The sequence below is a fragment of the Thalassospira mesophila genome, assembly GCF_002115755.1.
GTDB classification, from domain to species: domain Bacteria; phylum Pseudomonadota; class Alphaproteobacteria; order Rhodospirillales; family Thalassospiraceae; genus Thalassospira; species Thalassospira mesophila.
The window spans coordinates 920,095-977,765 of the sequence record NZ_JFKA01000001.1; the positions used below are offsets into that span (position 1 = coordinate 920,095).

48 protein-coding genes are annotated in these 57,671 nt (G+C 55.0%); 28 read left to right on the top strand and 20 right to left on the bottom strand.

Features of this window, described 5'->3' with window-relative positions; translation table 11 throughout:
- Positions 1–11: 11 nt before the first annotated feature.
- Positions 12–647, top strand: a complete 636-nt coding sequence (locus tag TMES_RS04095) for a DUF4347 domain-containing protein (RefSeq protein WP_085579591.1) — start codon at positions 12–14, stop codon at positions 645–647.
- A 230-nt stretch (positions 648–877) separates the two neighbouring features.
- Here TMES_RS04095 and TMES_RS04100 read toward each other — a convergent pair whose 3' ends face one another.
- The gene (locus TMES_RS04100; protein ID WP_085579593.1) at positions 878–1,681 is read right to left on the bottom strand and encodes an AraC family transcriptional regulator; all 804 of its coding nucleotides are present in this window, start codon (positions 1,679–1,681) and stop codon (positions 878–880) included.
- 166 nt (positions 1,682–1,847) lie between these two features.
- Here TMES_RS04100 and TMES_RS04105 point away from each other — a divergent pair, with 166 nt between their 5' ends.
- Both TMES_RS04105 and TMES_RS04110 read left to right on the top strand, forming a co-directional pair.
- Complete coding sequence (locus TMES_RS04105; RefSeq protein ID WP_143589520.1) at positions 1,848–3,191, top strand: MFS transporter; 1,344 nt, start codon at positions 1,848–1,850, stop codon at positions 3,189–3,191.
- A gap of 185 nt (positions 3,192–3,376) precedes the next feature.
- A complete protein-coding gene (locus TMES_RS04110) occupies positions 3,377–5,335 on the top strand; it encodes a bifunctional 2',3'-cyclic-nucleotide 2'-phosphodiesterase/3'-nucleotidase (RefSeq protein WP_085579595.1) in 1,959 nt (652 codons plus the stop codon).
- Positions 5,336–5,525: 190 nt separating this feature from the next.
- On the opposite strand, the gene TMES_RS04115 is transcribed toward TMES_RS04110, so the two are convergent.
- Positions 5,526–5,951, bottom strand: a complete 426-nt coding sequence (locus TMES_RS04115) for a GcrA family cell cycle regulator (RefSeq protein WP_085579596.1) — start codon at positions 5,949–5,951, stop codon at positions 5,526–5,528.
- A gap of 192 nt (positions 5,952–6,143) precedes the next feature.
- On the opposite strand from TMES_RS04115, the gene TMES_RS04120 reads away from it, so the two are divergent.
- From TMES_RS04120 to TMES_RS04130, 3 genes are all read left to right on the top strand, one after another.
- Positions 6,144–6,797, top strand: coding sequence for an NnrU family protein (locus tag TMES_RS04120; RefSeq protein WP_085579598.1), 654 nt, complete (start codon positions 6,144–6,146; stop codon positions 6,795–6,797).
- Between the two features lie 148 nt (positions 6,798–6,945).
- Positions 6,946–7,419 (top strand): methylmalonyl-CoA mutase, encoded by a 474-nt coding sequence (locus TMES_RS04125; RefSeq protein ID WP_085579601.1) that lies wholly within the window; start codon positions 6,946–6,948, stop codon positions 7,417–7,419.
- Positions 7,420–7,596: 177 nt separating this feature from the next.
- Complete coding sequence (locus TMES_RS04130) at positions 7,597–8,196, top strand: hypothetical protein (RefSeq protein ID WP_085579603.1); 600 nt, start codon at positions 7,597–7,599, stop codon at positions 8,194–8,196.
- Between the two features lie 455 nt (positions 8,197–8,651).
- Here the strand turns inward: TMES_RS04130 and TMES_RS04135 are convergent, their stop codons facing one another.
- The 4 genes from TMES_RS04135 to TMES_RS04145 all read right to left on the bottom strand — a co-directional run bounded on the left by TMES_RS04135 (position 8,652) and on the right by TMES_RS04145 (position 11,802).
- Positions 8,652–9,521, bottom strand: a complete 870-nt coding sequence (locus TMES_RS04135; RefSeq protein ID WP_085579605.1) for an NUDIX hydrolase — start codon at positions 9,519–9,521, stop codon at positions 8,652–8,654.
- 225 nt (positions 9,522–9,746) lie between these two features.
- Complete coding sequence (locus TMES_RS04140) at positions 9,747–10,073, bottom strand: hypothetical protein (RefSeq protein WP_085579607.1); 327 nt, start codon at positions 10,071–10,073, stop codon at positions 9,747–9,749.
- 203 nt (positions 10,074–10,276) lie between these two features.
- The gene (locus TMES_RS23390) at positions 10,277–10,399 is read right to left on the bottom strand and encodes a hypothetical protein (protein WP_281253452.1); all 123 of its coding nucleotides are present in this window, start codon (positions 10,397–10,399) and stop codon (positions 10,277–10,279) included.
- Positions 10,400–10,773: 374 nt separating this feature from the next.
- Positions 10,774–11,802, bottom strand: coding sequence for a M23 family metallopeptidase (locus tag TMES_RS04145; RefSeq protein WP_085579910.1), 1,029 nt, complete (start codon positions 11,800–11,802; stop codon positions 10,774–10,776).
- 227 nt (positions 11,803–12,029) lie between these two features.
- Here TMES_RS04145 and TMES_RS04150 point away from each other — a divergent pair, with 227 nt between their 5' ends.
- Positions 12,030–12,872: a sterol desaturase family protein gene (locus TMES_RS04150; protein WP_085579609.1), complete on the top strand. Its 843-nt coding sequence runs from the start codon at positions 12,030–12,032 to the stop codon at positions 12,870–12,872.
- Positions 12,873–12,884: 12 nt separating this feature from the next.
- On the opposite strand, the gene TMES_RS04155 is transcribed toward TMES_RS04150, so the two are convergent.
- On the bottom strand, positions 12,885–13,679 hold the full coding sequence (locus tag TMES_RS04155) for a class I SAM-dependent methyltransferase (protein ID WP_085579611.1): 795 nt from the start codon (positions 13,677–13,679) through the stop codon (positions 12,885–12,887).
- 310 nt (positions 13,680–13,989) lie between these two features.
- Here TMES_RS04155 and TMES_RS04160 point away from each other — a divergent pair, with 310 nt between their 5' ends.
- The 7 genes from TMES_RS04160 to TMES_RS04190 all read left to right on the top strand — a co-directional run bounded on the left by TMES_RS04160 (position 13,990) and on the right by TMES_RS04190 (position 22,713).
- On the top strand, positions 13,990–14,427 hold the full coding sequence (locus tag TMES_RS04160) for a MaoC family dehydratase (protein ID WP_143589521.1): 438 nt from the start codon (positions 13,990–13,992) through the stop codon (positions 14,425–14,427).
- Positions 14,428–14,669: 242 nt separating this feature from the next.
- Positions 14,670–15,647, top strand: a complete 978-nt coding sequence (locus tag TMES_RS04165) for a bifunctional riboflavin kinase/FAD synthetase (RefSeq protein WP_085579613.1) — start codon at positions 14,670–14,672, stop codon at positions 15,645–15,647.
- A gap of 99 nt (positions 15,648–15,746) precedes the next feature.
- The gene (gene ileS, locus TMES_RS04170) at positions 15,747–18,584 is read left to right on the top strand and encodes an isoleucine--tRNA ligase (protein ID WP_085579615.1); all 2,838 of its coding nucleotides are present in this window, start codon (positions 15,747–15,749) and stop codon (positions 18,582–18,584) included.
- A 71-nt stretch (positions 18,585–18,655) separates the two neighbouring features.
- Positions 18,656–19,129, top strand: a complete 474-nt coding sequence (lspA, locus tag TMES_RS04175) for a signal peptidase II (RefSeq protein WP_085579617.1) — start codon at positions 18,656–18,658, stop codon at positions 19,127–19,129.
- A gap of 49 nt (positions 19,130–19,178) precedes the next feature.
- Positions 19,179–19,751, top strand: a complete 573-nt coding sequence (locus TMES_RS04180) for a DUF3035 domain-containing protein (protein ID WP_085579619.1) — start codon at positions 19,179–19,181, stop codon at positions 19,749–19,751.
- A 194-nt stretch (positions 19,752–19,945) separates the two neighbouring features.
- The gene (locus TMES_RS04185; protein ID WP_085579621.1) at positions 19,946–21,361 is read left to right on the top strand and encodes a M16 family metallopeptidase; all 1,416 of its coding nucleotides are present in this window, start codon (positions 19,946–19,948) and stop codon (positions 21,359–21,361) included.
- Between the two features lie 2 nt (positions 21,362–21,363).
- Positions 21,364–22,713 (top strand): M16 family metallopeptidase, encoded by a 1,350-nt coding sequence (locus TMES_RS04190; RefSeq protein ID WP_085579623.1) that lies wholly within the window; start codon positions 21,364–21,366, stop codon positions 22,711–22,713.
- 60 nt (positions 22,714–22,773) lie between these two features.
- On the opposite strand, the gene TMES_RS04195 is transcribed toward TMES_RS04190, so the two are convergent.
- Positions 22,774–23,403: a GntR family transcriptional regulator gene (locus TMES_RS04195; protein WP_158091182.1), complete on the bottom strand. Its 630-nt coding sequence runs from the start codon at positions 23,401–23,403 to the stop codon at positions 22,774–22,776.
- 220 nt (positions 23,404–23,623) lie between these two features.
- On the opposite strand from TMES_RS04195, the gene TMES_RS04200 reads away from it, so the two are divergent.
- The 6 genes from TMES_RS04200 to mutL all read left to right on the top strand — a co-directional run bounded on the left by TMES_RS04200 (position 23,624) and on the right by mutL (position 30,575).
- Positions 23,624–25,063, top strand: coding sequence for a M20 family metallopeptidase (locus TMES_RS04200; protein WP_085579914.1), 1,440 nt, complete (start codon positions 23,624–23,626; stop codon positions 25,061–25,063).
- A 73-nt stretch (positions 25,064–25,136) separates the two neighbouring features.
- The gene (locus TMES_RS04205) at positions 25,137–25,859 is read left to right on the top strand and encodes an ABC transporter permease (RefSeq protein ID WP_085579627.1); all 723 of its coding nucleotides are present in this window, start codon (positions 25,137–25,139) and stop codon (positions 25,857–25,859) included.
- Positions 25,856–26,581: an ABC transporter permease gene (locus TMES_RS04210; RefSeq protein WP_342746302.1), complete on the top strand. Its 726-nt coding sequence runs from the start codon at positions 25,856–25,858 to the stop codon at positions 26,579–26,581. Before TMES_RS04205 ends, TMES_RS04210 begins: the two co-directional genes overlap by 4 nt.
- Before the next feature lies 1 nt (position 26,582).
- Positions 26,583–27,437, top strand: a complete 855-nt coding sequence (locus TMES_RS04215; protein ID WP_085579629.1) for an ABC transporter ATP-binding protein — start codon at positions 26,583–26,585, stop codon at positions 27,435–27,437.
- Between the two features lie 45 nt (positions 27,438–27,482).
- Positions 27,483–28,325, top strand: coding sequence for a transporter substrate-binding domain-containing protein (locus tag TMES_RS04220; protein WP_085579631.1), 843 nt, complete (start codon positions 27,483–27,485; stop codon positions 28,323–28,325).
- A gap of 282 nt (positions 28,326–28,607) precedes the next feature.
- On the top strand, positions 28,608–30,575 hold the full coding sequence (mutL, locus tag TMES_RS04225; RefSeq protein ID WP_085579633.1) for a DNA mismatch repair endonuclease MutL: 1,968 nt from the start codon (positions 28,608–28,610) through the stop codon (positions 30,573–30,575).
- 71 nt (positions 30,576–30,646) lie between these two features.
- Here mutL and TMES_RS04230 read toward each other — a convergent pair whose 3' ends face one another.
- From TMES_RS04230 to TMES_RS04245, 4 genes are all read right to left on the bottom strand, one after another.
- On the bottom strand, positions 30,647–32,116 hold the full coding sequence (locus TMES_RS04230) for a pentapeptide repeat-containing protein (protein WP_158091183.1): 1,470 nt from the start codon (positions 32,114–32,116) through the stop codon (positions 30,647–30,649).
- Positions 32,117–32,372: 256 nt separating this feature from the next.
- Positions 32,373–33,341, bottom strand: a complete 969-nt coding sequence (locus tag TMES_RS04235; protein ID WP_085579637.1) for an OmpA family protein — start codon at positions 33,339–33,341, stop codon at positions 32,373–32,375.
- Between the two features lie 56 nt (positions 33,342–33,397).
- Positions 33,398–34,177: a motility protein A gene (locus TMES_RS04240; RefSeq protein WP_085579639.1), complete on the bottom strand. Its 780-nt coding sequence runs from the start codon at positions 34,175–34,177 to the stop codon at positions 33,398–33,400.
- Positions 34,178–34,366: 189 nt separating this feature from the next.
- A complete protein-coding gene (locus TMES_RS04245; protein ID WP_245835197.1) occupies positions 34,367–35,233 on the bottom strand; it encodes a GNAT family N-acetyltransferase in 867 nt (288 codons plus the stop codon).
- 168 nt (positions 35,234–35,401) lie between these two features.
- On the opposite strand from TMES_RS04245, the gene TMES_RS04250 reads away from it, so the two are divergent.
- Positions 35,402–36,613, top strand: a complete 1,212-nt coding sequence (locus TMES_RS04250) for a siderophore-interacting protein (RefSeq protein WP_085579643.1) — start codon at positions 35,402–35,404, stop codon at positions 36,611–36,613.
- A gap of 103 nt (positions 36,614–36,716) precedes the next feature.
- Positions 36,717–37,160 carry a manganese-binding transcriptional regulator MntR gene (mntR, locus tag TMES_RS04255; protein ID WP_085579645.1) on the top strand — a complete coding sequence of 148 codons (444 nt, stop codon included), beginning with the start codon at positions 36,717–36,719 and terminating at the stop codon, positions 37,158–37,160.
- A gap of 68 nt (positions 37,161–37,228) precedes the next feature.
- Here the strand turns inward: mntR and TMES_RS22750 are convergent, their stop codons facing one another.
- Positions 37,229–38,020 carry a phytanoyl-CoA dioxygenase family protein gene (locus TMES_RS22750; RefSeq protein ID WP_158091184.1) on the bottom strand — a complete coding sequence of 264 codons (792 nt, stop codon included), beginning with the start codon at positions 38,018–38,020 and terminating at the stop codon, positions 37,229–37,231.
- A gap of 72 nt (positions 38,021–38,092) precedes the next feature.
- Between TMES_RS22750 and TMES_RS22755 the strand changes: the two genes are divergently transcribed.
- On the top strand, positions 38,093–38,587 hold the full coding sequence (locus TMES_RS22755; RefSeq protein ID WP_158091185.1) for a hypothetical protein: 495 nt from the start codon (positions 38,093–38,095) through the stop codon (positions 38,585–38,587).
- Positions 38,588–38,744: 157 nt separating this feature from the next.
- Here TMES_RS22755 and TMES_RS04265 read toward each other — a convergent pair whose 3' ends face one another.
- The 4 genes from TMES_RS04265 to TMES_RS04280 form a co-directional block, all read right to left on the bottom strand.
- A complete protein-coding gene (locus TMES_RS04265; protein WP_085579649.1) occupies positions 38,745–39,305 on the bottom strand; it encodes a GNAT family N-acetyltransferase in 561 nt (186 codons plus the stop codon).
- A gap of 55 nt (positions 39,306–39,360) precedes the next feature.
- Entirely contained in the window at positions 39,361–39,714 is a 354-nt protein-coding gene (locus TMES_RS04270) for a DUF6916 family protein (RefSeq protein ID WP_085579651.1), read from the bottom strand.
- A gap of 173 nt (positions 39,715–39,887) precedes the next feature.
- On the bottom strand, positions 39,888–40,520 hold the full coding sequence (locus TMES_RS04275) for a phage tail protein (RefSeq protein WP_085579653.1): 633 nt from the start codon (positions 40,518–40,520) through the stop codon (positions 39,888–39,890).
- A 172-nt stretch (positions 40,521–40,692) separates the two neighbouring features.
- On the bottom strand, positions 40,693–41,304 hold the full coding sequence (locus TMES_RS04280) for a phage tail protein (protein ID WP_085579655.1): 612 nt from the start codon (positions 41,302–41,304) through the stop codon (positions 40,693–40,695).
- 537 nt (positions 41,305–41,841) lie between these two features.
- Here TMES_RS04280 and TMES_RS04285 point away from each other — a divergent pair.
- From TMES_RS04285 to TMES_RS04305, 5 genes are all read left to right on the top strand, one after another.
- Positions 41,842–48,633, top strand: a complete 6,792-nt coding sequence (locus TMES_RS04285; protein WP_085579657.1) for a DUF4347 domain-containing protein — start codon at positions 41,842–41,844, stop codon at positions 48,631–48,633.
- Between the two features lie 83 nt (positions 48,634–48,716).
- Positions 48,717–50,315 carry a TolC family protein gene (locus TMES_RS04290; protein ID WP_158091186.1) on the top strand — a complete coding sequence of 533 codons (1,599 nt, stop codon included), beginning with the start codon at positions 48,717–48,719 and terminating at the stop codon, positions 50,313–50,315.
- 89 nt (positions 50,316–50,404) lie between these two features.
- A complete protein-coding gene (locus TMES_RS04295) occupies positions 50,405–51,259 on the top strand; it encodes an efflux RND transporter periplasmic adaptor subunit (RefSeq protein ID WP_158091187.1) in 855 nt (284 codons plus the stop codon).
- A 62-nt stretch (positions 51,260–51,321) separates the two neighbouring features.
- Positions 51,322–52,671, top strand: a complete 1,350-nt coding sequence (locus TMES_RS04300) for an efflux RND transporter periplasmic adaptor subunit (protein WP_085579663.1) — start codon at positions 51,322–51,324, stop codon at positions 52,669–52,671.
- 23 nt (positions 52,672–52,694) lie between these two features.
- Positions 52,695–54,866 (top strand): site-2 protease family protein, encoded by a 2,172-nt coding sequence (locus TMES_RS04305; protein ID WP_158091188.1) that lies wholly within the window; start codon positions 52,695–52,697, stop codon positions 54,864–54,866.
- Positions 54,867–55,125: 259 nt separating this feature from the next.
- Here the strand turns inward: TMES_RS04305 and TMES_RS04310 are convergent, their stop codons facing one another.
- From TMES_RS04310 to TMES_RS04320, 3 genes are read right to left on the bottom strand one after another with little or no spacing between them, the layout of a single operon-like run.
- Positions 55,126–56,184 (bottom strand): 4-oxalomesaconate tautomerase, encoded by a 1,059-nt coding sequence (locus TMES_RS04310; RefSeq protein ID WP_085579667.1) that lies wholly within the window; start codon positions 56,182–56,184, stop codon positions 55,126–55,128.
- Complete coding sequence (locus tag TMES_RS04315; protein WP_143589522.1) at positions 56,177–56,848, bottom strand: 4-carboxy-4-hydroxy-2-oxoadipate aldolase/oxaloacetate decarboxylase; 672 nt, start codon at positions 56,846–56,848, stop codon at positions 56,177–56,179. Before TMES_RS04315 ends, TMES_RS04310 begins: the two co-directional genes overlap by 8 nt.
- Positions 56,848–57,585, bottom strand: coding sequence for a PIG-L deacetylase family protein (locus TMES_RS04320; RefSeq protein ID WP_085579672.1), 738 nt, complete (start codon positions 57,583–57,585; stop codon positions 56,848–56,850). Before TMES_RS04320 ends, TMES_RS04315 begins: the two co-directional genes overlap by 1 nt.
- Positions 57,586–57,671: the final 86 nt, after the last annotated feature.

Genomic DNA, 57,671 nt, shown 5'->3' on the forward strand with positions numbered 1-57,671 from the left:
AGGGGGCATCTATGAATATCGGGAATTATTCCCTTAATCAGCTGGCATCTTCCCCGGTAGGGAAATTGTCGGCTTCTGTTCGCAAGGCAGGTTTCGGGGCACGTCAGGGACGGGCCGGTTGTCTTGTATTTATTGATCAGTCTTTGGCTGATATCGAAGCCATTGTCTGGCGATATGCCGGAATTGCCGAAATTTTCATGATTGGCGCGGCACAGGATGGCCTTTTGGTTATTGGTAATGTGTTGTCGCAACGCCAGACCGTGCAAACCGTGCATGTGTTTGGCCGTGCGTGCGACAATGGTATGATGCTGGGCATGGCGATGCTCGACGTTGCCTGTTTGCGCCGCCACCCGGAAAAATTCCGCAATTGGCGTGCCGGGCTGGCCAATGATGCGTTTTTCTTTTTCCACGGTTGCGCTGTGACCGATCCTTCCTTCGACCAGGTGCTGTGCGCATCGCTTGAGGCCTTTACCGGCGCGCTGGTCAATGTTGGCAAGGATCGCCCGCAAAGAATGCGCCCGTCTCAATCTTCGTCTGCCAGTCATGATGTTGATGCGGATGCATCTGGCGGATATTCGTCTGTTATGTCTCGTGTTGAACGGCGATCCGGTGTGGACCGTCGGGCAAACGGGCGTCGTCGATCCTGACGCAATAGCGCGACCTTTCACGCCCAGGCGATGAAGGTGTCTGCGCTCGACCGGCAGAGATGCGGCACGCTCGGGGGAGGTAGAGCCGCATTTTGTGCCAGTCACAAAGCCGGAGGCCATGCGGTGGTCTCCGGCTTTTTGTGTTTTAGGCCAATGGTACGTCGGCCAATGGTGCGTCGGCCCCGGCGGGCCGTGACGTGATATGTGTCGTGATAACGTGTGACGACGCGCTATTTGTAATAGGTCCCCGGCGTTGTCCCGGTTGCCTTGCGAAACATTGCAATAAAGGCCGATGTGTTTTCATAACCCAGATCCAGTGCCACCTCGGTGACCGGGCGGTTATGGGCGAGTTTTTCCAGCGCATAAAGCAGGCGCAGCTTTTGCCGCCATTCGCGAAACGGCATGCCGCATTCGCGCAAAAACAGCCGGGCAAGGGTGCGTGAGGACGCCCCGCTGTTACGCGACCAGTTTTCAAGGGTGCGGTTATCGGCCGGGTGGGTTTGCAAATGGGTGCAAATGCGCAACAGCCGCGGGTCTTTAGGCGCGGGCAGGTGCAAATTATCCTGCGGCGGAGGCCGCAACTGGTCTAGCAACACCTGGATCAAGCGGCCATCAGCACCGTTTATGTCATATTCAACCGGAATGTCACTGGCGGCACGGATCAGTTCGCGCAATAGCGGGCTGACATCAATGACCAAACACTGGTCGGGCAGGGTATTGCTGGCATTTTGATCAATATAGAGATGGCGGGCACGGGTTGCGGTGGCGGTTGAGACCGCGTGATCAATGCCGGGCGGCACCCAGACCGCGCGTTGGGGCGGCACCACCCAGATCCCGGCATGGGTGCTGATGGTCATGGTGCCTTCGATGGCATAAATCAGCTGATGCCACGCGTGATGATGGGGCGCAATATAATGTCCGGCGGGCATGTCGTCGACCCGCACGCAAACCGGGCGGGGCAAAAAGGTTGGTCGCGGGCGCGGATTAACATGTAAACGCTGCGATGGTGATAGCGAGACGATGCCACGGGGCATGATATTGTCCTATTTAACGTATTCAATGGCAGATTACCGTGAGACAGACGTCAAGGACAGGGTTAGTTTGGAAGATATCCAGACAACCGGAACAAATGCATACGAACTTGTCGCCGTGCCCCACCCGCATCGGACGGGTTCTTGTGTCATCAGGAAGATATTGTAAATGCCAACGCCCTATCCCACACCCAAAGCGCCGGAAATACCCGAAGCCCACAACCCGACCGAACCCGATGCCCATGCGCCGGGCAACCTGGCCGCATCTGCACCTGATCGCACCGCCTTTGTGCCGCTGACGGCAAATGGCAAAAGCGGCTGGCGTGGCAACCCGGAAGTTCTGTTGATTTTAATGGCGGTGGCCATGCCATTGTCATTTTCGACATGGATGGCGCTGTTAAATAACTTTTCGGTCGAAATGGCCGATTTTACCGGTCGTGAAATTGGCATTTTGCAGTCGTTGCGCGAAATTCCCGGCTTTTTGGCCTTTAGCGCCATTTTTGCCCTGCTGATATTTCGCGAGCAAACCTTTGCCCTGATCTCGCTTCTGGTTCTGGGCCTTGGTGTGGCGATTAGCGGCTATTTCCCCACCATTATCGGGCTTTATTGCACCACGGTTTTAATGTCGATCGGGTTTCATTATTTTGAAACCATGCAACAGGCCTTGTCCTTGCAATGGGTGGCCAAGGACCGCACGGCGATGGTGATGGGCCGGCAATTATCGGCCAAATCAATTGCCTCGTTGCTGATGTTTGGTGGCGTCTGGGTGATGATGGAAGTGTTTGATATGCCCTATCGCGGGGTTTATGTGGTGGGCGGTGCGCTGACCATTGCCGTGGCGATTGCGGCGTGGCTGATCTTTCCCAAATTCACCGATGCCCACCCGCAAACCCGCAAACTGGTGTTGCGCCGCCGCTACTGGCTTTATTACGCGCTGACCTTTATGGCCGGTGCGCGTCGCCAGATTTTCACGGTTTTTGCCGGATTTTTGATGGTGGAAAAGTTTGGCTATGATGTGGGCACCATCACCATCCTGTATTTGCTAAACCACGCCATTAACATGGTGCTGGCCCCCCAAATTGGCCGGTTGATTGGCAAATGGGGGGAACGCAAGGCGCTGATATTTGAATATTGCGGGCTGTTTCTGGTTTTTACGGGCTATGCCTTTGTGCAAAATTCGCATCTGGCGGCCGGGTTATATGTGGTGGATCATTTGTTTTTTGCCATGGCAATTGCGATGAAAACCTATTTCCAGAAAATCGCCGATCCGGGGGATATTTCATCGACCGCCGGTGTCAGCTTTACCATCAACCATATCGCTGCCGTGTTTTTGCCCGCTGCGTTTGGCCTGTTATGGCTGGTTTCGCCCAGTGCCGTCTTTTTGACCGGTGCGGTTCTGGCCCTTGGCTCGCTGATTCTGTCGTTTAATGTGCCCAATGATCCGCGACCGGGCAATGAAGCGGTTTTTGGCGGTGCCGACGATATGGGCGCTGTGGGGCAGGCGGCTCGGTAATTTTACGTAAGCCGTTCGCGCCGCTTGGTTTTTTGGCGCAAACATTCAAATGATAAAACGCCTGTTCGCACGAGCAGGCGTTTTTGTTTGCTTGTTGCGATCTATTTTCGCAAAATCTTCAAAACCTGACCATCCGAACAAGAATATATTTGTCAGACAGACCATCATTTTCAGGGGTGCATTACATGACTTTCTATCGTCCACTGGCGAGCGCTTTTATCGGCCTGACGGTTAGCCTGATGGCGGGATCCGCCCTTGCCGACAGTTCGGTATCGCTGCGGATCCTTGAAACCACCGACATTCACGGGCATCTGGTTAATTACGACTATTACCGTGATGCCGCTTCGCAAACTGTGGGGCTGGCCAAAGACGCCACCCTGATCAAACAGGCCCGCGAAGAAGCCGACAATGCCATCCTGATTGACAATGGTGACCTTATTCAGGGTAACCCGCTGGGCGATTATATGGCCAAACGGCACGGCCTGAAAAAAGGTGAAATTCATCCGGTTTACAAGGCGATGAACCTGATGGATTACGATGTCGGCAATGTTGGCAACCACGAATTCAATTACGGGCTGACGTTTTTGGGTAACGCCATTGCCGGGGCGAATTTCCCCTATGTGAATGCCAATATTTTTATCGATGATGGCGATAATAACCCCGATAACGACAAACCCTATTTCACCCCCTATCAGATGCTGAAACGCGATCTGGTGGACAAGGATGGCAAAAAACACCCGATTACCATTGGTGTGATCGGTTTTGCCCCGCCTCAGATCATGCAGTGGGACAAGGCCAATCTTGAAGGCCACGTGATTACCAAAGACATTGTCGATATGGCGCAAAAATATGTACCGGAAATGCGGGCAAAGGGGGCTGATATTGTTGTCGCTGTGGCCCATTCGGGCATGAGCACCCAAACCCGCCACGGCATGGACGAAAACGCCACCTATTACCTGTCGAAGGTAAAGGGGATTGACGCGATTTTGTTTGGTCATGCCCACAGTGTGTTTCCGTCGGATAAATTTGCCGATATCGACGGTGTTGATCTGACCAAAGGCACGATTAACGGTGTGGCCGCCGTGATGCCCGGTTTTTGGGGCAGCCACGTTGGCGTGATCGACCTGAGCCTGTCGGTTAAGGATGATGGCAAATGGAGCGTTACCGATTCACTGTCCGAGGCCGAGCCGATTTATCACCGCGAAGGCCGTGATGTTGTGTCGCTGGTCGATGCCGACCCGGAAATTTTAAAAGCGGTTGAAACCGAACACAAAGCCACCATCGAATATATGCGCGAAGGGGTGGGAACGACGGAATCATCGATCAACAGTTTCTTTGCCCTGGTGGCCGATGACCCCTCGATCCAGATCGTGACCAATGCCCAGACCTGGTATTTGAAAAAGATCCTGTCAGGCACCGAATATGACGGCTTGCCGATCCTGTCGGCCGGGGCGCCGTTTAAGGCCGGTGGGCGCGGCGGACCGGATTATTACACCGATATTCCCGCGGGCAAAATTGCCCTTAAAAACGTGGCGGATCTTTATGTGTATCCCAATACCGTGCGCGCGGTTTTGTTAACCGGCGATCAGGTGCGCGAATGGCTGGAAATGTCCGCCGGGCAGTTTAACCAGATTGATCCTGACAGCAGCGAAGAACAGATGCTGATCAACGAAGATTTCCCGACTTATAATTTCGACGTGATTGATGGTGTGACCTATGAAATCGATGTGACGCAACCTGCCCGCTATAGCAAGGAAGGCGAGGTTGTGAACAAGGATGCCCATCGTATTGTTGATTTGAAATTTGGCGGTAAACCGATTGACGGCGATCAGAAATTTGTGGTGGCAACCAACAATTACCGGGCCAGCGGCGGCGGCCATTTCCCCGGTCTTGACGGATCAACCATTATTGTTGATGCGCCCGATGAAAACCGCACCGTGCTGGCAAATTACATCATGGATGAAAAAACCATCGATCCTAAAGCCGATGGCAACTGGCACCTGGCCCCGGTCGGCAATGCCAGCAAGGTAACCTTTGTCACCAGCCCCAAGGCGTCGGACGCGGCCAACGCCCCGTCGCATATCAGCTTTGTCGGGGAAACCGCCGAAGGTTTTGCCCAATATGTTCTGACATCGGTGAAATAAGCCGGGCCGTTAACCGTTCGGGCTTGCCATATTGCAGAGGGTACTGCCCCATAACCCCGTCATAACTGGCGGGGTTATGGGGGATGGGGATGTGGCTTGCCGGTGTGACGGCGGATTATGAAACGACAAAAGCCGCCCGGTGGGCGGCTTTGGCGTAATAGGCAGATGGGGCGGATTGATACAAACGGAATTAGCGTTTGTTGTTCGGGCCGCCGTGATTGTGATTGCGCGGGTTGTCTTCCCGCGGGCTTTTGCCATTGAGGTAAGCCGCGGCGCAATGTTCGTCGCAATAGGGCTTGCCCTGGATGTTTTTCTTGCCACAAAAATGGAAGTCATCATCGCCCGGGTCGCCAAAAGGCCAGCGGCACATGCCCGGTCCCAGGTCATAAATGCTGATGCCTTTGGACAGAACCTTGGCGGCAGGGGCCTTTTTGGTTTCTGAAGAATCTTCGGTGCGACGCTGGATCGGGGACGGACGTTTGGGCAGGCCCAGGCGGTGTGCCTTGCCAACAACGGCGTTTTTACCCACACCCAGCTCTTCACCGATGCGTGCCGTGGTCCAGCCCTGATTCCAGAGCGAAGTCAGCAATTCAATCTTTTCCGGTGTCCAGCTCATTTCGAGTATATTCCGTGTTCCGATGTTTGGGATAAACCCAGCGTTATTGCGTAAAGTCAATTAGGGATAAAGAGGTATCCGCTAAAGTCGCGCGGCGCAAGGGGGCAAGCCAATAGGCCGCCTGTCCGGGGCGCGCGAAACGTGGAGGGGAATTTGCATGTTGTGCTGTCAAAGTAAAGAGGTGATCGTCTTTTGACGTGGTTTTTCATTTCCATTTTTGCGTTTCTCGCCGGGCATATGGTGCCGGGTTTGTTCCGTCGCCAATTGGTCGCGCGGTTGGGAACGACCCTGTATGTGTTGTTTTTTTCGCTGATTTCAATGGCGCTTCTGGTTTGGGTGATTGGTGCTGAATTACAGGCCGATTATATTCCCCTTTGGCCCTATGACCCGCGCGAACATTGGGTTCCGATCCTTGCGATGCTGCCAGTTTGCGTGCTTTGGGTGGCGGCAGTGCGCCAGCCCTGTCCCTTGTCCATCGGTCGGGCGGCGGGCTATGACCCGCACCATCCCGGCATTAATCTTTTTACCCGGCATCCGTTACTGCTGGGCGTTGTCATCTGGGGTGTGACCCATATGGTGCCAAACGGCCATTTGGCCGCAATAATATTTTTTGGCGGCAGTGCGCTTTTTGCTGTGCTGGGCATGGGCCGGATGGAAAAAATGCGCCTTCGCCAGCTTGGTGCGGCCGAATTTAACCGGCTATGCGCAGGGACTCGGCGGTTTGACTGGCGCGGGTTGTTAAATGGCGCTCTGGACTGGCGCGACGTGGTTGGCGGCATCATATTATATGGTGCGATTATCTGGCTGCATCCGCTGGTTCTTGGTCGCGATCCTTTGGCCTTTTAACCGGGCCTGTTCCTTTATTATCTGCACCGTCCTTGCCTTGATCCGGGCAGGTTGTGATAGGATGTGCCGTAACAACAGCGCGGGGCCCGTTGCTGTTTGTTTCTGATTATGCCGACTGCGCGCCAGTCGGGTTATTTTGCGAGGTGCCATGACCTCTACTGAACTTGCATCCATGTTATCGCGGTTTGCCGAAATTGAAGGGCGTCATCCCCGAATTTTGATCGCTGCGGCATCGCATGACGAAGAACGGTTGCTAAAATCGGTTGCCACCCTGTTTGCCGATGGCGGGTTTGATGTTGATATTTCGCCGCCGGTGTCTGACGAAATATCGATTGCCCGACAGGTGATTGATTGTGACGCCGATATTCTTGCCCTTATTCGCCTGAAAGCCGAAGGCGATGACCGGGTGCGGGTGGCCGACCTTATTTCATCGCTTGATGCGCAAGGGGCGCAGCATGTGCAATTTGGCATTATCGGTAATCCCGATGATCCCGCCCGCGATACCGTTGATTTTGTGTTTGATGCCGCCCATTTTGCCACCGGCGACATTGGCGGTTTGATGCGGTTTTTACTGTTGATCGAAGAAAACCGGATGGAAGCAGGGGCAACAGTGCCCCTTTGAAGGCCGGCACGCTCGGGGCCGAATGTTGCTTTCTGCCAGGTGATGCATAAACGCCGATGATTTTTTGCCGTTATTGCGGCATTATGGTTATCCGGGATGCACATGATGTGCGCTTGTTTCCGAACCCGTGCGGGTCGGCCCCGGTTGGCGTCAGGTAGATGTGCGAAGGGAAATGCAATGGGAATGCTTAAGGAAACGCTGTTGCGCGTTTTTGTTGGCAAAAGCGGGCGCGAAGCGCTGCGTGCCTATCAGGATGCCCAGGCATTGCCTGTTGATCCACTATCTGCCCGTCCCGGATCGCCTGGGGCACAAGGTGGCGACTATGGCGGTGATGGCACCGCCAGCCGTGCCGCAGCCAGTGCCGCCTATGGCGGCGGGGCAATGCAAGGTGTGCGCGCCCAAACCCCGGGTGCGCAAGCCCAACAAGCCCAGCAGTCCCGGCGCATTGCCGACCGCGCTCTTGCCCACGAGGCCGAAGGCATGACCGCCGACGAGGCGCGCGCCCAGGCCTTGGCCGAAACATTGCTGGAATCACAAAATTCATCGACCGAAGTCTTGGCGGCGTTAAGTGCGGCCGATAACAAACTGGGCCAGGAAAAAGGCCGCTATGCCAAGGCCGGACAGGCCCCGGGCCGCGAAAAGCTGATTTCCGATGCCCTGAACACCATGCGCAGCAAACAGGCCGATCTTGATGCGCTGGACCCCGATGCCCGCATGAAACTGACCCTGATGGCGCTGAGTGCCTTTGGGATGGATAATGACAAGACCGGGCATTAGAGCATGTTTCCTTTAATAAGACCCATTTTGTTTAATTTTGACGTGCCGTTTGGCAAGGCACAGCGCGATGCAGCGCATCGGGCAAGCGGTGTAACGCCGTCAAACACCGTCAAAATTGAACCCTCCGGGCCCGCGCATTTTGCTGCTCGGCTACGTCGAAATCCTTGTCCGTAACCCCGTTACGCCCTGCGGACTTCTCCTTGCCGAGCAGCAAAATGCGCGGGCAGAATGGGTCTTATTAAAGGAAATATGCTCTAATCCCGTCTGCTATATTTGATGTCTGTGTCCTCAATGCGCAAAAGCCTGACGTCGGGATTGGATCGCAGGTGACGCCGTTGCTCTTGGGGCGGTAAATCGTCGCTAGCCTGATTATTGTTATATGCAGGCTACGCGCAAAGGGCAGGGTGCTACTTGTGGCCGTCCTGTCAGGCGGGTTGTTTTGGCGGGGTAGCAGATTAACGGGCGATATCGCGATGCAGGCCGATGGTCAGTTCGGCGTAATCGGGTTCGGTGTCGGGGGTGATCACCCCGTGGCGGACCAGAAAATCGATAATCACCAGCGCGCAATTGAATTTAAAGTCAAAGCCGGTGCGGACCATTTCGGCAACATCGGCCAGGGGCCGCAATTCAAAATGGCTGACTTCGCCATCGACCGGGCGCGGGGTGAAATCGGCGGGCAATTCGAGGTCAAAATTTACCATCACATCGGGCTTGATGCCCTTTTCCGTTTCATGAACATAGGAAACGGTGCCAACCGCAAGCATGGATTTGGTCAGGATTTCAGGAATGTTGGCTTCTTCGGCGCATTCCTTGATCATGTTCTGGCGAAAGCTGTAACCGGTGGGCTGGCCACCAGCGACCATATTGTCGAGCTGGCCGGGATAGGTTGGTTTGGTTTTGGCGCGGTGGGCGACCCACATGTAAATGCCGTCAGCCTTGCGGACATAGCCGTTTAAATGCACCCCCCACGACCGAAACCCGAAATAGGACATGGCGGAGCGGTCCATCACGCAAAGGGGCGCATCGTTGAGCGTCGGGCGCACATCAAATTTTTCGCCGTGCAGGCTTTTGATGATGCCGTCGCGGTGCAAATCGGCAATCAGGGCGGCAAAGGCGTGGCTGCGGGCATCACGGCTGGCAATTTCGGGGGCGAGGTGCAGGCTGCCATCGGTGTCATTGCGCAACACATGACCCGACGGGTGCGCAAGCAGGGCGGTGGCAAAGGCCGGGCGGGTGGCGCCTATCACGCGGCCATCCATGCAAAAGGGCACATATTGCTCCGGTTTTGCACTGTTGCAGGCGTGAATATGGTCGATATAAGCCATCGAGGCTGCTCCGCAGATAAAGGCAAACCGGCATCGCCGATGCACCCGTTCGGGCACGGTTACAGTGTTAGCGCAGATTGTTTTGATGGTGCAATGCCAAACCGTTTCAGATCGGCATCACAAGCGCGCCGAAACGCGCCTGTGCTTCTGGCCCGTTCCGGTGCATCTGTTAAAACACGATATCAGGCGGCCATATATGACACTTGGCGTGATTGCGGGGGCTGTTCAGGCACCAAGTGCGGAATTGGAATAGCCCTTTTCCGATGTCAGCACGGTTTGCACATTGACGATCTGGCGCAGGCAGCGGGCAATATGTTCGGCAATCGGGGTTTCAAGCTGCTGGATCTGGATATCGATTTGCAGTTCTTCGTTGCCGTGGCGGTCGCTGGCAACAATGGAATGCCAACTGGTCGGGATCAGATTGCGTTTGGCAAACAGTTCCAGCACACGGGGCATTACATCGGGTTCGGCCACCGCATGAACCGCATAGCAATAAACAGATTTAAAGGCTTGGGAAGGCGCATCTTGCGCCAAAAGGGCATGATTGGTCATGACAATCCACACACATCTACTTTGATCCAGATAAAACGACAAGCGTCCCGGGGTCCTTAGACCACCGGGCGAATAATTCGCGTAATCTGAATGAAAGATGTGTGGTGTTGGGTCATGCTTGTTCTGTAATGCGCCACAATCGGCGGCGCCGAAGGCAGAGAAGCTGGGGAACATTCCCCGGGTATGATGAAGCTATCAATCCGTCAAATGATGAGGAGCGAAGCGATCAGGGCGACAATGGTCCCGGCAAACAGGATTTCCATTGAGCGGGCGATTTGCTGGTCGCGAGCGATGGCGATAGCAACGGCTTTGCGTTTGTTCATCATTTTTCTCCGTCTTAAGACAGGGCGTATGCACTGTGTAGTGCACGAAAGAAATATAGGCAGGCATCGGGGTCGGTTACAAGTGCTGTGCAGTCAAAAACGTCAAAAAACCTTCAACCTGATGGAATAGATAAGGTTTTCTGCGGGTTTGCGGGGCGAAATTTATTAATCTCAGCTCCAATAAAACACTACTGGCCGGTTTTTGTTCCAGTTTCGGGCTGTGATTCGCACAGGATTTCCCGTTTTGGGTCAGATTAAAGTCAGGTTTGGCCCACCGCCGCCGGTGATTCCCGCTGCCGATTTGTTAACCTTTTATCCGGCCCGGTGGCCACGCAAACAGCAAACAGCAAATACGTTATCGCGTTTACCCCGTGATGTCAGGGAATGTGCAGTTCGGTTGTGCCAATTTCGACCGGAGATTTGCCATCGCGCGCAAACAGGATGCGGCCCTGATAGGTGCCGGTCCGCCACTGGTCGCCGGGGCGGTCGGCATTGACGTAAAACCATTTGGCGCGCGGGCCATTGTCGTTGGGCAGTTTGATGGTGAAATCGCGGCTGCCGTTAAAGCCGCGCGGCCCGGCAACGTTTAACGTAATCACATCGCCATCATTCACCCCAATCAGATAGCCCCAGAAATATAATGCCGGGCTGGTGGCGGGCAGAGTGTCGCCGCGATCATAGCCGCGTTTGATGTCGGTGGCATTGGGGCGGCCCGATGAAAAGCCCAGCGCATAAAGATGCACGGGGCGATAGGTCATTTGTGCGCTGGCTTGGGGTGTCCATAAAACTGACTGGGTGGTGGAACAATTTTCGGTGCCGGGATCCGCCATGTCGGTGCCGCTAAACGGGTCGATCAATTCGTCATGCTGGCGCAGGTTGAAATGCAGATGCGGGAAGGTGGCCTGGCCCGACATGCCGATCAGGCCAATGGTTTGCCCCCGGGTAACACGGTCGCCCTTGCGCACGGCGATGGATCCGCGCCGCATGTGGCAATACTGGCTTTGCCAGCCATCGTCATGGTCGATCAGGATGCCGTTGCCACATTCGATGCCGCCAAGGGCGTCCTTGTTCAGGCGTCCGGCGTCGATATCCTCGACTCCGTCGCGGGTCGCACTCACCACACCATCGGCAACCGACAGCACGGCAACGCCGCTGATCATGGCTTCTTCATCGGGAATGGCAAAGTCGGTGCCACGGTGGCCGTCATAGGTGCTGGTGCCACAGGCAAAATCGCGAATGCCGGGCCCGGCATCATGGTCAACATAATGGACGATATCGCATTCGCCATAAGGGCAATCAACCGGCAAATCAAAGGGCGGCCCGTCTGCGCGTGCCGGTGCCGCATACAGCGCCCCCGCCAGAATGCCGATGGCACACATTGCGGAAAACACTATTTTGTGACCCATAAAGGTCTCCTTGCTGATTGCCTTGTACCGGGGAAACAATATTGTGGCTGCAACACCCCCATGCGCAGCCCCCTGTGAACAGCCTGACGGCATCGTTTTCAAACCTGCGTTGACACGCATGTTATCATGTACGGCGCATTATAGCCTGATCTGTCATATGTATACGGGCCAGTATGACAGTTCAAACCCATTTTACACCGACTTTACACAGGAATTTCATCAGGGTCATGGATCAAACGGTGCTTTTTCGTCTGGCTGTTTTTGCCGTGCTGTTGCTGGTGATGGCAGGGTGGGAATTTTTGTTGCCTTATCGCACGGTGGCCGGGCAAAGCCGGTCCGGGCGCTGGCTGACCAATTTTTCGCTAATGATTTGCGGTGCCGCGCTTAGCCGGTTCACCGTCGGGGCTGCGATGATCATTGCCGCGTCCTATGCACAGGGGCGGGGATGGGGCGTGTTGCCTATGCTGGGGTTGCCTGCGCCGATGGCGGTGGTGCTGGCGATTATCGGGCTGGATTGCGCGGTGTATTGGCAACACCGGTTTACCCATATGTTTGATGTGCTGTGGCGGTTTCACCGCGTGCATCATGTTGATCCGGGCTTTGATGTTTCCACTGCCGTGCGGTTTCACCCGTTGGAAATTGCGGTATCGGCGGCTTACAAGGCGGGTTTTGTGGTGATTTTGGGGGCGGATGCATGGGCGGTGGTGATTTATGAAACCCTGCTGAGCAGTTTTGCCCTGTTTAACCATGGCAATGTGCATTTGCCCCGGTGGGTCGACCAAACCTTGCGCGGGCTTTTTGTGACGCCCGATATGCACCGTATTCATCATTCGGCATGGATGGTGGAAACCAACAGCAATTATGGAAATATCCTGTCGCTGTGGGACCGTATCTTTGCCAGCTATACCGATAAATCACGCGAAAATGACCGCGAGATGACGATTGGCCTGAACGAATTTCGCGACGTCGAAAGCCAGTCGCTGGTGGGCAGTTTATGGTTGCCGTTTCGCCGTGATGCGGCACGCATTGCGCCAAAACCCGGCGATGTTAGCGATAAACAGCAAGGATGATGCGGGGCTGGTTCAGGTGTTGCCAGCAACACCGCGCACAGCAAGTGCCGATGCCACCAGTGACCGCCTGCCATCATTGCCACCGCTAATATAGGCACGGCGCACAGCGGTTTGCAGGCTGTGGGCGGCCTCGGCGTCAAGCGATGTGAAAAATTCGCGGATCAGGCTGTGGCTGCCCAAAAGCGATTGCCAGTAATCGTTGAAATCCAGAAAATCCATGCGGATTGATAAGGTGGCGGTGCCAATTTCGGTTAAGCCGGCATCGGCCCATAAATCAAGCAGAGCATCTTCATTTTCAAAGGGAACGTTAAAAATACGGGCGCGCAGGGCTTCGCCGTCGCCGTCAAACAGGATGGCTGCGGCATCGAGAAACAGGCGCAAAAAGGCCAAACCACCGGAACGATCCCAGACCGTTGCCGCAATAACCCCGCCAGGTCGGGTCACACGCAGCATCTCGGTCAGGGCTTTTTGTGGTTCGGCCAGATCGTTTAACACCAGTTGCGAAAAGGCGGTGTCAAAGCTGGCATTTTCATAAGGCAGCGCACGGGCATCGCCGGTTTCAAATTTTACATTGGGGGCGGCATGTAACAGCGCCTCGCCCAGATAATCGGGCATAAGGTCGATGCCGGTGATATGGGCCGAGGGATAGCGGGTGGCGGCCGCCAGCGTTAAACTGCCGGTACCGCAACCAACATCCAGCAGCGTGCCGCAGGCGGGGGCATCGACAAAGGCCAGAAAAGCGCGCGCGAGGCGGCGGCTCCATCTTCCCATGGCGATTTCATAGATGTCGGCGGCTGATGTGGTCATGGTTATGTTCCGCAATTAAGATGGTGTTCTGCCCGCCGTGCGTGTTTTACAAAACGCCGCCGTGCCGTTCCGGTATTTTGGTGTTGTTTCAACAGCTAATATTGATTGCACGGCCCGCCAAAGCAATGGACATTCGGTTGTAAAGAGGGCGTGGCGAGGGGCGGAGCGGTTGTGCAAAGCAACCAAAGCCAGCGAAATTTCCTGTGACAATTCGTCGATATTTTCAAATTGCCATTGCGAAGCCGCAGTTTGATGATGATACTTTATGAATATTGCAGCGCACAAACATAACAATCAGGGGATCGACAAGATGACAAAGCGTGATGGTCTGGAAGGGTATTTTTTAGAAGATCTGGAAGTTGGCATGGAAGGCAGCTATGCCAAAACCGTGACCGAAACCGACATTATTTTGTATGCCGGTGTGTCGGGCGATTGCAACCCGGTGCATTTGAACGACGAATTTGCCAAAACAACCATGTTTGAAGGGCGGATTGCCCATGGCATGCTGTCGGCCGGGTTTATTTCCACCGTGCTGGGTACGCGTTTGCCGGGGCCGGGCACCATTTATCTGTCGCAAAACCTGCAATTTCGCGCCCCGGTTCGCATTGGCGATACCGTGACCGCCACGGTAAAAGTGCGTGAAATTATCGCTGCGAAAAAACGTATTGTGCTTGAAACCACCTGCACCGTGGGGGACCGGGTGGTGATTTCGGGCGAGGCAACCGTGATGGTGCCGTCGCGCGGTTAAGCCACCAGCCGGACGTGTTAATGTGCGCAGGCGTTTTCCTGCGCACAGATTGCGCTGTTTAAGGGGGCTGGAGATGGCTGTCGCGCAAAAATAATGCAACAACATGGCTGTTTTGCACCGTTATAATCAGGAAAAGGCTTTACGCTTTGGCCTTGGGCGATTTATAGCTGCCTGCCGGGTTTTGCATATAGCGGCCCGTAATGGTATTTCATTTGGCGAGCAACACAGAGAGACCGGCATTGATGCGCGTTTTTCGATCCTTTGAAAATTTGCCCATCGATGCGCGTGGCGCCGTTGTTGCAATTGGCAATTTTGATGGTTTGCATCTGGGCCATCAAACCATTTTGGGCCATGCCCGCAAAATGGCCGCCGAGCGGAATGTTCCCTTGGCAATCCTGACATTCGAGCCGCATCCGCGCATGATTTTTCGCGCAGGCGAGCCGCCGTTTCGTCTGACATCGGCACAGGACCGGGTGGCCGCCGCCGCCGAACTTGATATCGATCTGTTTTACGAAGTTGAATTTGATCGTGCCTTTTCGGCCCTGACCGCCGAAGAATTTATCAAAAGGGTGCTGGTCGACGGGCTGGGTGCGCGCCATGTGGTTGTCGGCTGGGATTTTTGCTTTGGCAAGGGGCGGGCTGGCAATGTGGATACCCTGCGCGCGATGGGCGAGAAAAACGGTTTCGGGGTGAGTGCGGTTGACGCGGTAACCCACGATAACGGCATTGTTTATTCATCGACCGCCATTCGCCAGGCCCTGCGCGAAGGCCGCCCGCAAGATGCGCGAATTTTGCTAGGCCGGCCCTGGGAAATTGGCGGGATTGTTATTCATGGCGATGCCCGCGGGCGCACCATCGGCTTTCCTACTGCCAATGTGGCGCTGGGCTCGCATTTGCGGCCCAAATTCGGGGTTTATGCCGTTCGGCTGGGGCTGGTGGCACCCGATAATGCGCCAACGGTTGAATGCTGGATCGACGGAGTCGCCAATATTGGCGTGCGTCCCAGCTTTGGCGGCGATGCCGAAGCCGGGCTTGAGGCCCATCTTTTTGATTTTGACCGTGACATATATGGTCGTGCTGTTCGGGTTCGCCTGATCGGCTTTATTCGTGGCGAACAGAAGTTCGACGGGCTTGATGCCCTGAAGGCCCAGATTGGCCGTGATGTGAATACGGCCCGTGAAATTCTGGCGGCAAACCCGCCGGTTAATCCCGGGATTTAAAATTGGTTGCGAACCCGCTATGATCCGCGCGCCCTGCGGGGTGCAGCCCGGATTGGGGTTTGCCTGTGAAATAAAGTGCAAGACGACAGGACTGTCACGATGAGCGTCGAATATAAAAAGACCGTTATCCTGCCCCAAACCGATTTTCCGATGCGGGCGGGTTTGCCGAAGATGGAACCGACATTGCTGGAGCAATGGCAGAATGACGATCTTTACGACACCATTCGCGACATTTCCAAAGGCCGCGAAAAGTTTGTCCTGCACGATGGTCCGCCCTATGCCAACGGCCATCTGCATATTGGCCATGCGCTTAACAAGATTTTAAAAGACGTGATTACCCGGTCGCAGCAGATGATGGGCAAAGATGCCGTCTATGTTCCCGGATGGGATTGCCACGGCCTGCCGATTGAATGGAAAATCGAGGAACAATACCGCGCGAAGGGCAAAAACAAGGACGAAGTCCCTGTTGCCGAATTTCGCAAGGAATGCCGCGAATTTGCCCAGAAATGGGTCGATATCCAGCGCGAGGAATTTAAACGTCTGGGTGTGATGGGCGATTGGGATAATCCCTATATCACCATGGATTACCGGGCCGAGGCCGCCATTGCCCGCGAATTGGGCAAGTTTTTGATGAACGGGTCGCTCTATCGCGGGTCCAAACCCGTGATGTGGTCGGTTGTTGAAAAAACAGCCCTGGCCGAAGCCGAAATTGAATATCACGACCATACCAGCAAGACCATTCATGTGCGCTTCCCGGTGGTTACATCATCGGTTGAAGCCCTGAGCGATGCCAGCATCGTCATCTGGACAACAACCCCCTGGACCATTCCGGGTAACCGCGCCATTTCCTATGGCGAGGACATTGACTATGCCGTGATCGAAGTGACCGAAACCGCCGAAGAATGCTGGGCCAAGGTGGGCGAAAAGCTGGCGGTGTGTGTCGATCTGGTTGAAGATATGTGCAAAAATGGCCGTATTCTGGGCCATAAGGTTGTCGGTACGTTCAAGGGACGTGACCTTGAGGGCGGTATTGCCGCCCATCCGTTCCGCGGGCAGGGCTATGATTTTGATGTGCCGTTGTTAGCGGCTGATTATGTCACGACCGATACCGGTACCGGCTTTGTCCATACCGCCCCGACGCACGGCCCGGATGACTATGTGACTGGCCTGAAACACGGGCTGGAAGTGCCCGAAATGATCGATGCCGAAGGCAAATATTACGACCATGTGCCGCTGTTTGCGGGCCGGTTTGTATATGATGCCAACGGCAAGGAAGGCGATGCCAACGAAACCGTTATCGCCAAGCTGATTGAAGACGGCGCCCTTTTGTCGCGCGGGCGGATGAAGCACAGCTATCCGCATTCGTGGCGCTCCAAGGCGCCGGTGATTTACCGGACCACGCCGCAATGGTTTATTTCCATGACGGAAAACGGCCTGCGTGAAACCGCGCTGAAAGCCATTGATGACACCCGCTTTGTGCCCGAAGCCGGGCGCAACCGGTTGCATTCCATGATTGCCAACCGCCCGGACTGGTGTGTATCGCGCCAGCGTGCCTGGGGTGTTCCGATCACGGTGTTTGTCAATAAGAAAACCCGCGAGCCATTGCGCGATCAGGCGGTGCTGGACCGCGTTTATGCCGCCTTCTGTGAAGAAGGGGCCGATGTGTGGTTTACGTGGGATGCGCAACGTTTCCTTGGCAACGATTATAATGCCGATGATTACGAACAGGTGATGGACGTTCTTGATGTGTGGTTTGACTCCGGATCCACGCACAGCTTTGTTCTGGAAGAACGCCCGGACCTTAAATGGCCGGCTGATTTGTACCTTGAAGGATCGGACCAGCATCGGGGCTGGTTCCATTCATCGCTTCTGGAATCGTGCGGCACGCGCGGTCGTGCGCCCTATGATGCGGTTTTGACGCACGGCTTTGTTCTGGATGGCAAGGGCTATAAAATGTCCAAGTCGCTAAACAATGTGATTGCCCCGCAAGACATCATCAAAAAGTTCGGCGCCGATATTTTGCGTTTGTGGGTTGTCAGCTCCGACTACCACGATGACCTGCGGATTTCGGACGAAATCATTCAGCGCCATTCCGACATTTATCGCCGTTTGCGCAATACCCTGCGGTTCTTGCTGGGCAATCTGTCGGGCTTTGATGAGGCCGAAAAAGTTGCCGATAGCGACCTGCCGGAACTTGAACGCTGGGTTTTGCACCGGTTAAGCAAACTGGACGATCTGGTGCGTGAAACCACCGAAGCGTTTGATTTCCATCAGCTGTTTATCGAACTGCATAACTTTTGTGCGCAGGATCTTTCGGCGTTCTTCCTCGATATTCGCAAGGACGCGCTTTATTGCGACGCGCCGACCAGCCTGCGCCGCCGCGCGGCCCGCACCGTGATGGACCGGGTTTTTGACAGCCTGGTACGTTGGCTGGCACCGGTTTTGTGCTTTACCGCCGACGAAGCATGGCGCGCACGTTATGGCAATGACAGCTCGGTTCATGCCCAAACCTATAACGCGGTGTCGGACGGCTGGAAAAACGACGCACTGGCCGCGAAATGGGAAAAAATCCGCAAATTGCGCCGGGTTGTGACCGGGGCACTGGAAGTGGAACGGGCGGAAAAACGCATTGGTGGCAGCCTTGATGCCGCACCAAAAGTTTACGCCAGTGCCGATTATGTCGAGGCCCTGAACGGCCTTGATCTGGCGGAAATTGCCATTACCTCGGATATCGAGCTGATTGCAGGCGACGCGCCCGAAGGGGCTTATCGTCTTGATGATGTGGCCGGTGTGGGTGTTGTGCCTGCCTTGGCCGAAGGTGAAAAATGCGAGCGTTGCTGGCAGATTTTGCCCGATATTGGCGCGCACCCGGAACATAAAACGATTTGCGGGCGCTGTGCCGAGGCCGTTGATGAAATGGGCATAGCTGCCGAATAAGCCGTTTTAAAAAGACATTGGGCCGGGCAAGATGCCCGGCCTTATCCTATGGGCAGACGGAAAGAAAATTGATGAAACATCGCGCCTTTGCCTTTGGCCTGCCGGTGCTGGCGATTGTCTTTATCATTGACCAGTGGACCAAACAGATTGCGATTGACGCGCTGGCCCACCCGGCGCGCTATATCACCGTGACGCCGTTTATGAATTTTGTTCTGGCGTGGAACCCCGGTGTATCGTTTGGCCTGTTTCAGGGGCAAGCCCCGTGGGTGATGATTGCGGGCACCACAGCGATCACCATCGGGTTTCTGGTCTGGATGTGGCGCACACGGGACCGGGTTTTGGGCATCGCCCTGGCAATGGTTGTTGGCGGAGCGGTCGGTAATCTGGTAGACCGGTTGCGTCACGGGGCCGTTACGGACTTTGTTGATTTGCATGTTGCAGGCTATCATTGGCCGGTATTTAATATAGCCGATACCGGAATCACAATTGGAGCCGCGTTGTTGTTGATCGATTCCCTGTTTGGCGGTAAAAAAACTTCGCGATAATTTTTGTCGGGCCGCAGGTGGCCTGATGACAGACTTGCAAGAGGCGTGAATGACCCGGAAATCTCATCTGATCAGGATTGTGGCGCTAACCGGGTTGGCGCTTGCCGTTACCGGTTGTGAATCGACGAAAGAAACCTTTGGTCTGAATAAACAGTCCCCTGATGAATTTCAGGTGGTTTCGCGGGCCCCGCTTAGCCTGCCGCCGGAATATAATTTGCGCGCCCCGGAACCGGGTGTTGCGCGGCCGCAAACGGGTACCACAACCCAGCAGGCCCGCCGTATTTTAACCGGCGAAACGCCGAACCCCGAAGCGCGTGACCTTAATTCAGCCAACCGTAGTGGTGGCGAAGTTGTGCTGCTGGAAAAAGGCGGCGCGCAATATGCCGACCCTGATATTCGGACCGAGGTTGACCGTGAAACCTCGATCCTGATCAACGAAAATGACAGCGTTATCGACAAGCTGGTGTTCTGGCAGAAAAAGCCGGCATTTGGCAGCCAGGTTGACCCGGCCAAGGAAGCAAAACGCATTCGTGACCAGCAAGCCCTTGGCAACCCGGTGACCGCTGGCGATACGCCGACGATTGAACGCCGGAAAAAAGGCATTCTCGAAGATATTTTCTAGAATTTTCCAATGGGGCGGTGGCAAAAATGCCGGATCGCCAAATTGTGATCACATTTACAAGGGCGCGGATCTTCCGCGCCCTTGTTCTGTCATAATCGGTTCTTAATCAGAACATCCCGTACCGTTCCCCAAAAAACGGGCGGGTCATAAAAACAAGTCGCTAAATTCCCGGACAGACTCCCAAGGAAGACAGCATGAAATTTTTGTCCCAACGTTTTTGGCACCACGTCCCGGTCGTGCTTCCGGTTTTGATGATGGTGCTGGTTTTGCTTGCCGCGAGCGCGCGGGCGGCCGTGTTTAACCCCGAAACAACCACGCTGTCCAATGGCATGCAGGTGGTGCTGGTGGAAAACCACCGTGCCCCCGTGGTCACCCATATGGTGTGGTACAAGGCGGGTGCCGCCGATGAAGTGCCCGGAACGTCGGGTATTGCCCATTTCCTGGAGCATTTGATGTTCAAGGGGACCAAGGATATTGGCCCGGGTGAATTTTCCAAAATTGTGGCGCGTAATGGCGGGCAGGACAATGCCTTTACCACATGGGATTACACCGCCTATTTCCAGAACATTGCCCGCGACCGTTTGGGCATGGTGATGGAAATGGAAGCCGACCGGATGCAAAACCTGCAACTGACCGACAAGGTGGTTTTGCCCGAACGCGACGTGATTATCGAAGAACGCCGGATGCGTACCGATAATAACCCCAGTGCGCTGTTGGGCGAGCAGATGCGTAATGCCCTGTTCATGCAGCATCCCTATGGCCGTCCGATTATTGGCTGGTTGCATGAAATGCAGCAACTGACCACCCAGGACGCCATGGCGTGGTACAAAAAATGGTACACGCCCAATAACGCCATTCTGGTGGTAGCCGGTGATATCACCATGGCCGAACTTAAACCGATGGCCGAAAAATATTACGGCGGCATCAAGGGCCACGACGTGCCCAAACGCGTGCGGGTCAAGGAACCAACCCAGCATGCCCCGCGCAAGGTAACGCTGACCGATGCCCGTGTCGGTCAATCGTCGATGTCGCGTTATTATCTGGCACCATCCTATAATACCGAACATGCCGATGAAGCCGCCCCGTTAGAAGTGTTTAGTGAAATTTTAGGGTCCGGTACCACCAGCCGCCTTTATAAGACGCTGGTGGTCGATCAGAAGCTGGCAACGACAGCGGGCAGCTTTTATGACCCGGTGGCGATGGATTTATCGACCTTTGGTTTTTATGCGGTTCCGCGTGATGGCGTGGAAATGGCCGATCTTGAAGCCGCCCTTGATGATGAAATTGCCAAAACGCTAAAAGAAGGCATTACGCAAAAGGAACTTGATGAAGCGCGCCAGCGCCTGCTTGACAGTGCCGTTTTTGCCCGTGATTCGCTTTCGGGTGCCGCGCGTACATTGGGCGAGGCACTCGCCGTTGGGTTGAGCGTTGATCAGGTTGAAAACTGGCCCGACCGGATTAATGCGGTGACTGTTGAACAGGTTAATGACGCTGCCCGTGCGGTGCTGGACGATAAACGTTCGGTGACCGGCTGGTTGTTGCGGCCCAAAGGGGCCAAGGGACCGGGCATGCCCACAGCCCCGGTTACCGGCGAAATGGAGACGCATTGATCATGGCATTTTCATTAAAAACAAAATCGCGCCAGTTTGCCGCCGGTCTGATTGCACTGGTGGGCGTTGCCGGGTTTGGTATTGGTACGGCACAGGCGGTTGAAGTACAGGAAGTGATCAGCAAGGGCGGGATTAAGGCCTGGCTGATCGAGGATCATTTAAACCCGCTTCTGACCGTTGATTTTTCCTTCAAGGGGGCCGGTGCCGCCACCGACCCTGACGGCAAGCTGGGCCGGGCCAATATGGTGTCGGGCCTGATTGACGAAGGCGCTGGCGATATGGACAGCCAGACCTTTCGCGGGCAAATGGAAAACAAATCGATCAGCCTGTCTTATGACGCCGGGCGCGATGATTTTACCGGGTCGCTGGTAACATTAACGCGCGAACGCGAAACAGCGGTAAAGCTGCTTAAATTATCGCTGACCAAGCCGCGCTTTGATGATGAAGCGGTCGAACGCATTCGTTCGCAAATTGTGGCCGGGTTAAAGCAGGAAGAAACCGATCCCGGCTCAATGGCGCAGCGCGCCTTTTTCAAAAGCGTTTTTGGCGATCATCCCTATGCCCGCCCGGTTGAAGGTACCTTTGACACCGTGAATGGCTTGAAAGTTGCTGATCTGCGCGACTTTGTGAAGCAGTCGCTGGCACGCGATAACCTGATTATCGGTGTCGCGGGCGATATCACGGCCAAGGAACTGGGTCCGTTGCTAGACGATGCCTTTGGCGGTTTGCCCGAACATAGCAAATTGCCGAAAATTCCGGCTGTGACGCCGAAATTTGGCGGTGATGTGAAGGTGATTGCGCAAGATAACCCGCAAAGCCAGGCGATGTGGGGCCAAAAAGGCATTGCCCGCAAGGACAAGGATTTTTACGCCGCCTATGTGATGAACTATATTCTGGGTGGGGGTGGTTTTTCATCGCGCCTGACCGAGGAAGTCCGTGAAAAACGCGGGCTGGCCTATGGTGTTTATAGCTATCTTGCTAATCTGGACCAGGCCAATATCATGATGGGCGGGGTTGCCACGCGCAACGATGCGATTGGCAAAAGCCTGTCGGTTATTCGGGGTGAATGGCAAAAAATGCAGCAAAAGGGCATTAGCCAGACCGAACTGGACAATGCCAAATCCTATCTGACCGGCGCGTTTCCATTACGCTTTACCAGCCTTGGCAATTTGTCGGGCATGCTGGTGGGGATGCAAAGCGAGGATCTGGGCATCGATTTCCTGGATAAACGCAATGATTACGTTAACGCCATTACCCTTGATGATGTGAACCGCGTTGCCGGGGAATTGCTGGACCCGGACCACGTTACCGCGATTGTGGTGGGCAAGCCGGAAGGAAAATTAACCTTCTAACGGTCTGATACACCGGATTTGGATTTTCAAAACACGGCAGGATTTCCTTGCCGTGTTTTTTTATGCGACCTGCATGATGTGGCGGCGGATGGCGTCTTCAAGGGCCTTGGCATCGCGGTTGCGAACGGCGGTGACCATTTCAAAATGTTCGATGCTGGATTGTTTGACGCGCTGGCGGGTTTTCCATTGCCCGGCCGGGGCCGAGGGGATGCGGTGGCGCAGATCGTCGATGGTGGCCGATATTTGCGGGTTGCCCGACATGCTAAGCAACTGGTGGTGAAAGGCCTGATTGGCTTCGTGTTGCTGCACAATGCTGCCGGTATCGATTAAATCTTCGAAATTTTGCGCCATTTTTTGCAAAAGTTCGCATTCCGGGCCGGTGCCGTGGCGAATGATGCGTGCCGCTGCGGCACATTCGATCATGGCGCGTAAATCAAGCAGGTCGCGGACCTCGTCGCCATCGGCTTCGTAAACGTAATAGCCGCGATTGAGTTCGTGGCGGATCAGCTGTTTTTGCGCCAGCCGGTCCAGCGCCAGACGGATCATGGGCCGCGACGTTTTGTAGCGTTGCTGCAGTTCGATCTGTTTTAACCACGAGCCGGGTGCATAGGCCCCGGCCTGAATGTCGGTGGCGATCTGGTCCATCAGGTCGGCTTCTGTGTCGCTGTGTGCGGGTTTCAACGTTTCCACGGATTGCTCTTTTTTGTGCATTGGACGCGCGAAAGGTGCGCTTTTATTTATATCGAACTGGCGAGAACATGCCAGCGCCAACCTTCTGCATAATTAGTACGCAGTTTTGCGTAGTGCATATTTTTCACCCAAAAAACCGGTTTGTTCTTTACAAAGGGAAAATATGCGCCAAAATTGGCACCAATTTACAGATGATGAATACGGATACAAGGAAAATCACATGGCTGCCACGTCGAATGCCGACGCGATCTGGACAATGGTAGAGGGGCATGGCCCCGATTTGTGCGCCATGAGTGACGAGATCTGGGAAACCCCGGAACTGAATTATCAGGAAACCAAAAGCGTTGCCCGCCACAAGGATATGCTGGCGCAAAAGGGCTTTCGCGTTTCCGAAAATATTGGCGGCATTCCCACCGCCGTAATGGGCGAGGCCGGTGACGGCGGCCCGGTGATTGCGATTTTGGGGGAATATGACGCGCTGCCGGGCTTAAGTCAGGAAGCCGGTATTGCCGAACAAAAACCGCGTAATGACAGCGACAACGGGCATGGTTGCGGCCATAACCTGTTGGGGTCCGGCGCGATGCTGGCCGCGATTGCCGTGCGCGATTTTTTGCAAAGCAATAATTTGCCCGGTCGGGTGCGCTATTATGGTTGCCCGGCGGAAGAAGGCGGATCGGCCAAGGGTTTTATGGTGCGTGCCGGTGCGTTTGATGATGTTGACGTTGCCATTTCGTGGCATCCGGCCCCTTTTGCCGGGGTTAATAACCCGATTTCGCTGGCCTGTAACGAACTGGAATTTCATTTCAAGGGCCGGGCGGCGCATGCGTCATCCTCGCCGGAACTGGGGCGCAGCGCGCTTGACGCGGTGGAGCTGATGAATGTCGGTGCCAATTACATGCGCGAGCATATGCCCAGCACCGCGCGCCTGCATTATGCCCTGATCAATGCCGGTGGTGTTGCGCCCAATGTGGTGCAAGCCAATGCCACGGTGCGCTACCTGATCCGTGCGCGCGAACTTGACGAGCTGATCGAACTGGTTGAACGGGTCAAGAAAATTGCCCAGGGTGCAGCGCTGATGACCGAAACCAGTGTCGAACATGTGGTGGTGAGCGGGGATGCCAACCTGATTGGCAATACCCCGCTTGAACAACTGATGTATCGCAAGCTCGAAGCGCTTGGCCCGCCGGAATTTGACGAGGCCGATCGCGACTTTGCCCGTGAAATTCAGGCAACGCTTAGCGAAAAGGACATCCGTGCGGCCTATGCCCGGTTTGGCCTGAAGCCGCGCCTGGATGTGCCGTTATGCGACACGATTTTCCCGCCTGAAAGTGGCGATGGCCGCCATGTTGGGTCGACCGATGTCGGCACGGTCAGCTGGGTGGTGCCCACCGTGCAAATGCGCGGTGCAACCTATGCCATTGGCACCCCGGGCCATAGCTGGCAGTTGGTGGCACAGGGCAAAATGCCGGCTGCGCACAAAGGCATGGTCCATGCGGCCAAGGTGATGGCGGCAACGGCATCCGAACTGTTTGCCGACCCGTCGCTGGTGGCAGCCGCCAAGGCCGATTTTGCCGAACGTCGCGAAGGTCGGCCGTTTATCAACCCGATCCCCGATGATGTGAACCCGCCAATCCCCGGTTACGGCGAGGCAGCAGAGTAATGGCCCGGCCAGCCCGTTTAACCTGTTTATACGGGCTGGCTGTGCCCGCCCACCACCAAGAAAGGATGCGCTGATGTCGCATGCCAGTTTCTGGGAATTGATGAATTTTGGCCCCGATGGCTGGGGCTGGTCGATGATGCGTGCCGCGGGCGTGACCGTGATGGTTGCGTTGGCCGGTTTTATACTGGGCGGGTTTATTGGCAGTTTTGGCGCGTGGGCGAAAATTGCCGGTAATCGCCCGGTACGAATTGCCGCTGATGCCTACACCACCATTTTGCGCGGTATTCCCGACCTTTTGGTGATTTTTCTGTTTTATTTTGGCGGCAGTCTGGCGCTGTCGGCGATCTATCGTGCCTTTGGCGGCGAGGGATTTGTTGATTTTCCCGGTTTTGCCGCCGGGGCGATGGCGATTGGCCTGACATCGGGCGCGCAACATACCGAAGTGTTCCGCGGTGCCTATTACGCCATTCATGACGGCGAACTCGAAGCGGCAAAGGCCGCAGGCATGACACGCATGATGATGCTGCGCCGGATCATTATGCCGTTATTGCTGCGCCATGCCTTGCCGGGGCTGGGTAATATCTGGCAGGTGGTGCTTAAAGAATCGGCCCTGGTGTCGGTTACCGGTTTGATCGAACTGGCCCGTCAGGCCCAGATCGGGGCCGGGTCGACCCGCCAGCCGTTCTATTTCTTTATGGCCGCAGCCTTGCTGTTTTTAATGATCACGTTTGTCTCTAACCGGGTGTTCCGGTTCTCCGAGGCGCATTTTTCACGCGGGGTTCGGGGGGCAAGATGATCGATTTTCCATTTATGTATGAGGCGCTGATGCGCCTTTTGCCCGGCATTCCCATGACCTTGCAACTGGCCTTCATTGCCTCGGCCTTCGGGGTGTTTTTTGCCCTTGCCGCCGCATTAATGCAGTTGTCGGGCAATGTGGTTTTGCGCTCCATCGCCGATTTTTATGTGTTTTGCATTCGCGGCACGCCGCTTTTGATCCAGATATTTCTGATCTATTACGGCATGGGACAGTTTGATTTTATCCGTCACAGCTTTATGTGGCCGATCCTGCGTGAACCCTACTGGTGCGCAATTTTCGCCCTGATGTTTAATACCGGTGCCTATGGCAGCCAGATTGTACGCGGCGGATTGTTATCGGTGCCGCGCGGACAGGTGGAAGCCGCACGCAGCTGTGGCATGTCGCAGGTTTTGATTTATCGCCGCATTATCTTGCCGCTCGCCATTCGTCAGGCGTTACCGGCCTATGGCAACGAGGTGATTTTGCTTTTGAAGGCAACCTCGCTGGCATCGATCATTACCCTGATGGAAATTACCGGGCTGGCAGCCAAGATGATTTCGGAAACATACCGTGTGGTCGAGGTGTTTCTGGTCGCGGGCAGCCTGTATTTGCTGATCAATTTCATTTTATCACGCGGCGTCGCGGTGCTGGAAAAACGGCTGATGCGCCATACCGCTGCCGAACGCCCGTCGTCACGGGTTGCCGCACGGGGGGCTGCATAACATGTCATCATCTGCTTTGGCACAGCCGGTGTTGCAAGATCCGGATCTGGCGCTGGCGGCATCCTCTGCCGATGCGCAGCTTTCGGGGCAAAAAACCGCGATCAGCATTCGCAACCTGCATAAAAACTTTGGCGATGTTGAAGTGCTTAAGGGCATTGATATTGATGTCGCCGAAGGGCAGGTGGTGTCGATTTTAGGGTCTTCGGGCTCTGGAAAATCAACCTTGTTGCGCTGTGTGAATTTCCTGGAATCCCCGACCATGGGCGAAATCACCATTGCCGGGGAAACTGTGCGCACGCGTCCGGGCAAAAATGGCGACCTTGAAGCGGCTGATATTGGCCAGCTGAACCGCCTGCGCAGCAATGTCGGCATGGTGTTTCAAAGTTTTAATTTGTGGTCGCATAAAACCGTTCTGGAAAATGTCATGGAAGCGCCGGTTTATGTGCAAAAGCGCCCGGTGGCCGAATGCCATGACGAAGCCTGCGCCTATCTGGAAAAGGTGGGTATTTACGACAAACGGTTTTCCTACCCGTCACGCCTGTCAGGCGGGCAGCAACAACGTGCGGCCATTGCCCGGTCATTGGCGATGCATCCCAAGGTTATGCTGTTTGACGAACCGACATCGGCACTGGACCCCGAACTGGTGGGCGAAGTGTTGCGTGTGATGCGCGCACTGGCCGACGAGGGACGGACCATGCTGGTGGTGACACACGAAATGGGATTTGCCCGCGAGGTTTCCAACCGGGTGATTTTCCTCGAACAGGGATGGATCGAGGAAGACGGCGCACCCGAAACGGTGTTTGGGGCCAGCCGTTCGGCCCGGTTCCGGCAATTCATCGCGGCCCAGCCGCATTAACAAAACCGGCGATATAACGCCAAAACAATCATCACGGAGGCCTAAATGAAATTTGGTAAACTGGTTCTGGCCGTTTGCATGGGGCTGGCAATGCTGGGCCATGCGCAAGCCAAGGAATGGAAGCACATCACGATTGCCACCGAAGGGGCATTTCCCCCGTGGAATGCAACCAAGCCCGATGGCTCGCTGGATGGCTATGAAATCGATTTGTACAAGGATTTGTGCAAACGGATGAATGTGGAATGCACCATGGTGACGCAGGCATGGGACGGTATTATTCCGGCCCTGACGGCGGGCAAGTTTGATGCAATTATGGCGGGCATGTCGGCGACGGCAAAACGCGAAAAAATCATCAGCTTTTCTGAATCCTATGGCACCACCGGCCAGACCTTTGCCGTTGCACGCGGCAGCGATCTTGAAAAAATGCCGCATTTTGGCGAAGTTTTCTCTCTCGAAACCGAATTGCCGCAGGCTGAAAAAGCGATTGAAGACATCAAGCCGCTGTTGAAGGGCAAAATCATCGGGGTGCAGACCGCGTCCATCGCGTCGGTATTCCTTGATAAATACCTCAAAGGCACCGCCGAAATCCGTGAATACAAATCAACCGAACAGCATGACCTTGATTTGCTGGCAGGCCGCGTTGACGTGATCATGGCATCGATGGGCTACCTTTCAACGGCTGCGGCCAAAGAAGGCAACAGCGACATGGTTGTCGCCGGTCCGCGTTTCCAGCGTGGCATTCTGGGCCGTGGCAGCTCGGTTGGCTTGCGCAAGGAAGATACCGATCTGCGCGACATGTTTAACAAGGCCATTGCCGAAGCCAAGGCCGATGGCACGATCAAAAAACTGTCGGACAAATGGTTTGGCTTTGATGTAACGCCGCATTGATTTTAAATCGGGATAGCTCAACCTTCCCGGTTTATATCAATATGGGCTGATCGTGATCGATCAGCCCATCCCTCAAGCGCCGGGCACCGGGCATCTGCCGGTTTGGCTTTGGCGCCACAGGGCGCGCGGCCCCGTCGGGCCTAACCACGTCGCAATTGGAATAATTGATTGCGACGTGGTGTTTAAATAACGCAGGGGCAGCGAAAGTGATTTCGCCGCCCCTGTTGCTTTTGGGGGCTGTGCCCTTCTATATAGGGTATCGAACAACACAGGCTTTTGTTTATGTCGCTGCGCATTCTGCCCCAGAATCTGATCAACCAGATTGCCGCCGGTGAGGTGGTTGAACGCCCGGCTGCGGCGTTGAAAGAACTGGTGGAAAATGCGCTCGATGCCGGGGCGCAAAAGGTGGATGTTGCCCTGCGCGAAGGCGGGCGGACATTGTTATCGGTTACCGATGACGGGCGCGGCATGACCCCTGAGGAACTCGCCCTGGCGGTTGAACGCCATGCGACATCAAAATTGCCCGATGATGATTTGTTCAACATTGCCTTTATGGGCTTTCGCGGTGAAGCCTTGCCGTCCATCGGCTCGGTCTCGCGGATGCGATTGACCAGCCGGACCAAGGACGCCCCAAACGCCTGGAGCCTGAGCATCGAAGGTGGCCACAAGGGCGAACCCGAACCCGCAGCCCACCCGTTTGGCACCCGGGTTGAGGTGCGTGATTTGTTTTATGCCACCCCGGCGCGGTTGAAATTTTTAAAAACCGCGCGCACCGAACAGATGTATGCGCGCGAGATTATGGAACGCCTGGCAATGGCGCGGCCCGACGTTGGCTTTAGCCTTAGCGGCGATAACAACAAATCGATCCTGAATTACCCGGCGTGTAGTGGCGATTTGTTTGATGCGCGCCTGAAACGCCTTGGCGCGGTGATGGGCCGCGAATTTCAGGATAACGCCTTGCAGATCGAGGCCGAACGCGAAGGCACGCGCCTGACCGGCTATGCCGGGGTGCCGACGCTGAACCGTGGCAATGCGCAAATGCAGTTTTTGTTTGTCAATGGTCGCCCGGTCAAAGACCGGTTGTTGCAGGGGGCGGTGCGCGGGGCTTATCAGGATTTTCTGGCGCGTGATCGCCACCCGTTGCTGGCGCTGTTTTTGGAAGTTGAACCGCGCGAGGTGGATGTAAACGTGCATCCCGGCAAAACCGAGGTGCGCTTTCGCGATCCGGGCATGGTGCGCGGCCTGATCGTGGGGGCATTAAAACATGCGTTGGCCGGGGCCGGGCACCGCGCATCGACCACAGTTGCCGACATGGCAATGGGGGCAGTGCGCCGTGAAGGCGACGACGGCAATGGTATGCCCTATGGCGCGCTTGGCAGTGCATCGGGCCGAATGGCGGGGTTTGGCGGTTATAACCGCAACCCCAATGCCTATCCCGGCCATCAGGCGATTGAACGTAATTATGCCGCCCAGGCACCTTATGATAATGGCGGCTTGTTTGACCGCCCGCGTGATTTTGGCGGTCATCCTTCTGCCGGGCAGGGGAATGGGCCGGGCGACGGGTATGATGGCGGCTTTGCCGGGGCGGCTGCGGCGGCACTGGCGGGCGGCTATGCCAGCGCGTCGCCATCCGCCCGCATCGATGCCACCGATGACACCCGCTTTGTTGATCATCCTTTGGGGGCGGCCCGTGGGCAGGTTCATGCCAATTACATCATCGCGCAAACCCGTGATGGGCTGGTGATTGTCGATCAGCACGCCGCGCATGAACGCATTGTTTATGAACGCATGAAGGCCGATCTGGCGCAAACCGGGGTTAAGCGCCAGGGTTTGTTATTGCCCGAGGTGGTGGAGCTTGATGAATCCGGTGCCGACCGGGTGGCCGAACGCGCCGAGGAATTTGCTGAACTGGGGCTGGTGATTGAACCGTTTGGCCCTGGCGCGATTGTGGTACGCGAAGTGCCCGCGATGCTGGGCAAGGTTGATGTCGCAGCCCTTGTGCGTGATCTGGCCGATGAACTGGCGGAACTGGGCGAGGGCATGGCCCTTAAAGACCGGTTGATGCATGTGTGTGCGACTATGGCGTGTCATGGCTCGGTGCGCTCTGGTCGTAAACTGAATGCCGATGAAATGAACGCCCTGTTGCGTCAGATGGAAGCCACCCCCCATTCCGGCCAGTGCAACCATGGCCGCCCAACCTATGTCGAGCTGAAATTGCATGACATTGAAAAGATGTTTGGCCGCAGATAACCCCACCGCCTGAACCCTAATCAGATAAGGCAAAGCCCCGATATAGCCCGACGCAGATGTGCCCGCTGCGATCAGAGGGTTTTAAGCGCCATGTCGCGGGGCAGGCGGGTGTTGGTATTGATCCGGGCGCGCTGAATTTGCTCGGCAAACAGCCCTTTAACCGTCGAAAGATCGGCATCGCGCAAATCGGTTTGGGTCAGATTACAGCCGCTTAAATCGCAATTGACGAGTTTGGCACCGCGCAGACTTGCATGGGCAAGGTCGGCGCCCAAAAAGACGGTGCCGGTCAGGGTTGCATCGGCAAAGCGGGCGTTGCTTAAGCGGCTGGTTGCCAATATTGCGTTTTTCAGATTGGCCCCGGTAAAATCAGCGGCGGTTAAATCGCAGCGGCGAAAAACTGCACCTTCGCAATTGGCCTTGCGCAAACAGGCTTGTGGCAATACGCAACGGGTCAGATCTATATTTTCCAGATCTTCATCGCGCAAATCGGCATGGGCAAAGGAAATCTTCTGTCCCTCCTTGCCACCGGTATCGACCCACATTTTGTGGGTTTGCAGGGCGTCGCGAATATCAACCTCGATCAGGTCGGGATCAAGGGTTTGGTCATTGAGGGTTTCTTCATCGGCGGATAAATCATTAGCCCCCAGATCGTCTTTGGGCGGGGCGGTGTCGCGGGCCGTGTTGGCGGCAGCGGCAGGTGAACCAATTTCGGTGCGAACAGGTTGTTTCTCAGCCTTGGTGGCGGTGCGCATTTCCAGCGCCGGGACGGCCTTGGTACGGTCCGCCGCTACGGTCAGTAAATCATCGTCTTGCAAGGATATGCGCGCGGTTTCGCCACCCGGTGCTGGTGCCTCTGCCAACATGGCACCACCAGAAAGGGCGGTGCGGTCACGCGGGGCTGGGGGGCGAGAAATGCTGGTGGCTTTACGGGCAGAGCGCAGGGTTGTCCCCGCATTTATCGGGCGTGCGGTCGATGCGCGTGCCCGGCGATTGGCCACGGCGGGCTCATCTTGCGTGTCATTGTGGATGTCGTTAGCGGACGCATCGGCGGGATCGTTGCTGTTTTCAGGTTGCGGGGCCTGTGCGGGGTTTTCGGACGGGATTTTTTTGCGCGACGGCCCAAAATAGTCGCCTTCAAGTACAAAGCGGCGTGGCGATTTGATCACTGTGGTGATAATGCGATGCAGGCGGTCAGGGTTAAGCGGTTGGCGAAAAACCCCTTCGATGCCCGCAAGAACGGCATCGCGCATGGCATCGCGGTTAAGCGATTTTGCGCCGAGCAGAACCGGCACCTGATTGAAATAGGTATTCTCCTGGCCCGACATCGCGCGCAGATAGCGGATGGTTTTGATCCCCTGATACCCGTCAAGCTGCAGGCTGACCATGACCAGTTGCGGGCGATGACGATGGGCCAGAGCCAGGGTTTCTTCCTGGGTTTCGCACGCATAAAACGCACCGATATTTAGCGGCTGCAAGGCTTCGCGCATCAGGCTGGCGGCCTTGAGGCTGTAATCGGCATACAGAACGGACAGGTCTGACATCGGATGCATTTCTGGAATGGGCCCTGAAAGAATAACTATACCTATGCATATGGGGTATATACCAGCTTTGTGCAGTGGCAAGAGGCAATCTAACGCAGGCGGGCAGGAAATTTGTTATTGAATTGTTGGTGAACGGGTGTGCGAGCGGTGTTGAAAAACGGGGCCATCGTTCTTTGACCGAGCGTTTTCCTGTCCGATATATCAGGGGCTTTTGCTGGTTTGGGTGCCGCGATTGTCGGCTGACGCGGTTTTTTGCTTAGGGCCGGGACTGGCGAATAAACCCTGTGCCAACACGTCGATTTTCTTCACCCGTGCCCGGCGCGCCCAGCGACGTGCCATTTTCAGAGCGGGTGCCAAAACTGCCCGGAGGGCTGGTGCTTGTGGGGCTGCTGGCGGGCAAATTGGCGGCATCAGGGTTGGGGTTGGCCGTGTCGCCGTTTTGGGTGCCCTGGGTGTCTTCCATAATAATGGTCAGCTCGACCCGGCGGTTTTTGGATCGTCCTTCGGCTGTGTCATTGCTGGCAATCGGGCGGCTGTCGCCAAAGCCCTGCAAGATCAACCGGTCGGGCTTCATGTCGTTTTCATTGATCATCCAGTGCAAAACCGAGGTTGCCCTTGATGCAGACAAATCCCAGTTCGACTGAAACCGGGACGACGGCGATAACGGGATATTATCGGTATGACCCGCGACAATTACGGTGCCATCGGTTTGTTTGATGACGGGCAAAACGCGGTTTAAAATTGCGCCGAATTCCTCGTTGATTTGCGAGGAGCCCGAGGGGAAGGCAATGTCGTCGGGGAAACGCACGACGACTTCATCCCCTTTGCGTTCAATGCCGATTTCGTCGGCCAGACCCATTCGGTGAAGAACCGTCTGGATGGTGTTTTCGAGTTTTTCCGCCCGTTCGCTGCCGGTGTCGGATTTGTCAATTTCGACCTGGGGTGTTTGCACCGGCGGCAGGTCGGTGACCACGCGCGGGGTATCGGGCGAGGGGTTTTTAAGCGCCTTGCCCAAAAGCGAGCCATCCATTTCGATGACACCGGAAAGTTTGTCTTCCTTGCTAAAGCCGAAGGCCGATTTGACCGACCCGGCAATCGCCTTGTATTTCACCACATCCATTTCGGCAAATGTCAGCAACAGCACAAACAGCACCAGCAACAGCGACATCAAGTCAGCAAATGTTGCCATCCATGCGGGGGCGCCGGCTGCCGGTTTTTTTGCCATAGGGTGAAATTATCCAGAAAATGCAAAAACAAGTGTGGCGCGATAAGGTTTCGGGGTCAAGAACTGGCCGCCGCATCGTCGCCGTCTTCAACCGGGATGCCGCCGGGCAGATAAGGCCCCAGAATTTCGCGCATCACCAGCGGGCTTTGGCTGGCTTGAATCTGTACAACAGATTCGACAATCAGTTCCTTGGTATTACGCAATTGTTCAACCTTTAACGCCAGTTTATCGGCAATGGGCAGGGCGATAAGATTGGCCAGAACCGCACCATAAAATGTGGTCAGCATGGCAATTGCCATGGCCGGGCCAATGGCATCGGGGTCGGAAAGGTTGGCCAGCATCTGCACCAGCCCCACCAGGGTTCCGATCATGCCAAAGGCCGGAGCGGTGTCGCCGATACCGCGAAACATCACTTCGCCCAGTTCGTCGCGCTGGATTGATTTTGCAACTTCGCTGGAAATTGAACTGCGAATGACATCGCCATTATGGCCATCGACACACATGCGAATGCCGCGTTTCATGATGGCGTTTTCAATTTCAACGCTTTCCAGCCCCAACAACCCGTTCTTGCGCACCAGCGACGACAGTTCCATCGCTTTTTCGTAAATCGACTGGGGGTCTTCCTTGGGATTTTTAAAGGCAATGCTGATGCCGGTTTTCATCGACTTCATCACATCGCGCATCGGGAATTTGATCAATGTGGCAGCGGTCGTTCCGCCAAAAACAACCATGATCGATGGATAGTCGATAAAGGCGCTAAGGCTGCCACCCATAAAAATGGCGCCAACAATAACGCCCATCCCGCCAATAATTCCAATGAGTGTTGCGATATCCATTGTATCTGACTGCTACCTGTTGTGGTTCGGGACGGAGTTCGATGGCCGGGGCAATATGCCACTAGAACAGATTGGGGGGTAACTATCCGATTTCCATAGTGAAACTGTTTTTATTCCCTGACCCTATACTGGGCGCAGTTTTGCCGGTTTTGCAAATGGGGAAAATTGTTAATTTATCCCCGTTGCCCGCTATCCTAATTCGAAACTTGAAATGCTAAAGGTTTTTGCAAGATCAAGTTTTGGTGCATGGCCGCGATACATGCGTGCGGTTTCAAATACCGGTGCCATCCCGTATTTTTGGGCAAGGCTTGCCGCAGCCGCGTTGGGTTCGGGGATATCGAGAAAGACCGGGCGATCAGGATTACCCTCACGCCGGGCCAGCAATGCCTGAAACAGGCAATCGGCATCCTCAGGGTTTTGGGCAAAAAGCGGGCCGATTTTATAGCCATCCAGGCACGGCCGGATCACGCCATACCCGCGCACCCCCATCGGGCCATAAAGGGCCAGGGCTGTGTGTTTTTCGCTGCCGATCCAGCCGCTCAGAAACGATAATCGCGACTCGGCAAACAGATGCAGGCTTTGTTCAAACGCATCGACAATGGCGATATCGTCAATTTTCAAGTCGAACAAATCGGCAGGTGCAACAAATGATGCGGGCGTTGCAACGGTGCCTGCCATGCGAATGGTGCGATGGGCCAATTGAAAGCCCGATTTTGCATAATGATCTTGCTGGTCCACCACGCCATCAAGGCCAATGGTCTGTGCGACAGGGCCGTTAAGCACGCTGTTCCATAACCGCAGGCCCAGCCCTTGTCCGCGGCGGTCGGGACGGCACATGTAAAAGCCGATAAAGGCAAAATCGGCACTGTATGTGACGCAGGAAATAACCGCTGCCAGGCCGTTTTTATCAAACGCCCCCCAAAATCCTTCGGGGTCGGTATGCCAGAATGACGCCAGATCATCCGTGCCAGGATTCCATCCTTCGTCGGCGGCCCATTGCAGCATTGTGGTCAGGTCTTTTTCGCGCAAGCGCCGGATTTTTTCAGGATTAGCCATCATTCTTCCGTAAGGATATCGCATCTGTCCTTATGGTTTAGCGCATTTCAGCGAGCAGAAAAAAGAATATCGGCGTTACGTGCCATAAAAAATTGCGAATGATTTTCATTTGTAATATTACGGTGCGTAACTTCGTTTGATTCTGCAAGCATTACGGGCTTTGACATCATGACTTCGAAACTTGTTCGGGCGCACACACAGGTAACGGTCCCGGATCCTGCCGCCGCATGCGATGTTTTGGCGACATTTTACCGCGACAATGATTGCAGCGTTTCGATGGATGGCAAGGACCACGTTATTTCGATATCGCTTGGTACGGTGCGGCTTGGCGCGCGCGACACTGCGATATCGATCGACATTGCAGCCGCCACCGACGCCGCTATTAGCCAGCTTAAAACCGGTGTGATCACGATGGTCGATCAACGCGTACCCGGGGCAAACCTTGATTGCCGCTGGCACGGGGCAGGGCAAAACAGCGAAAAAGGCAGCAAACTGCCCAATTTTCGCGAATTAACCGTCGGCCATGTGCAGGATTTAGGGCCGAATATGCGCCGCCTTCGTTTGCATGGCGATGATTTAAACCCTTATCTGGGCGGGGCCATTCATGTGCGCCTGATTATCCCGCCGCAAGGAGCAAGCACCCCGAAATGGCCGACCATGGGCGAAAACGGGTTGCCGGTTTGGCCGCAGGGCGAGGATAAGGTTGAGCCCCGGGTTTATACCATTCGCCAGATCAATGCCGATGAAGGCTGGATGGAGATTGATTTTGTTGTCCATGGCGATAACGGGCCGGGGTCGCGTTTTGCCAATAATGCCACACCGGGCCAGTTTGTGGGCGTCACCGGGCCGATTGGCAGCGATTTGCCGCAGGCAGACTGGTATTTGTTTGCCGCCGATGAAACGGGGCTTCCCGCGGTTTGCCGGTATCTGGAAGAATTGCCTGCGGACAAAACCGGCCATGTGATTTTTGAAGTTTCCAGCCCGAAAGCCAAAATGACTGTGCCACACCATCCGGGGTTTGATCTGGGCTGGGTTTATCGCGATGGCAGCGCGCCCGACGGGGCACATCACACCCCTGTGCCCGATCATCATAATAGCATTGCGGGGGCGGTGGGGCCTATGGGGGCGCGCGTTGGAACCCAAGCCGGTTTAACGCGCACAGGCCCGAACCCGAACCCTGAACCGAATGCGGCCGACATGTCGCCGTTTGCGGCATCCATTTGTGCCATTCCGGTGCCAGCAGATGACCAGCGTGTTTATTGCTGGACGGCGACAGAACAGAAAATTTATCGCCAGTTGCACAGCCATTTTCGCAAGGACGTGAAACTGGGGCGCGATCAATGCCTTGTTATGACGTTCTGGCGGGCCGAGGCGCATTAATCGGGGCCGTTTTTGAGAAGGGATTAAAAGTTAGCCGATGCTAAATTGATTTTTGCTTTTGAAATTGGTATGACAATTCATTACGCAAAAGCAGGAGACGGGAATGGCCGGCGGGGCGGCGCTTCCACCCAAGGAAAATCACGCGGAAACCTTTGCCCGACTTCGCGACGCCCATGCGCGCGAGGTGACGGAAGATTACGTGGAAATGATTGCTGACCTGATCGTTGAAGAAGGCGAGGCGCGGGCCGTTTCGCTTGCGGAGCGTTTTGGCGTTACCCCTGCGACTGTTAATAATACCATCAAGCGGCTGGAGCGTGACGGCTTTGTTTCCAGTCGGCCTTACCGCTCGATCTTTCTGACCGATGCAGGTCAGACCCTGGCCGACAAGTGCCGGGACCGGCACAAGATTGTGTATGATTTCCTGATCGCCCTCGGCCTTGACGCCCAGATCGCGGAATTTGATGCCGAAGGCATCGAACATCACGTCAGCGCCGAAACACTGGATGTTTTTCGCGCCTTTACAAAAAGCAGCAAGGGCGAGATCTGACGGTAATGCCTGCGCAAAGAGAGGCTGCGTGTTTAAATCGGGCAGTTAGGGCATTTTCGATTTGCAGCTTAGCCGTAGTTTGCGGTTTCCAGTCTTAACGTGTTGGCCTCAATGCTGTTTGTACAAGCGATTTCGGGCAATGAAACATCGCTGAAACGGCCTGCTGCGCGCACAAGGGCACAATAGTTTTGCGCTGTTGCCAGCAAGGCTTGCTGTTGGGCAATCCAGGATGGTGTCATGGTTGGATTGGCACCGGCCTGTTGCGGGTGACGAAATTCGACATACAAGGTTCGGCGGCAATCTGTTTTGGTCAGGGCATCGGAGCAATGAACCAGCATCACATCGTGAGCAATGATGTCACCCGCTTTAACCGGAATGCTGTGTGATGAAATGCTCAGTTGGTCTTTGATCTTTGGTGATCGCTGCTGGATCAGTGTTGCGATATCGGCCCGGTTGTGGTGACTGCCCGGAATAATGCGCAAGGCACCGTTATTGCTCGATGCGTCATCCAGATATAACCCAACCGTGTAAATCGGTCCTTGGCGGTCATGGATCATGTCTTGATGCCAGATGATTTTCTGGGCTTCGCCGCGATTGCGAAATTGCACCGACAAATAAACAGGAACGGCATCTGGTCCACATAATTGTTTGCCAAGGCCAGTAATTGCCGGATGACCGAGGAAAAACAGCGCCAGTGCGGCGTCCTGTTTCAAGAGCTGCTCGATGCGAAAGACCTTCGCAACCGGATTGACGCCACCGTCATTGGCAAAATCAATCAGGCAGTCGTTGGGGGTTTGTCCCTGTTTATGCCGGGCCAACAAATTTTGACATAGCAGGTCGAGACGGTTTGTGATGAGCATCCTGTCATCTGGCGTGATGGCGGAGTTAACATGGTGAATGCCAGAATCTGCAGTCAGGAATAATGTCTGATCATGATCCGGGAGGTCGAGGTCTGTCGTCGGGGTTTGGTGGTTTTGCCGAAAATTTCTTGCGCCGTGCACGGGGGGCTGAGCCGGAGGCGAAGTTATATTATTTGGTGTATTGGCAGTGTTTTCGGATGCAAAATCGGGCCGTTCGCGAAGCCACTGCGTCATGTTAGGGAATGTTGCGATATCCGCTGGTCTGGCGGGGTCATTTTCAGATGGTTGTGGTGTTGTCGTCATGTCAAAGCACATCAGCAGCGGGACACCGATGGTGCCGTTGGTCTGGAAGTGCTCAGCCAACCACGGCCCGCCGCCTTTATATCCGTTATTGTGAAAAACAATTTCAGTTGGCAGCTTGATCGCGCAGGCGGCAGCATAGGACCAGGCAAGGGCGGCCATTTCTTCGCCGCCGTCATCACCAACATTTCCATTGGCTGCCTTGCGGCGATTCGGGGACATAACTGCCAGATGGCCAGCTTCGTGAAGGATATCACCCGGATGTAATAGTTGATCACGGTCAAGAATTAGTCCGCCCCGGCGCACATATATGCCCGGCAAAAACGCAGGACCGGGCAGAGGTCCAAATGACACTGGAATGCCAATAGCGTTCAAAAACCCGGTTATTTGCTTAATTTGTTCCAGCCGAGGCGATGTCCCCATTTTAAACTGTACCCGTTGCGGCCTTGCGCGGTTTGATATCGGAATTGCCGTTCATTTCGGTGCTGGTGGGAAACCACACCAGCCGCGCATGAACGTCATCAGAGATGGAAGCATCTTCCTGAAAACCGTAATTTAACAGGTAACTGAGCAAAACCACATTGTCGCGCCGTGTCGGAACAATAAGCGGGCGGCGTGTTTGTGCTGCCGCCTTCATGATCCATTGTATGATACCCGAACCATAGCCTTTGTTCTGGGCTTTTTTGATGAAATTCAGGTCAATCAATCGTAATTCAACAGGACCGATATCCAGCGTTACCCGGCCAATGCGCGACCCGCTTTTTTCCAGAATCAGATAGATGGCATTGGGAAACGTGCTGCCATAGCCGTTGACTTGCGCGTCAAGCTGCATGTCGATGGTCATGTCTATGAAATCCGGGTTGGCATCAACTGCTTTCAGGTCATCCCGGTTATCGCGAAACAGTTTTGCCAGAAAATCCTTGTCGCTGGCCCGGGCCGGGCGTGCGGATATGCCGTGTGGCAGGGCTACTGTACCAGCAATCATTGTTTCCCCCTTTTGTGCTGTTCTGTTGTGTTGGTGCGCTCAAAATTCGTCGCTGTTAGCCAAAAACAATCTGGAAGTATGCCCCTGCAGGTAAGCGCGGTGGGCGCAAAATACGCTGGATGGAGACAGTGTCGACCGACCCTTGCTCCAGCCCATGCATGTCTGCGATCAGGTCTTTGACGTTCAGGATTGGATTTTCCTGCTTGGTTGAGGCATGAAAAACAAGTGTGAAGGGGGTGCGGGTGCTGTCGGGACCTGCCCCATCGGGGTTTTCGCGGCACTCGACAAGCGTCACCGGCAAGGAATGGCTCTGTGCCGAAAAGATGAACGTGCTTTCAAGGCGGGGGATGAATATTTCCGCTGTGATTTTGGCCAGGGAGAGAGGGCCGGGCGTTGTTGTTTCAGTCATATGGTCTATCTCTTTGTCGGTGTCATGAAATCGGGCTTTGGCGATATTGTGCCGCCCGTTATTTCGTCAATTTTTCTGCACCGGCACGATCTTTATATGCCGGGTATTGCGAGGGGGAATATTCCCCCTCGCCTGGACGCAGCCCGGTTTTCTTTTCGCGTCGGCTTTGGCTTTTAGTCGCGTGCTGGATACAATCCCTGCACGCAAATGCAATAATTGATCACCTGACTTGGCTGATAGAGCGCGAATTCCCGCCCGGAGCCGGTGTCGTCAATCGTGAATGCATTATTGTTAAAGCCACTGGCGCTGCCTGTGGTTGTGACGCCACCGAGCGGAATCGTGCTTGTTACGTTGTTAGCGGGCACATATAAATTGTCGGTAAGGCTTAATGCAGACCCGGGTGAGCCAAGATAATCACCAGCTGAAGGGGTTTGTGTTTCACCCTTTTGAGCGGCAACTTCAAACATTACGTCAATACCTGTTCCGCCGCCACCGCCGCCATATGTGTGGCTGTGGCTGTGGGGTGGAAGCTCTTCCGTTGCGAGGGCGTGATACGGGGCACCCACTTTCTGACCTTGAGGAATATGGGGAAGACCCGGTCCGTCCAGGCTCCCGATGGCCGTTCTACCTCTTAGATCGGGTAAGCCATAGGTAACGCGTGCGTCCCCGCCATATATATTGCCGAGCAGCGAAAACAGGGCCTGGTTTTGGCTAATCGGTAAAAGGGCACCACTGCAATAAGCCCAGTTGCGCGGCACAAATTGAAATCCAAGGGCCCATATGACGCCCATATATGTTTCGTCCATTTATTCCTCCGGTAAGTCTGATGGCATTGTCGCGTGATGATATTTACGGTAGTTACCGTTTTGGTTTCAGACAGTTGACGTCATTGTGCTGAAACTGTGACGCCGGTTTTGCCATGATTGATGTCGGTCCCCTCAGACAGGCATCTGCAAGGACAGGTTTGTCGTTTCGTGTCTAGTTTCGCGACGGAAAGATACCAAACAGGCAAATTGAATAATTGATCGCCAGGATGGGCTGCACAATATCGATGGGAATGTTGCCGCCAGTGTTGGCAATGACAAAGTCGTTGTTGTTAAATCCGCCCCCTGCTGAACCTGCAATGGCAGCTGTCGGGTTGGCTCCACCTTCTGCTGCGGGTACATATAAAAATCCGGACGGGCCTAAATTATTGGCAGGCAGGCCAATAAAGTCTCCATCGTTTGGCACCTGGACTGTTCCCGCTTTTTTGGAAACATGAAGGGCACCTGGGGTGTTTCCACCGTTATATGCGTGTGCGTGGCTATGGCTCGGCATGTTGAGGGTCGTCAATGTGAACGATGGCATGCCTGTTCGTTCGCCGATTTCATAACGGGGCAGGCCCGGGCCTTCTCCGTAGCCCAGAGGAACCCGGCTTCTTAGGTCGGGCAGGGCGAAAGTGGTCCGGCCATCACCGCCATATATTGTGCTGATAAGGCTAAAAAGTGCGGTGTTTTGTGAAATGGCAATTAATTGCCCTCTGCATAACGACCAGTTGCGCGGTGCAAAGTCAAATCCCAGCGCCTGGATAACCCCGATATAACCTTCCATGATGTCCCCTCGTGTTTTGAATTGTTTTCTATCTCTGGTATTATCAGCATCGAGATTTTAATTGGTCAATTTAAGATTGCCAGAACATAAAAAAATACGCGAATTGATGTCATTTTTGTATATAAACAAGTATATAAGATGGCCGTATAGGAAAGTTTTTCGCTTTAATCGTGGTGAATTCTCTGTCGAGTCGTAAAAGACGGTCTGCGAAGGTGATATTCACTTTTCTGTAACGATTACAGTTTTTTAGATTGTCCTGAGTTTGGTGGTGTGTTTCGTCGATGGGTAAAATATGTTTCGAAATTTGAACATTTTGACGGACGGCGAAGATGTGTCTCATTTGAATAGTAGACTATTCGAACAAATAGGTTTTTCCGAGAAATTTCAAAATTTTCGAGCCCTGAGCTTCTTGTGTATCGCGCAATAGTTGCAACTTGCCATTCATTGGGATAGTTATTTTTAACAGGTCTGAAATCAGGGCAGCTTTGGCTGTGTTTCAGATCAGGGGTTCAGGGAAAGCCTGTCGGGAGCATACAGATGACACATCTTGATCGTTTAAAAAGCGCAACAGCGCTGGTGGATGGCGGGTTTTCGCGAATTCAGCCGATGTGTCTGGAGCCGCGTTTTATGTTTGATGCTGCTGGTGCCGCAACCGGGGCCGAGGCCGCCCATGACGCACAGGCACAGGCCGAGGCCGCCGCTGCTGATCCCTCCGGTCATGACAACAGTGCCGGGGATGGGAATACATCCGATGCGTCATCTGATAATGGCGGCAGCGACGCCAGTCCTGCAGCTTCATCCACCGGTGATACCGGGGGAAGTGATGCGGCGACTGTAACGCCCGACGCCATCCCGGCAAATAATGACCAGCAAATACATGAAGTTGCCCTGATCGATACGACGATTGAAGGCTACGAAAAACTGGCAGCAGGCTTTTCCAGCGATGTTACGGTTATTACCTTCCAGTCAGACGGGTCTTTGTCACAGATAGCTGACTTGTTGTCTTCTTACAGCCAGATTGATGCGGTTCATTTGGTATCGCATGGATCAATTGGTGCCATTAATCTGGGCGGAACGGTGATTGGTATTGATGATCTCTCCGGTCAGTCCGATGCTCTTGCTGAAATTGGCACCCATCTTACCGAAACAGGCGATATTCTGCTGTATGGTTGCGACGTGGGCAGTGATCAGCAGGGCATGGCATTTGTTGGCGCTATGGCAAGCCTGACTGGGGCGGATGTGGCTGCATCGAACGATGCGACCGGTGCGACAGACCAAGGCGGGGACTGGGATCTGGAAGTATCAAGCGGAAGCATTGAAACGGCTGTTTTGCTTTCCGAGACAGCCCGTAATGGTTTTGATGCGTTGCTGGCAGCAAGCGAGACATATGATGACAAGACTTCGACAGGTTATGGCATAAGTACTGGTGTTACGACGATAGATGTCGGTGACTGGACATATACGTCTACGGTTTCAACCAACTTTGTTGTTGGTGAGGATTCTGGTTACACAACGCCGACTACTCTTACCACGGATGGATCTGGAACCGATAAGGTTCTTGAAATAAATGGGTCCTATATATCACAAAATACTAATCCGCTTACCCTCACTGTTACGGCGAAGGATGGCAGTACCTTCACCCTGTCGTCGTTTGATTTTGGCATATTCGGCTCAACGGATCCTAATCGGGAAGCCACAATTACTGTTTACAATGGGGCAACGCCTCTGGGGACTTTTGCTTTCCAACTCGCGACAGGTAGTTCGGGTGACGGAATAAGTTATGTCGCCAATACCGATGTCGATCCCAATTACAGTACCGGCCATTTCAGTTTTGATAGCAAATATGCAAATGCCACAAGCTTTTCGATTGCGATGACGGGACCTGGTACGTTTCAGATGGATAATCTTGTCGCCAATTCGGTTGCGGCAAATAGTGCGCCGACGGTTGCGGGGGTTCCAGCAGATGTCTCGGTTACCGAGGATGTTGCGAGCAATTTTGATCTGTCTGCTATTACCTTTGCCGATGCTGATGGTGATAACCTGACAGTGACGATTGCCGCAAGCGCCGGGAAATTTGCCGCGACCTCATCGGGCAGTGTTACTGTGGGCGGTTCTGGCACTGGTTCCCTGACCCTCACGGGGAGTGCGGCCAATATCAATACCTGGCTCGATACCACCAGCAACATCCAATATACCGGTGCATCGGATGCATCGGGCGACAATGCTGCGACCTTTACGGTCCACGCCAATGACGGCACCACGAACCCGCAGGTCGGCGGCGGCAATATTGATATTACCGCCGTGAATGACGATCCAACATCGGAAAGCTCGACCGATTCAAATGAAACCGGCTTCCCCCTCGATTTGACATTTGCCGAATATACGCAGGCGCCGCTTGATCTGACATCCATCAATCTTGTGGATGTCGACAGCGGGTCGGGTGACCTTACACTGGTTTTAACGGCAAGCTCGGGCACGTTCTCGTTGGCGTCCTCCAGTGGTGCTCTCGATCTTTCAGGGAATGGCACGGGCACAATTACCCTTGTTGGCACGCTGGCTGATCTCGAGGCATATATCGACCAGCCGACCAATATTAATTATAAGGGGGCCGCGAATGTCAACGGCACCGGCGAGAAGATTACCGTTACCCTCAAAGATGGGGGCAATACCGGGACCGGTGGCGGTAGCACCGTTACGCTTGGGGATATTAACCTGAGTATTACCGCCATTGATGACGCGCCAGAGGCGAGCGCGCCAACAGATGTGACGGTGTTTACCGACACCCTAAGCAACCTTGATCTGTCGGCGCTTGATTTTGCCGATGTTGACAGCACGGCTTTGACTGTAACGCTTACGCTTAATGCCGGGACTTTTAGTACCGGGACTTTTTCCAGCCCGGCAGATGGTGGCGGTGTTGGCAGCGGAGTAACGGCCACTCTGCTGAATGCGACCACGATCACCCTTGCGGGCAGCATTACCGATATCAATGCCTATCTTGGTACTTCCAGCAACATCAAATACACCACGGCAAGTGGTGCCCAGGGCGATAATGTTGCGACAATTACGGTGAAAGCCAACGACGGCACAACAGATGCGACTGTTGCGACCATCAATATTGATGCAGAAGATCCAAATGATGCGCCTGTGCTGACACCGGCATCGCCCTCACTGACGGGCATTACCGAAGATGCGACAACAAATAGCGGCCAGACTGTTGGCAGCTTTTTGACCGGTGTCACTGACGCAGATACGGGAGCCGTGACAGGGATTGCCATTTCAGGATTAGCCAGCGGTAACGGAAGCTGGCAATACTCGACTGACGGGGGCAGTAACTGGACGAATGTTGGCGCGGTGTCGGAAACCAGTGCGCTTTTGCTGCGCTCAACCGATAAAGTGCGGTTTGTGCCCAATGGTGAAAACGCGACGACAGCCTCTATTAGCTACCATGCCTGGGATCAGACAGGGTCCGGTTCTGCTGGCAGCAAGGTTTCTGTGACATCGACGGGTGCCGATACTGCTTTTTCAACAGCAACCGATACGGCGTCTATAGCGGTAAGCTCTTTAAATGACGCGCCGACGGTCACCAACGGATCAACGGTGACGTTAACGGGAACGGATGAGGGAACAACCTCGTCAGGCACGGCTGTTTCGACGGTTTTGACCGGTGCAGGTTATGGCGATGTTGATACCGGGGCATCATCGGGTATTGCCATTACCGGCATGACGGGCAACGGGACGTGGGAATATTCGACCAATGGTACAACCTGGAAAGCGGTTGGTGCGGCATCGTCGGGTGCTGCTGTATTGTTAAGTTCCTCAAGCCAGGTGCGGTATGTGCCGGACGGCGACAATGGGGAAACGGCAACCCTGTCGTTCAAGGCGTGGGATACCACCAACGGTACGGCGTCGACAAATACAACGGTAAGTACTGCCGATACCTCGACCTCGGGGGGGACGTCTGCCTTTTCCAGCAACGGGGCCTCGGCCAGTATTGTTGTTTCCGGTGTCAATGACGCGCCGACAGTGACAAATGGTGCCACGGTAACCCTGACAGGCACGAGCGAAGATACGACCTCTACAGGCAAGGCGATCAGCGATATTCTGACCTCTGCGGGCTACGCCGACGTTGATACCGGAGCATCATCGGGTATTGCCATTACCGGCATGACGGGTAACGGGACGTGGGAATATTCGACAGATGGCACAACCTGGAAAGCGGTTGGTGCGGCATCGTCGGGTGCTGCTGTGTTGTTAAGTTCCTCAAGCCAGGTGCGTTATGTGCCAGATGGTGATAACAGCGAAACGGCAACGCTGTCGTTTAATGCGTGGGATGCGACCAGCGGCACGGCGTCGACAAATACAACGGTAAGTACCGTCGATACCTCGACCTCGGGTGGGACTTCGGCATTTTCCACCGGTGCGGCCACGGCCAGCATTGCTGTAAGTAGTGTCAATGATGCGCCGACGGTCACCAACGGATCAACGGTGACGTTAACGGGAACGGATGAGGGAACGACTTCGTCAGGCACGGCTGTTTCGACGGTTTTGACCGGTGCAGGTTATGGCGATGTTGATACCGGGGCGGCTTCCGGTATTGCCATTACCGGCATGACGGGCAACGGGACGTGGGAATATTCGACCGACGGCACAACCTGGAAAGCAGTTGGTGCGGCATCGTCGGGTGCTGCTGTATTGTTAAGTTCCTCAAGCCAGGTGCGGTATGTGCCGGACGGCGACAATGGGGAAACGGCAACCCTGTCGTTCAAGGCGTGGGATACCACCAGCGGTACGGCGTCGACAAATACAACGGTAAGTACTGCCGATACCTCGACCTCGGGGGGGACGTCTGCCTTTTCCAGCAACGGGGCCTCGGCCAGTATTGTTGTTTCCGGTGTCAATGACGCGCCGACAGTGACCGACAACGCCGTTGTGACGCTGACGGGAACAAATGAAGACACAACGTCTTCTGCCGTCTCGATTAGCGACATTTTGACATCGGCAGGATATGCCGATGCTGATGTGGGGGCGTCGTCCGGCATTGCAATTACGGGCCTTACCGGAAACGGGACCTGGCAATACTCCCTTAACGGTACAGACTGGACAACAATCAGTGCGGCATCGCCCGCTGCTGCTGTTCTTTTGTCCTCGACGACACAGGTGCATTTTGTTCCCAATGACCAAAACGGTGAAACGGCTACGCTGTCGTTTAAGGCGTGGGATACCACCAGCGGCACGGCGTCGACCAATGGAGTTATTAATTCGGGTGATACCACCATATCGGGCGGAAACGCGGCTTTTTCCAGCGAAGACGCATCGATCAAGATTGTTGTCAGCGATGTTAATGATGCCCCTGATCTAACAAACGGTGCAACGGTGCCGTTAACAGGTACAAACGAAGCCACCACATCGTCGGGTACGGCTGTTTCGGCCATTCTGACGGGGGCAGGCTATAGCGATGTTGATACATCGGCGACTTCAGGGATTGCGATTACCGGCAAGACCGGGAATGGCACGTGGCAATATTCAACCGATGGCACCAGTTGGGTGGACATCACCTCTGCTGCGGGCAACGCGGCTGTATTGCTGACCTCGACCAGTCAGGTGCGGTATATCCCTGATGGTAATAACGGCGAAACAGCAACGCTTTCGTTCAAGGCGTGGGATCAGGCCACAGGTGCGGCATCGACAAATGGTGGCGTTAGTACCGCAGACGCAACGACATCGGGCGGGACCTCGGCGTTTTCCAGTAACACGGCCTCGGCAAGCCTGACGGTTACTGATGTAAATGATGCCCCGACACTGACAAATGGCGGCGTTGTTACGCTGCCGACAACAAACGAAGATACCACGTCTTCGGGAACGGCAGTTTCGGCTATTCTGACAGGTGCCGGTTATGCTGACGCTGATACCGGTGCGAACTCCGGGATTGCGATTACCGGCCTGACCGGCAATGGCACATGGCAATATTCTACGGATGGTACAACCTGGGTAACAATTGGCCCGGCATCGACCACTTCGGCCTTGTTGCTTAATTCTTCCAGCCAGGTGCGGTTTGTGCCAGATGGTAAAAATGGTGAAACGGCGTCGCTTTCATTTAAAGCATGGGACCAGACCACCGGGGTGGCGTCGACATCGGGAATTCGAAACACGGCCGATACCACAACATCTGGCGGAACAGCTGCCTTTTCAAACGAAGTTGCATCGACCAAAATTGTTGTCAGCAATGTTAATGATGCGCCAACGGGGCCAGGTGGCTTGCCGGGTGTAACGGTCGAAAATGGCGGGCCGTTAAATTATTCGTTGTCGGTGGCGGGGTTTGCCGATGTTGATGGCGATAATTTGACCTTTACGGCAACGCTGGCAGATGGATCTGCCCTGCCGCAATGGCTGAGCTATAGCGTGAATGGCACCAATGTTACCTTTAGCGGCACCGTGCCGGGTGACTTTATCGGAAATATCGCGCTTCGGATTACCGCGACCGAAGATGCATCCGCACATTTAACCGCGACCAGCGATTTGACCATCAATGTTCAGCCGCGCCCGACTGTTGTGCCGCCTGCACCGCCATCCGCGCCAGATCCGGCGCCCGTGCCACCGGTTATGGCACCACCGGGTAATGGAAGCCTTGGTGACGCAGGGACGCCGGTGAGTTCTGCGATTGATTTTGGCGGTCGGAACAATGGCGATATTGCGCAGCCGGTGACGGGGCAGTTGGGCAGTTTAAGCCCGATTGATACCAGCCCGACGCCTGTTATGGCCGGGTTCGAAAGTGCAACACCGCCCTCGATTTTCGGGGACAGTGGCGGGCAAACCATTTTTGGCGGCGATGTAGGTGGCGGAACGGGTATTCTTGCCGCGCGGAGCCAGTTGATTACATCGCAAGGGTCTGGTGTTGGCGGACAGGGGCCTGCGAATGGGGCAACTGGCAATGGACCAGATGGGAGCGGGGGGAATGATCTGCCTTCGGGGAATGAAGATATAAATGGCGGTGGTGGTTCAAATGCTGCACCGGCAGGGAACGTGCCCGCAGAACAGGCCCCGGAGCAAGGTGAGCAGGACGGTAGCGCGGAACCATCTTCCGATAATTCACCTTCTGCAGCGTCGCCGGATGGTGCCCCTGATAATTCGTCGGGGAATGAAAATGGCGACGTTCCGCCTTCGGATGCAGGCAATGTTCAGGGAAGCCTGATGGTACCTGGCATGTCGCCGTTCGATACTGCTGCAAATACTGATTTTACCGACCAGTTGGCAGGCGCTGGCAATGCATTTGATCGTCATGCCAGCCTGTTGTCGAACGCTTTGTCACATTATGACGCGTCAGCCGCTTAAGGGCTGACGCGCTAACTGCATTTTACGATTTGTTTTGGGGCTGCCGGTTCAGGATGAACCGGCAGAAAGTAGGGAGATCGGGATTGTTTAGCAGTTCTGTGCGATTGAACAGCGCGCGGTTGCGTAAGGGCATTGTGCCTGTTGCCGTGTTGGGGACGTTACTGTTGGCCGGTTGTGCGGTAACGCCAGAGCCGCTAACCCAGGCCGAAAATGATAGCCGGGTCCAGTCGGATTTAAACCGGCTGTTTGCCAATCAGGAAAAAATAGATGGTCCGTTAACGCTTGATGATGCGATTGCACGGGCGTTGAAATACAATCTCGACCATCGGTTAAAGCTGATGGAAGAAGCGGTTTCGATGGGGCAGCTTGACGTTGCCAATGTCAATTTACTGCCTGATGTGGTCGCTAAAACCGGCTGGACCACGCGGAATAACCGTGACAGCACGTTTAATGAACAAAAGACATCCACGTCGGTGAGTTCGGACCGCACCATTCGCAAATCCGACCTTTCGGTAAGCTGGAACGTGCTGGATTTTGCCATTGGCTATATGCGTGCTCATCAGCAGGCTGATATGGCCCTGATTGTGGCCGAACGCCGCCGTCAGGTCATTCATAGTGTGGTGAATGAAACCCGTGGGGCCTATTGGCGCGCTGTTGCTGCCGATCGTGCGCTCAAGGATTTTGATCAGGTACTCGACCGGGTGCGAGGTGCGCTTGGCCGCTCGCAAAAGCAGGTTGACGAAGGTCTTGGCGGGCAGCTTGATGCGTTAAGCTATCAGGAAGACTTGCTCGTGACCTTGCGCGAGCTGGAAACCCGGCGTCGTCAGCTGGTGGAAGCCCGCACCGAACTTGCCGTTTTGATGAATATTCATCCTGACAGCGAATTTACCCTGGTCGATAGCAGCACAGAAAACCATCCATTGCCGTCAATCGCCATGAATTCTGACGAACTTGAACTTGAAGCGTTGCATAACCGCTCTGAATTGCGATCAGAAGCCTATCAGTTGCGGATCAACCAGCGCGATTCAAAAATTGCCCTGATCCAGATGGTGCCGGGCTTGAATTTTTCGGCCGGAATCAATCACACGACCGATAGCTACAAGGTGAATTCGCGCTGGTATGACGGGGCATTAAACTTGTCGTGGAACCTGATGCAGGTATTTAAGGCTCCGGCAAATATGAAGCTGGCCGATACGCAAGTTGAACTGTCAAAGATACGTAGCCTTGCGTTGAGCATGGCCGTGATCAGCCAGGTTAATATTGCGCAATTGCGGTTTAACCATGCGGTCGATGATTTCAAACTGGCGGACCGGATTTCAAACGTGCAGGGCCGAATAGTGAGCAGCATGCAGGCTCAGCGCTCGGCCAATACCGTGGGGGAAAGTGATGAAATTCGCGCGCAGGTGCGTTCATTGCTTTCCGGGCTGCAACGCGACATGGCCTATGCTGACTTGCAGGCCGCCTATGGGCAGGTTTTTGCGTCCATCGGCGTTGATCCGTTGCCAGGCGATGTTGTCGATGACTCTCTTAACAGCGTTGCCAAGGGTATTCACACCGTGATGAACCAGTGGCAGCATGGGCAGTTTGATGCCCGTGGTGTTGTCGCTGGGACCGAGACTGTGGCGGTGCCCGACGGTGATGACACCGCCATGATTGATAGCCACGCGCAGGCAACACAATGATCGCTAATGGCCTGAATATTGTGCGGGCACGCCGATCAGCACCTGCTCGTGCAGTATTTTGGGCCGCATTAACACTGATGGGCGGCTTTATGCTGCCCATCAACGGGTTTGCACAATCAGCCAGCACCAACCCGACAAACGACCCTGTTGCCGCGCCACAAGCGTTGCGGCCTTATGATGTGCCTGGTATGAATATGCCGACGCTGGAAGATCGCGCCGATGCCAAGCGGATCAATATTTACGGCAATATTGATCAAAAGCCGGTGGGTGAGACGATGAGCGAAGCCCGGGCGTTGGTGACAACGCGCAGCCGGGCTTTGTTATCAGCCGAAATTCCCGGCCGTATCGCCGATATGCCCAAACGGCCCGGCACCCGGTTTGCCAAAGGCGACGTTTTGGTGGTGTTTGATTGTGCAGCTTATCGGGCGCAGCGCGCTGCCGTTGCCGCCGATTTGGCACAGGCCGCAGCGCAATATAAAGCCCAGCAACGATTGGCCGAATTGCGCACCGTGGGTGAGCTTGACGTGGTCATGGCGCAGGCGGCAGTTGAACGTGCCAAGGCACAGTTGCAGTTACAGGACGTTTATTTAAGCCGCTGCAAAATTACCGCCCCTTATGCCGGTGCCGTGGTGGAATGGCACAGCCAGCCCTACCAAACGGCCAATCCTGGTGATCAGTTGATTGAAATTGTGGGGTCTGGTGACCTTGAACTGGAATTGATTGTGCCGTCGCAATGGCTGGGCTGGTTAAAGGTGGGGCAGGCGATTACAGCCCGCATTGATGAAACCGACAGCGACGTTCGGGCCAAAGTGGCGCGCCTTGGGGCGCAGATTGACCCGGTGAGCCAGACGGTGAAAATCTATGCATCCCTTGGCGAGGACATCAAAACCTTGCTGCCCGGCATGAGCGGGCGTGCCGTTGTTGATGGTCATGTTTCCCAATAACGATTTTCTGGCCGGGTACGACATTGTCCCCCTCCCGTTCCACAACAGGCGACGATCTTCTTATGGTGCAAGAAAATCCGATAGGTGACACCCCCTGGGCGCTGTTGATGGGGATCGAACGGTCGATCCGTCATGCCGCAGATTTAACGGCATTTCGTTTTGCGGTGGTCAGCGAACCCCGGCGGCTGATTTCCTATCAGCAGGCGGTGCTGGTTGCCAAAGGCGGGGTGGGGAAATATCGCATTCTTTCGGTATCAAATGTGCCGACGCTGGATCGTAATGCGCCATATATCCGGTTCATGGAGCGACTGTTAAAAACAGTTGGCAGCAAAGGTGATTTAAGTAAAGCAGCGGCCCTGTCGCCGCGCACATTACCAGAAAAATTGCAGGTCGAATGGCAGGAGTTTTTGCCATCCCATGTGTTCTGGCAGCCCTTGAACGCGCCGGACGGTAGCGAAATTGGCGGTTTGGTTTTAATGCGCACGGCACCCTGGCAAGAAGCCGAACGGGTGTTGTTAGATCAACTCGCTGATTCAATCGGGCATGCCTGGAGTTCGCTTTTAAAACCATCAGCACGGTTGCGTAAATCGCGACCGGGGTTAAAAAAGTTTACCAGTCTTGGTGTCGCCATTGTCCTGTTGGCGGCATTGGCGTTGCCCGTGCATCAAAGTGTGATTGCCCCGGCTGATGTGATTGCTCATGACCCGGTGCCGGTAGCCGCCCCGATTAACGGTGTTATTCGCGATATCAATGTTCGCCCCAATGCCGAGGTAAAGGCCGGGGATGTTTTGTTTTCGTTCGAAGATGCGGAATTGCGCGCCAATTACCAGGTTGCCTTGCGATCGGTTGACGAGGCTGATGCCGAGCTGCGCCGGGCCGCCCAACAGGCCTTTGGCGATGCCAAGGGCCGGGCCGAGGTGGCGCTGCGCAAGGCACGGTTGGCGTTGCGTCAGGAACAGGCCCACTATGCGGGGTACCAATTATCGCAGGTGGATGTGATTGCACCGGTCGATGGTATTGCTGTGTTTGGCGACCCTAATCGCTGGCGCGGGCGCCCGGTTTCAACCGGAGAACAGGTGATGTCGCTGGCCCGGGCCGATCAGGCGGAACTGGCAATTTACATTCCGGTATCCGATGCAATTAACCTGGAACCCGGTGCAGATGTGCGGCTGTTTTTAGATGTGGATCCGTTGCATTCGGTTCCTGCAACACTGGAACTTTCATCCTATCAACCGGTGAGAACCCCCGAAGGTGTGCTGGCCTATCGCGCCATTGCCCGTTTTGGCACAGATAACCCGCCGCCGCGTATCGGTCTTAAAGGATCGGCCAAATTGCTGGGTGATGAAGTTCCATTGGTGCTGTTTTTATTGCGTCGGCCGATTGTGGCCCTGCGCCAGAAAATCGGGATGTAACGACAATGGTAACGGTGGCAGACATGGCGAGACAGAGCGAGGACATTTCCTTGCCCCCGCTGCGTCAGGATTTGCGCCTGCTGCCTGCAGAGAATGACGAATATGGTGCGCCTTGCTGGACCATTCACGACCCGGTGCGAAACCGGTATTTCCGCATTGGCTATGCCGCCTTTGAAATGCTGCATCGCTGGTCGCTGGGCAAGGCATCGCTTTTGCTTGATCGCATAAAGCACGAAACCGTTTTAAACCCGGACCCGGCCGATATTCGCAACCTGATTACGTTTTTACACGGAAGTGGCCTTTTGCTACGCGTGGGGCCGGATGCGGTCGCAGAATTTTCCCGGATCGCCAATGCAGGCAAACCGCCTTTGTGGAAATGGCTGATCCATAATTATCTGTTTATTCGCGTCCCATTGTTTAGGCCCGATCATTTTTTGGCGCAAACCCAATGGCTGGCCGATTTTTTTGCCTCCAACTTTGTTAAATGGCTGGTAATGGCAATTGGTGCGATTGGCATTGTTATGACCCTTCGCCAGTGGGATGCGTTTTTGGCAACCTTTATGGGATTTGCCAATTTTCAGGGCATTGTTTGGATGGCGGTGACTTTAACGGCGGTGAAAGTCCTGCATGAAATGGGTCATGCCTATACCGCACGGCGCTATGGTTGCCGGGTACCTACCATGGGGGTGGCGTTTTTGGTGATGTATCCTGTGCTTTATACCGACACATCCGATGCCTGGCGGTTAACCAAACGCAGTGAAAAGCTGCGTGTGGCGGCGGCGGGTATTCGGGTGGAACTGATGCTGGCACTGGTGGCGACGTTTTTGTGGCATGTGGTGCCGCCGGGGCCCGCGCGCAGTGCTGTTTTTTTAATGGCATCGGCAACGTGGATTACCACGCTTTTAATTAACCTAAGCCCGTTGATGCGGTTTGACGGCTATTATTTGCTGTCGGACTATTTGCGCATTCCCAATTTGCAAAACCGGGCCTTTGCGATGACCAAATGGTCATTGCGGCAGTTTTTGTTTGCCCTGAATGTGCCGCCGCCCGAACCCGCCAGTGCGCATCGTCGCCGTGTTCTGATTGCTTATTCGATAGCGGTATGGATTTACCGGTTCTTTTTGTTTCTGGGCATTGCGCTTGTTGTTTATCACCTGTTTTTCAAGGTGTTGGGCATTGTTTTGTTCGGGGTGGAAATTCTGTGGTTCATCCTGTTGCCAATTATTAATGAAATAAGGATGTGGTGGAAAATGCGGAGCCACGCCCATTGGACAATTGCCAATATTACCCTGCTGGTTCTTTTGCTGGTCGGGTTTGCCATTGTGGTGGTGCCGTGGCGCACCACCATTTCCGCCAGTGCGCAATTGCAGGCGGCGGGGGATGCCGAAATTATCAGCCCGGCGGAGGGCGTGATTGATGATGTGCTGGTAGAAGAAGGCAGCGTGGTGAAGGCAGGGGATGTTTTGCTGCGCATGCAATCGCCTGAATTAACCAGCCAACGCCGCAGCATGGCCTTGCAACTGCGCGAAGCCGAAATAACCCTGGCCCAATCGCGCAGCAGCACCGAATTTCGCGAAGATGTGGCCAGCCAGATGCAGGAGGTTTTGCGATTTCGCGCCAGTCTGGTCGGGTTAGACGCGCGACAGGCGCAACTTTTGGTGCGCGCCCCGATGGACGGGGTGGTGCGCGACATTACCGATATCGTCCACCCGCAAAGCTGGATTGGCAGCCGAAAAAACCTGATGCGGGTTGTGGATCAGTACGGCACCCATCGAGTGATCGGCTATGTATCGCAGGGCGATGTCATGCGTTTGCCGCCAACGGCAACTGCGCATTTTTACCCCGACCAGATCACCCGGCCGGTTCTGTCGGTGCAAATCGACCGCGTTGACCGGTTTAATTCGCCGATATTGGAAGCCCCGGCATTAAGTTCGACCAATGGCGGGCCGCTGGCCGCACGGCCCAATAATAATGGCAGTTTTGTCCCGGTTGATGCGATTTACCGGGTGTCGGGCTATGTGGTGGCGCTACCAGATAAATCGGCTTTCAGCGATCTGGAAACTGGCGGCAACAAAGGCCGTAAACTGGAAACCATTTTACGCGGCACACTGGAAATTGATGCCCCTGCGCGCAGTTTGGTGATGCGGATGTATCAGGCGGTGGCGGCGGCTGTGATTCGCGAAATGTCGTTTTAGGGTTTCGCGGCGCTCTGGCAAAGCCCCCTTCGCGCGCAGCACACAAGGAGGCGCGATTGTGGAGTGTGGGGCAGGTGATGGACCTTTAAGCGCTGTACTTCATTGTTTGCCTGCGGTGTTATACCTGTTCTGTATGAGGAAGACTCATGGGAAGCTGGTTAGGCGCGACGGCGTCGTGCGTGCGGCTTGGGCAAGGGCTCAATGAGCCCGCCCGCTGACTGAGGCCTCATTGATCAGGTTTGATCAATGAGGTTTGGTGTTAATCGATAAAAACATCTCCATCGAACAGCTTGCGCGCCGTTCGCAAAATTCCGGCCTGGGTAACTGCGCAGGTATCATCAAGGTTAAGAATAACCCCCATTTGTCCGGTGGGATGTTCCACCGACAGCGACAGGTGTTTCCCCTGTTTAATAGATGCGACCTTGCTGGCCGGGCTGTCGGGCAACAGGCAGGCAGTGGCGACACTGACCGCGCCCAAAACGCCGATCGAGGCATGGCAGCGGTGCGGGATGAAGGTACGGGTGGAAAGGGTGCCACCATTTGTGGCGGGGGATACCATCGACATTTTAGGCACCGATGCCTTGGTCACATCGCCCAAATTCATCATTGGTCCGGCGAGAAGGCGGATTTTTTCCAGACGCGCACGCAGGGTTTCGTTGGCTTCAAGTTCTGCCCGGGTTTCCTGGCCGGTAACGCCCAGATCGGATGCCGCCAAAACCACGCAGGGCATGCCATTATCGATCAGGGTGACCGCAATGCCATCAATCATGTCGATCGCATTGCCGGTGGGCAGTAACGCCCCGCAGCTTGACCCGGCAGTGTCGGCAAATAACAGGGGAATGCCCGCCGCCGTGCCCGGCACTCCATCAATGCGGGCGCTGCCGCTGTAATCGGGTTGGCCGTTCGGGGTTTGCACGGTGGCAATCGCGGTTTGGCCGGTGTTTTCCATATAAATGGCCACTTCGGTTTCGCCGTTTTGCCCGGCAACCAGGCCCCGTTCGATGGCAAAGGGCCCCACCCCGGCCAGCATGTTGCCGCAATTTTGTTTGTCGGTGACGATGGCCTGATCGACAAATACCTGCAAAAACAGATAATCAACATCGACACCGGGCCGGGTGGATTTTTTGACAACCGCGACCTTGGATGTTAGCGGGTCGGCCCCGCCCATGCCGTCAATCTGGCGCGGGTCGGGCGAGCCCATGACGCGCAGCAAAATATCATCGCGTGCGGCCGTATCGGCCGGCAGGTCATCGGCCAGAAAATATCCGCCCTTCGATGTGCCGCCGCGCATCCACATGCAGCGAATGGCGCTAGACATATTTGAGCCCCCTGGCGGCCAGTTTTGCCCGCATGTCGTAAATATCAAGGCCGAGTTCCCCCTTCATCAGGCGGGCACGGGTGCGGGCTTCCTTGTCTTCGCGGGCCAATGATTTTTCCAGTGTTTCGGCTGTGTTTCCGTGGGGAACAACACAAACACCATCATCATCGGCAACAATCACGTCGCCCGGATTGACAATGGCCCCGGCAATGCTGATTGGCACATTGACCGAGCCTATGGTTTCTTTGACCGTACCCTGTGCCGAAACCGCCTTTGACCAGACCGGAAAGTCAATTTCGGTTAAATCGCGCACGTCGCGCACGCCCGCTTCGATAATCAGGCCGCGGACCTTGCGAAACATCAAGGATCTTGCCAGCAATTCGCCGAAATAGCCGGTATCACACGGCGATGTCGGCGCAACCACCAGAATATCGCCTTCCTGGCATTGCTCGACCGCAACATGCAGCATCCAGTTATCGGCCGGGGCGATGGAAACGGTTACGGCGTTGCCAGCAACCCGCGCGCCGGGGTAAATCGGGCGCATATGCGACTGCAAAAGGCCGGTTCTGCCCTGTGCTTCATGAACGGTGGCAACACCGCATTTTCCCAAACCGTCCACAATCACCAGATCGGTCCGGGCAATGTTTTGTACAACTTTACCCATCAGAGTTCATCCACTGTGCGCGGATAGACCGACTGGAAACCTTCGGCGTATTTTGCCGCCCGGCCCCCGGCCTGTCCGCCAGAATTGCGCCGGAAATGGTTGGCGCGGTTTTCGGCGACATTTTCATAATAATGCCAAAGGTGCTCCTGTCCTTCCATGCACTGGATGGCAGCCCATTTTTTGTCCCAGACATCGGTGATGTCTAAAAACAGGTCGGGTTTCCATTCCATCTGTTCGGTCTGGTGAGGCTCAAACAGGTAAAGCTGCGGCGCGCCCAAAACCTTTTCGCCGGGGTTATGGCCCCAGGCCTGTGCGATCATGCGGCATTCAATGGCAACCCGGGTCGCCAGGGAATGGTCGGTATTGTAATTATCGACAAAGCTGTGGCTTAGCATGAATTTGGGCTGAACCTTGCGGATGGTATCAACCAGTTTAAATTTGGCATCGCGGCCCACTTCGAGTGGGTAATCGCCCAGATCCATAAATTCGATGTCATGCACACCCAGCGCCCTGGCGGCGTTTTCCGCTTCGCGTTTGCGTTCGGTTTTCACATGCTCAAGCGTGCAGCCGTCGTTTTTCCACAGCTTGGCCGATTCCCCGCGTTCGCCATAGGACAGGCAAACAACGCTGACATTGTATCCCTTGGCAGCATGCAGGGCGATGGCACCGCCGCAGCGCCAGACAAAGTCGGCGGAATGGGCACTGATAACCAGTGCGGTTGGCTTGGTGTCGCTCACGTTTCGAACTCCCTTTCGGATCTTTGATTTTGTGTGCTTGAAACTATGCGGGTTTGCCGGTTTGAGGAAATAGAACCCGTGACAAT

Excerpts from the sequence above, each read along its gene's own strand:
- TMES_RS04095 (WP_085579591.1), top strand. The coding sequence starts at position 12 with ATGAATATCGGGAATTATTCCCTTAATCAGCTGGCATCTTCCCCGGTA.
- TMES_RS04310 (WP_085579667.1), bottom strand. The coding sequence starts at position 56,184 with ATGTCTAGCGCCATTCGCTGCATGTGGATGCGCGGCGGCACATCGAAG.
- TMES_RS04155 (WP_085579611.1), bottom strand. The coding sequence starts at position 13,679 with ATGACCACATCAGCCGCCGACATCTATGAAATCGCCATGGGAAGATGG.
- TMES_RS22755 (WP_158091185.1), top strand. The coding sequence starts at position 38,093 with ATGATCCGGGAGGTCGAGGTCTGTCGTCGGGGTTTGGTGGTTTTGCCG.
- TMES_RS22750 (WP_158091184.1), bottom strand. The coding sequence starts at position 38,020 with ATGCTCATCACAAACCGTCTCGACCTGCTATGTCAAAATTTGTTGGCC.
- TMES_RS04165 (WP_085579613.1), top strand. The coding sequence starts at position 14,670 with ATGCGCGTTTTTCGATCCTTTGAAAATTTGCCCATCGATGCGCGTGGC.
- TMES_RS04100 (WP_085579593.1), bottom strand. The coding sequence starts at position 1,681 with ATGCCCCGTGGCATCGTCTCGCTATCACCATCGCAGCGTTTACATGTT.
- TMES_RS04210 (WP_342746302.1), top strand. The coding sequence starts at position 25,856 with ATGATCGATTTTCCATTTATGTATGAGGCGCTGATGCGCCTTTTGCCC.
- TMES_RS04145 (WP_085579910.1), bottom strand. The coding sequence starts at position 11,802 with ATGGGTCACAAAATAGTGTTTTCCGCAATGTGTGCCATCGGCATTCTG.
- TMES_RS04130 (WP_085579603.1), top strand. The coding sequence starts at position 7,597 with ATGGGAATGCTTAAGGAAACGCTGTTGCGCGTTTTTGTTGGCAAAAGC.
- TMES_RS04240 (WP_085579639.1), bottom strand. The coding sequence starts at position 34,177 with ATGGATATCGCAACACTCATTGGAATTATTGGCGGGATGGGCGTTATT.
- TMES_RS04280 (WP_085579655.1), bottom strand. The coding sequence starts at position 41,304 with ATGGAAGGTTATATCGGGGTTATCCAGGCGCTGGGATTTGACTTTGCA.
- TMES_RS04215 (WP_085579629.1), top strand. The coding sequence starts at position 26,583 with ATGTCATCATCTGCTTTGGCACAGCCGGTGTTGCAAGATCCGGATCTG.
- TMES_RS04125 (WP_085579601.1), top strand. The coding sequence starts at position 6,946 with ATGACCTCTACTGAACTTGCATCCATGTTATCGCGGTTTGCCGAAATT.
- TMES_RS04200 (WP_085579914.1), top strand. The coding sequence starts at position 23,624 with ATGGCTGCCACGTCGAATGCCGACGCGATCTGGACAATGGTAGAGGGG.
- TMES_RS04205 (WP_085579627.1), top strand. The coding sequence starts at position 25,137 with ATGTCGCATGCCAGTTTCTGGGAATTGATGAATTTTGGCCCCGATGGC.
- TMES_RS04250 (WP_085579643.1), top strand. The coding sequence starts at position 35,402 with ATGACTTCGAAACTTGTTCGGGCGCACACACAGGTAACGGTCCCGGAT.
- TMES_RS04305 (WP_158091188.1), top strand. The coding sequence starts at position 52,695 with ATGGCGAGACAGAGCGAGGACATTTCCTTGCCCCCGCTGCGTCAGGAT.
- TMES_RS04140 (WP_085579607.1), bottom strand. The coding sequence starts at position 10,073 with ATGACCAATCATGCCCTTTTGGCGCAAGATGCGCCTTCCCAAGCCTTT.
- TMES_RS04135 (WP_085579605.1), bottom strand. The coding sequence starts at position 9,521 with ATGGCTTATATCGACCATATTCACGCCTGCAACAGTGCAAAACCGGAG.
- TMES_RS04285 (WP_085579657.1), top strand. The coding sequence starts at position 41,842 with ATGACACATCTTGATCGTTTAAAAAGCGCAACAGCGCTGGTGGATGGC.
- TMES_RS04275 (WP_085579653.1), bottom strand. The coding sequence starts at position 40,520 with ATGGACGAAACATATATGGGCGTCATATGGGCCCTTGGATTTCAATTT.
- TMES_RS04230 (WP_158091183.1), bottom strand. The coding sequence starts at position 32,116 with ATGTCAGACCTGTCCGTTCTGTATGCCGATTACAGCCTCAAGGCCGCC.
- TMES_RS04235 (WP_085579637.1), bottom strand. The coding sequence starts at position 33,341 with ATGGCAAAAAAACCGGCAGCCGGCGCCCCCGCATGGATGGCAACATTT.
- TMES_RS04220 (WP_085579631.1), top strand. The coding sequence starts at position 27,483 with ATGAAATTTGGTAAACTGGTTCTGGCCGTTTGCATGGGGCTGGCAATG.
- TMES_RS04115 (WP_085579596.1), bottom strand. The coding sequence starts at position 5,951 with ATGAGCTGGACACCGGAAAAGATTGAATTGCTGACTTCGCTCTGGAAT.
- TMES_RS04270 (WP_085579651.1), bottom strand. The coding sequence starts at position 39,714 with ATGACTGAAACAACAACGCCCGGCCCTCTCTCCCTGGCCAAAATCACA.
- TMES_RS04295 (WP_158091187.1), top strand. The coding sequence starts at position 50,405 with ATGCTGCCCATCAACGGGTTTGCACAATCAGCCAGCACCAACCCGACA.
- lspA (WP_085579617.1), top strand. The coding sequence starts at position 18,656 with ATGAAACATCGCGCCTTTGCCTTTGGCCTGCCGGTGCTGGCGATTGTC.
- TMES_RS04315 (WP_143589522.1), bottom strand. The coding sequence starts at position 56,848 with ATGGGTAAAGTTGTACAAAACATTGCCCGGACCGATCTGGTGATTGTG.
- TMES_RS04105 (WP_143589520.1), top strand. The coding sequence starts at position 1,848 with ATGCCAACGCCCTATCCCACACCCAAAGCGCCGGAAATACCCGAAGCC.
- TMES_RS04180 (WP_085579619.1), top strand. The coding sequence starts at position 19,179 with ATGACCCGGAAATCTCATCTGATCAGGATTGTGGCGCTAACCGGGTTG.
- TMES_RS04300 (WP_085579663.1), top strand. The coding sequence starts at position 51,322 with ATGGTGCAAGAAAATCCGATAGGTGACACCCCCTGGGCGCTGTTGATG.
- TMES_RS04110 (WP_085579595.1), top strand. The coding sequence starts at position 3,377 with ATGACTTTCTATCGTCCACTGGCGAGCGCTTTTATCGGCCTGACGGTT.
- TMES_RS04160 (WP_143589521.1), top strand. The coding sequence starts at position 13,990 with ATGACAAAGCGTGATGGTCTGGAAGGGTATTTTTTAGAAGATCTGGAA.
- mntR (WP_085579645.1), top strand. The coding sequence starts at position 36,717 with ATGGCCGGCGGGGCGGCGCTTCCACCCAAGGAAAATCACGCGGAAACC.
- TMES_RS23390 (WP_281253452.1), bottom strand. The coding sequence starts at position 10,399 with ATGATGAACAAACGCAAAGCCGTTGCTATCGCCATCGCTCGCGACCAG.
- TMES_RS04150 (WP_085579609.1), top strand. The coding sequence starts at position 12,030 with ATGGATCAAACGGTGCTTTTTCGTCTGGCTGTTTTTGCCGTGCTGTTG.
- TMES_RS04190 (WP_085579623.1), top strand. The coding sequence starts at position 21,364 with ATGGCATTTTCATTAAAAACAAAATCGCGCCAGTTTGCCGCCGGTCTG.
- ileS (WP_085579615.1), top strand. The coding sequence starts at position 15,747 with ATGAGCGTCGAATATAAAAAGACCGTTATCCTGCCCCAAACCGATTTT.
- TMES_RS04185 (WP_085579621.1), top strand. The coding sequence starts at position 19,946 with ATGAAATTTTTGTCCCAACGTTTTTGGCACCACGTCCCGGTCGTGCTT.
- TMES_RS04245 (WP_245835197.1), bottom strand. The coding sequence starts at position 35,233 with ATGGCTAATCCTGAAAAAATCCGGCGCTTGCGCGAAAAAGACCTGACC.
- mutL (WP_085579633.1), top strand. The coding sequence starts at position 28,608 with ATGTCGCTGCGCATTCTGCCCCAGAATCTGATCAACCAGATTGCCGCC.
- TMES_RS04265 (WP_085579649.1), bottom strand. The coding sequence starts at position 39,305 with ATGATTGCTGGTACAGTAGCCCTGCCACACGGCATATCCGCACGCCCG.